The sequence below is a fragment of the Enterocloster sp. 210928-DFI.2.20 genome (assembly GCF_020554465.1).
Classification (GTDB): domain Bacteria; phylum Bacillota; class Clostridia; order Lachnospirales; family Lachnospiraceae; genus Enterocloster; species Enterocloster bolteae.
Window position 1 is genome coordinate 173,015 of record NZ_JAJCHK010000005.1, and the last position, 43,784, is coordinate 216,798.

The following is a 43,784-nucleotide window of genomic DNA, read 5'->3' on the forward strand; positions in this document are numbered from 1 at the left end:
ATGAGCCCTTCCGTTACCTGGGCCAGGGTATTGTTTTCTGACTTTTTAACAAACTTAGGGGCTGTATTTCCATTAAAGGAGCCATTCTGTCCATTGTAGAATTCTACTTTTGCCCAATATGTCTCATCCGTCAGCTCTTCGGTATAGGTGATAGTTACAGTTCCACCCTGAAGATTTGGGGTCAGGTTCAGTTTCTTAGTCTCCTGGTCCAGGGATACGTCTGACAGACTGTCTTCCCATACTATATTAGGAGGATAAACATAACCTGACATTTTATCCACATCAACTTCCACCGGTACTCCCGGCTGCACGGCCCGCGTCTCCTCTTCACGCAGTATATTGCCGTGGTTATCCATGCGTTTCACCCGAAGTGTGGTTACAAAGCTGGGATCCAGTTCATATTGATAGGTAAATGTTATGGCCTGGTTCGGCATCTTACCCGTAAAATGATAGTTGGAAGTATTGAGACTCACCCCTGCATCCTCAGCGGATATAACACCCGTCCCCTCCAGATCCGTAATTCCGCCGTCCGTCAGTTCCGCTGATGCAATCAGATAAGAATTAATGGCAGCCGGCTCAATAACATAATCAGATTCCACCGGAAGGGTTCTGCTCTCCGGGGCTTTAATCTGATTGCCCTCCATATCCACGTACCGTACAGTAATCAGGAATTTTTTTGTCGGATCAGGTTCATAACGGTAAGCCGCTGTCAGATAATCATTGGGCATACTTCCCCTTACCGCATTGGTGGAAGCGTTGATGCTTGCCCCTCCCTCTGTCATGGTGCCATGTCCGCTTGCTTCGCCGTATTTGCGGACTTTATTATTCTTTAGAAGCACGGACTTAAACCGATATCCCGGAATATCCCTTCTGTATGTTGCGGAGATGGGATTATTGGCCATCTGGGTGCTTTCCCAGGTTGATTCAAAGAATTTTCTTAAATCAGGATCATCATAATCCCCCGGCCACCCGCTGCTGTCATCCGCCTCATCTCTGGCTGTGTTAAAATCCCTGTAATGTTCTACCCTGAACGTATATGGGGTGGTTTCATTTCCCTTCCACACCGCGTTGTAGGTTGTTACGGAATCATACGGGAAAGCATAAGGGAGTGTCTCCACCCGATTGCCGCTGGTTCCATACCAGCCGTCAAATGTATAGCCGTCCCATGTAATACCATTAAAATCCGGGACCTTCGGCCTTGCCCCGGAACCGAAGTCATCTGTGGGCAGTCCGGCAAAGTTGGCAGAACTGGTCAGAGGACTCCCAGCGTGTCCATCTGCCACAAACAGATTTCCCTCCATAGCCCCGCCGGATGCCACGCTGCTATAACTGGAAAGCTGGACTCCCGGACCGTTTTGGGGATCAAATTTAAGCTTAACCGGATCCCCAAAATTAACCGCATACGCCGGATATCCCGGGGCAGCCATGGAAAATACCATGGCTGCCGCCAGCATCCCTGCCAGCTTTGATTTTATATTATATCTCTTTCTCATCCGGTTCCTCCTACTGAATCCATGCACCGTCGGCGTCTGTCTGGTATCCGTCCGGTGTTATTTCGTTTTTATACATAGAACCTAAGGGGCGTCCTGTACCTCCCCCATAGATCCATTGCTGTTTTGCGGGGTCATAGGCATATACGCCTGCCCCCACCGGGGAGAAATAATACCATTTTCCGTCTATCTTCCTCCACCCCTGGGCCATCACGCCGTTCAACGGATCCAGATAATACCAGTTGCCGTCTCTTGTATCCAGTCTCCAGCCTGTAACCATCTTTCCATAAGGAGATTCCTTCTCTGTATTGCAGTAATACCATTTTCCTGCCTTGTCACAGATCCAGCCGCTCTGCATGATTCCCTTATCGTCAAAGTAATACCAGCCGCTGTCTCCTGATCGGCTTCCTTCCGGGTATTTCAGCCTGGCCCACATGCCGCTCAGGCTTGTGCCTCCGTTGAGGACAAAACTCAGCTGTCTCTCCCCGGACGGACCCGTGCTTTCCACCCAGTTACCGTTGGTTCCTATGAGGTAACTCTCCGGCGCGGTTCCGGCAAAAGGCGCCTGTTTGCTTCCGCCTCCGCCTCCGCCACCGCCCTTGCTTCCGCCTTTGTTGCCGCCTTTCTGCTGGTCGTCATAGTGGTCATAACGGTTGTCTAACAGTTCCTTGTATGGTTCTGTCTTGTCCTTCAGTTCAAAAAGCGCCTCCTCCAGCTGGTCAATGGTAGCCTTGGGTTCCTCGCGGTCCAGTACTTCTAATGCCGCTTCAATGTATTCCTTCAGCTTCTTACTCTCACCAAGCTTCAGGAAATGGTCATCGCTTATGCCGATGGCCTCACGGATAGCCTCTTCCAGCTCCCTGCGGGTGTTGTCCACCTCTTTTTCATTATCGTCATAGTACGCATATATATATGTCTTGCGGGTTATGCTGCGGTCCGGTTCAAACTCCCTGTAACGGTCCTGGCGGTAGCTCCAGCCCACGTAGCTGTACTCTGCCCCTGCCGGGCTGATGAAATAGTCGAGCTGTTCCTCAATCCCCGCATACTCGGTCTCATAATAGGAATCAAGAGGGGATTCTTCTTTGCGCACCTTGAACCAGTACCGGTAGATATCCGGAGCCGTATTGTTCAGGAAATACAGCCGGTAAGCACGGTTATACACCATCACATACCTGCTTCCCTCTGTGGCCGTGAACGTGAACAGGCCGCCTGTCTCTTCCGGCTCGTAGTCCATGGGTACAAGGCTTACCGCTATTCCCGTGTCATCGTCCTCTTCGATTTCATACAGCTGGTAATCCATCATGTCCACATCGCGCTTCCCCAGCTGTACATAGGTGTTAAAAGATGCCTCCGACGCACTTGCACGGTTGACTTTCCTGCCGTTCACATATCTCTCAATGGATACGTCCAGTCCCCAGGCCGCCTTATAGGCTGCTTCATGGTCCGTATCGTAGTCGCCTCCCATCTTGATGGCATTGGATTCGGAAGCGCGTACATTGTTCTTTCTGTAAACCACCTTATAGGTCACGTCCGCATGGTTCACGTCCATCAGCTCCCGGTCCGCGTCCGTGGTCAGTTCGTCCTCCAGAACCGGTACCTCGTCCGGATCCAGGGCCAGCTCCTCACGGCTGCCGCCCCGGACTTCATCCACCACAACAGCGTTGCTGGGGGTTGCCGCCCGTTCATATACCGCTGTCAGCACCAAGTTGGTGTCCGGCATGGCAAAGCTGGCTTCCCTGGAGTTAATCTTGGTATCCATTCCATCCACCGCTCCGATGGTGAACTTCCAGTGTAAGAAAGGACGGCCCTCGTCATTGGTTGGTTCCGCTTTGATTTTCACCCAATCGCCTTTGTGGGCCTCCTCGTAACGGTCCGCGCCCACTTCTATATCACCTGCGCTCACCACCTCACCGTAAATTGTCTGGATGATGTAGTTCGGAAGTTCCAGATCCCCTCCCGGGTCCGTAGTGATAATACTTCCATTTTCCTCGCAGCTCTCCGCCGTGATGGTATTCTGGCCTTTTGGCCGGGCCACCACCGTATACTCCCTGTTGTAATCCAGTCCGCCAAAGCTTACGCTTCCCGGGTTTCCGGACACACTCTGCCATCCGCCCGCGCCGGTTTGGGGCGTCGCCACCACATGTCCGTCGCTGTCTAATACCGCGTAGTCGGAGGCCGTGTCCGCGGGCCGTATAATCAACTCTGTCTTGCCCTCGTCTTCCTCGTCATAGAGAATCTTATAATTGGTATCCACCACCGGCGTCAGTACCTCTGCACCGTCACTGAGGGTACCCTGCACATCCCCTATCATGTCTCCGGTCCCCACCCCGGTCTGTCCGGTGGCCTCATATACCACATAGCGCATGCCGGGATACAGGTTGTCAAATACAGTGCGGCTGGTGAGGATGTTGCCCTTGTTCACTGCCAGTACCTTTCCGTCCAGGTCCGTAAGTATATATTTATAACCCTGTGTGGTTCCGAATACCGTAATGCGGCCCTTTCCCTGGCCGTTAAGTCCTGCCGCCGGTTCGGGCTCCGCTACCTCCGTGCCGAAGATAGCTGGATCCGGATAGAACTGGATGGTATAAGTCTGGCCGTTCACCAGGTCCGTATCATCATCCACAGGCTCTCCCTGTACATACCAGTCATCCACCAGGTAGTTCACCTCGGGCGTGTACTCCGGAAGGCTTGCCTCAATGTCTCCCCACTTCTTATCGAATGTAGTGCGCAGGGTAAGAGGCTGCCCTGCATTGATAGAACCGTGGCTGCCCGCCTCAAAATTAATATGAATCCAGGCATCCGGATTTTCCTCAAAATGGGCGGTTATGACTGCCGCTGCCGTAAACCGGTAATCCTGAGGCAGGAGTGTCTCCCCATTGTTCAGGACCCCGTCCCCGTCTGTATCAACAAACCATCCGCCAAAGCGGTAATAATTATTCTCCGGCTGCGGTACCGGCATAAGCCGTTTTTCCTTGATGGTTTCCAGGGTATAGGAGTTCTCATGCCCCGGGGATACGCCATCGTCCAACAGCACGCTGGCCTTAAACCTTCCGCCCGACAGGGCCTGCACATCCTGGGATACTCCGCTTCCGCCCTGCAGGGTTCCGTTAACGCCAGGCTTATAAGTAATATCCGCCCACTTAGATGGAATCCTGTCATGCCTATACGTAATTGTGGCGTCATCGTTGGGCATGATTCCCGCCCATCCGCTGTCATCAAACTGTATCTGCGTACCGGCAGGCCGGACCGTATGGGATTCCAGGCTGTAACCATACTGCTCCAGATAATCGCCCTCCACACTGCTGTCCGCCTCGAAAGGGCCTGATACTTCAGGAGGGATGATATCTTTTAAGCTGCTGTCAGCCGTTCCGTTATCCTCATATTTAACAGTTATCCCATATCCCTCGATGGTTGATTCATACAGGTAGACAAGACGCACCGGCTGGTTGGGCATGATACCGTTAAACGTAAAGCTGTCATCAAACTCACCTCTCACACCATTCACCAGTCCGTCCGCCAATTCACCCGCCTCTTCTCCCAGGTCAAACCGGTAGCCAGTACACTGGTAGCCGTAAACCTGCGCCGGCTGTGCACTGATCTCATTCTCCGGATAATACAGTTCAGACTGCGCAGTGGATACCGTGGTACCGTTATTGGTCTGATGCAGTACCTCAAATAGGGATCTGGCGCTTGTATCCCCATACCGTACTTTGTAGCCGTACCGTATGGTCGCATCCTGTCCCGGCATCTTTCCGCTGAATGTACCTGTACCGTTAAACTGGCCGATGGGAACAGATGTGCCGCTGAAATTGTATTCAGACGGAGTGGTGCTGGAATCCTCCTGGCTCCAGGAATACCCCCTGACCGCCCTTTTCTCTTCCAGAAGCGGCTGCTCCACACTGTAGGCGCCTTCCAGAGTGTTGGAAGCGAACATAATATCGCCCGATGCATTAGAGTGCTCTACCGTATAGTTAAACTTTATACTTGGGTCCGCCTCAAATATGGCATAGTAGGTTACAGGTGTCTCCGGGTACACCGGCGGCAGGCTGCTTATAAACTGGGGGTGCTCCCAGTCATTTACCGCACTCCATCCCTTGAATATGTAACCATACCGTGTTGTAGTGGGAAGCAGTGAAGTGACCGGATTGCCTGCTGTTCCCACCAGTGTCTCCGGTTCCGGTGTTCCTCCGTTGCTGTTGAATATAATCTGTGATCCGATTTTGCGGTATTCATAGTTGACTGCCACATCCTGGTTCGGCATGGTTCCGGTAACCCGGCCAAAGTCTGCCCCGGGTGTCAGGTTGGCCGTAAGTGTGGGCGGGGTCCCCTGCTCTATGACCACACCGGCCAGCTCGTATCCTGTAATGGCCGGTCCCGGCGCAAGATCCACCGATTCTCCGGAAGCTTTTGAGACGGTGGGAATAGGGGTGACTCCGGGGATTGAACCGCCCGTATCAGCGTCCCTCACAGTAAAGCTGATCTGAAGGCCGTTTCGTTTGATTACGGCGTTTCTGTCATTTCCCGTGCCGGCGCCTGTCAGATTCTTAGTGCCCACCGTCACATATACCCCTGTACCGTCCGTTTTTGCCTGATCCGCAAAGAAATTGTCCGCAAAGGGACTTGGAGCTGTATCCACACCGCTTCCCGACAAAGGAACGGCAATTTTTATCTCCTGGCCGGCCAGCGTGGATATTCCCCCCGGCGACGCGTCAGGCTGCCTGGCCGTTGTAACACCAATCCTTGAGGTGTTCAGGTCACCTGTTACCGTGATGGTCCTCCCCTCTGCCAGATACACATTGGCCTTAGCGCCTGAGGGGGTTGTATTACTCTCTATCATCACATCATTCAGTACGTTGAATCTTCCTGTGCTGTCAAAGTAAACAGCACCCTTGCCTTCCGAGACATTTCCGGATATCGTTCCGTAGTTCATGGAAAGAGCCGCACTGCCTGTTATATTGACGGCACTTCCCTTGCTTGTGTTGTCTCCGTGGCAATTACGAAGGTCCGCCCCACTGTTTATTTCCACTCTGCCGGATCCGGCAGATACCAGCGGTTCACTGCTCACACTGCCATTTCCATCCAGGACAAGATCCGTCAGCTTCAGAGTTGCTCCCGATACCTTAAAAATAGGCTCGTTAAAAGAACCGGCTCGTTTTAGTGTCTTAATATAATCCGAATTCTCATTGGTGGGATTGCCGTTTCTGTCATAATCCGTGCTTGCTATGGTAATATCCCTGCCTGAACCTGACACCTCGATAGGGGATGTGATGTCCGGGTAATCCATGATATAGATATATCCCTTTTTATTCCCTATCTTCTCCAAAGCATATTCTATGGTTTTAAAAGGGCTGCTGTACGTGCCATCAGCGGCCGTTGAATCCACTCCGGATTCCGATACATAGTACGATGTATCCCTGATTGCAAAGGCGACACGCTTATGTACGATTTCATACGGATGAAGCTGGAAATGCCAGGAATACGCCATACCGGAGTCTTGTCCGCTTAAGGAATCCCCTCCGTCTTCATTGAACACATTGCTTCCCCAATTGCTGTAGCGTCCAATCCATCTAGTGGTCGGAGGCGTAACGCCAAGGCTGCTGTCATTGGTAATACAGTCAAAGGTAGTTTTCACATGCTGGTTCACCATGTGGAAACCGCGGTTGTTCTTATAGACCGTGGCATAGTCGTCTTCCTGGCTGCCGCCTATCATGACATCCGTACCTGTTCCCAGTTTCACGGACCTGCCTTCGGTTCCTCCCCGTCCGGTCTTGTCATACACATAATAATCCACAAATATATATTTGTTATCCGGGCTTGGTGACAGGGCGATTTTAAATTCAATGCCCATACTGCTTATATCTTCCACCGCGCCGTTGGCACTTCCATTGGCCTTATACTTGGTACCGTTTTCCACCTGAATGTAGGTGGCATACCCCTGCCAGCTATATGTAGTCTTAATTCCGCTTTGGCTGTATCCCGTCTGTCCGGCCTGTAATCCGCACAAATCGAAACGGTATGTGCTGTTGGTGGGATTTTCCCCGGTTCCGTTTCTCGGTGTAATCCATGCGTAGGCCGTTCCCTCGCTGGCTCCATTTCCAAGGTTTTCATCGGGCAGCTCTGTGGAGGCATATGCGACCACAGCCATCTGTGACGACCATAATCCCGCAGTCAGACACACCGTTAAAATCAGGGAAACAATACGTTTCCATATATGATATAATTCTTTACTCATTGCTCACATTGTCTCCTCACATTAAAAGTTCAGACATTCTTCCTCCGGCAGTCCGTCCAGTAAAGGTTCCGTATTGCTGCCGGCGATCAGACCTCCAGCATATTTATTTTCCCTGTTGTCAGAATCATAATGGTAGAATCCGGTCCCCTCTTCTCCCTTATACCATCTCGGCTTAAACTCATCGTCCACCCTGGCCGCGAACCGGCCGTTAATGATAACCAGCCATCCGCCGTCTTTATCCTTCACAACCTTCTTATTGCCGGTGACGGTCTTTCCGTTGGTATCGACCACCCGGTAGGTATCTTCACTGTCCCGGACCACGCCGTACCCATATTCCTCATCCGCCTCCAGCCGGAGTCCGTTTATATAATAGGAATCTTTTACCCGTTTGAGACGGTTTCTGTTCCCATAGGCGACACCATCACTTTTAAAACCAAAGGTATGCACTCCATCATCCAGTTCCACCTTCAATTCACTGCCGGTCTGCATGGAACCGTCATTCAGTTCGTCCGGCGAAAAGAAGTAGAGGTCCGCCTTCTCTATACCATATATATTCCCTTCTATGAAATCCTCCGACGACCATGCATCCATATCATACTGGGCTACGAATGTGCTGCGGGTATCAAAGAGCACAAACCCCGTCTGCATCCTGCCAAGTCCGTCAAATGCATAATACCGGCCATTCACATTTTTTATCTTATTCTGAAAAATCTTTCCATTTTGGTCCGTGCGCCACCAACTGTACTCCCCATCATCATAGTCATCCTGTATCAGATTGTCCGATGGATACATCCAAAGCCATGAGTCCCTCAGAAGGCTTCCGCCGTCATACCCCGCAAAGAATTTGGCGGGCACATCGCTGGTGGGATTGCTTTTATCCGCATTGCTGACACTTGCCACCTTGGTCCACCAGGGAAGCATGATTCCATACTCATCAAAGCCGTATGTGCTGCCGTTTATATTTTTTTGTATCAGCCGGTCTCCATTGCTTTTTACCTTTTTGGAACGGTTGTTAAAATACAGCCACACCTGGTCATATTCATCGTAATCCCTGCCGCTGATATCACTGTTCAAATCCTCCAGTCCACTTAACTCCAGCTGCGAATAATCCAACCAGCTCTCAGTCTTTAAGGCACCGTCTTTATCCGCATAGTACACGCCTTCCTCCAACGGGTTTTCATCCTCATCCAACGGCCTCCCATCTTCATCAAACCATCCGGTCAGCATGCGGCCGCTTTCATCAAATATGTAGCTCCTGCCATCCACACTCCGTTTAAAAGAAGATGTGGTATCTCGGTATGCCTTACCGTTAGCGCCAAAATAATACCATCCGGCCTCATGGCCCTTCTCATCCCCCTCCTCCACCAGAACCCACATATTTTCAGCCCGCGCTCCATCATCAAACACATAATAAAGGCTGTTCCCCTGGTCAATAAAACAATTCCTCAGCATGAGCCCCTGGTCGCCCAGATAGAACCAGGAATCTCTTGACTGTCTCCACGTATTTTGCAGCGGCTCATCGTTTTCATCTAAATAGCTCCACTCCCCATCTTCGCTCATCCATCCCTCAACCGCATAGGCGGTCACTGGATGAAGCTTAGTCAGTGCAAAAGCTGTAACGACCAGAGTGCTGGCAATGAGCGTTATTCTCTTTTTCATCATCCTACTGTCCTTCCAATCCTTATTTGAAATATATATTTATTTTAAACCCTTTGTTATGGGTTGCTTTACCCCTCTAAATACACATACTTTTCTTTTCTTCCGTATCGTACCGCCTCTTCATGGGAATCAAAAAAGATGTCCAGCCGCATTCCCTCTACCGCTTTTCCAGTATCCTCCACTGTGTAAACCACATCATCAATTACAATCCTCGTACCAAGCGGTATCACAGACGGGTCTGCGGCAACGGTATGGGATGCCCTGGGCACGGTTTCCGATTTCGTCAGCCTTTCCTCCTTTTCCCCGCAGCATATTGTACAGCTGCAGTATCCTGTAACCTGAAACTCTCCCAGATAATAGGGACTCTCCTCAGGCAACTCGGAATGTCTGTATATGGCGCATTTCTTCCGGCCGAACCGCTTTGCTTCCTCATAGCTGTCAAAATATATCCGCAGTTTTTCTTTGGCGTCTTCATCCACCTTATCCTCAATCACATAGGTGTCTCCGTCAATCAGTACCGTGTCCCCTATTTTAAAGACAGACAGTATGCCTGCCGCTGTATGGTGTTCCACCGGAACTCCCCCGGAATACGTCATGTCACTTTCATCCGAACTGTAGGCCGCCACCTCCCAATCCCCCAGGTATTCAAACTCCGTCTGGTGTTCCGTCTGGCGTTCACTCTGGGTTGATTCCCGGTTCGATATAATCTCCAGCCGTTCTACCGCATATGGATTATCAACGGTCCCGGTTCCTTCCAGGTCCGGCTGCATCTGTTCAGCACCCGCTGTGGACAGCTGGGAAAATAAAATCCAGGCCACCAATCCAATCAGGCCGCATCCAAAGATAACCGGCCTGAGAAATTTCCTCATCATATTATGCCTTCGGCAGGATCTGCGGAATTCCGTCATCCTGTATCCATGAATGTTATCTGTCATCCTCCTGTCCCCCGAGTATCACAAATTATTATGCATGGAGTCCATATCCATATCTTTTTGTGTTATAAATTTCCATCTGGTGCCTCCCAAACTTTTGTCCCAAGTAATGTCACAGTATCTCCACTCCCCATCAAGCCAGGTTCTGTTCCATGCATGATCTCCGGCATATACAGGCTCACAAATCAGTCCCGCATTCCTGCACAGCATAAGATAAGCAGACACGTATCCCCAGCACACAGCATTACCGTTCATAACCGCATCATAGATGGTCCGGTTCTTCAGTGTCTGGTCATAGGAAACATTATCATAGACCCAATCATAAAAATACTCAGCCTTCTCCCGATCTCCCAATGTGCTGCATTTCTGCACCACCTCAGAAAGCCTGTCCTGAACCTGACTGTGTTCTGATACCGCCCGAGCCGGATTCCCGCATGACACATAAATGGCGAACTTCCCATTTTCATCAAATGAGTATAATGTCACCTCTTCTTTTCCCAAATATATGTACCTGTAATAATATCTGCCAAAGGAAAAGGCTTCCTCCTGAGAGTCAAAAACAATATCAGTTTTTATAAAACTGCCGTTTTCTCTTCCTCCTTCGAGTGCGTCCAGCACATCTTCCCCAAGGCATTCAAATTCTGGATACTGGCTGCACATTTGGCTGGAAAGCTGCCCAGCAACGTCAACCTGGCCAGCGGAGGATTCTGTTTGCTGCATTGCAAACAAATTTTTTGCAAAACAGATGTTCATGATAAATACAAAAACAAATAAAAAGCAAATAGAACTAAATTGCTTGATTTCTCATCCCTCCCGTCCTGTTTTTACAACTAAATATTTCTTTTGTTGTAACTAAAAAAGGGGGAGGGGATGGTAAAACGGGATATTTACTGACTATAGGAAATTTTAAGAGAATTAATTCTGAAGTTTGAGAGAAAGATAAATAACAAAAAATGTGAAAATAATACCAAGTTGGTTTAATTTGTTACCCAGCTTACTTTTTATATCCTTTTTTATCGAAATTTTTTTAAAATTATGTAGAATTTTGTCAACAAATGTAGTATACTTTTTTTAAATCTTTCAGGAATATCCTAAAGTACAACAAAAGAAATATTCTGTTGTATCATACAGCAGCAATTTCATTTTTTCCAACTGTATTCTGTGCTGGCTTCCGCTTTCCTTTGTATAAATTCTGGTGGTATTAATATCCCTGTGTCCCAGGATATCCGCTAATTTTGACAGATTTTTTTCTATTTCATAGTATGTCCTTGCAAAAAGGTGTCTCAGATTGTGGGGAAATATCTTTTCAGCCTTAACATTGGCCTCTATGCCAAGCGCTTTCATTTCCCTCCATATATTACTCCGATCCAACGGCTTACCGTTTTTCGTTACAAAAATCATACCTGAACTAATATTATTTTTTTGCGCATAAGAATGAAGGAGCGAACATAGCTGTCTTGTTAACAGCACAGTCCTTATCCTGCCCTTGCACTCAATTTCAGCCTGGCCTTTATGAATAGCTGCCACCGTGATAAACGACAATTCTGATACGCGGATCCCGCTCGCGCAGATAGTCTCCAGCACAAGGGCCAGCCGTTCATTCCCATTGTCAAAAGCAGTTTTTACCAGCCTCTTATATTCGTCCTTTGTCAATTCCTTTCTCTCAGGATAAAAAGAACTTTTGCTGATTTTTAAAAATTTACTTTCACAGCCATCCCATCCACAATATTTAAAGAAACCATTGAGTGCAGCTATGACACAGTTAATGGTAACCGGGGTGATATGTTCCCTCAGGTTTGCTTTCCATAAAAGTACCATCTCCTTTGTAACCGGCTCTTCTCCGATAAATTCTTTAAATTGTTTTAAATAATGCCTGTATTTCTTTACTGTTTCCATGCTTCTTTCACAACTTTCCAGCCATTGACCAAACGCTTCTATCTTCTGGTAAGTTATGAGCCTTTCACCTTTTCTTTTCATTCTAGCCTCCTGAAATTACGTGAAATGATATAGTTTGCTCAGACGGCAAAAAACATCCTATATCCCCTTTGAGATATTGGACTTTTTGCTTATTATTAGACTTTTTCAAAAAATATCATAAAGCTTGTTTTGAATTATAGTCTAATTTGTAATTATATACGATTTATAAATCTTTTAATATTATATTTTTATTAATTTTCACAGCGCTGGTCCGGCAATCTCCTGTTAGTTTCATTTTCCGCCTGATAGCCACTGTACATTGCGGTTTTTATTCTCATTTTCGCATCATTCCACAAACAACATCACCCAGAATTTTAAGCCGGCGGAGCCGGTAAGACATTTCCATGAATTCTGCTTTATGATTCATTTCATCCACTGCCCCTGCGAGATTTACATATAATACCGTATAAAAGACAAAAGCAAAATTTCTTTTCTCGAATTGCCTGGCAATACTTCACGTATACATATTTACTGTTTAGAAATATAGTGTCATTCCATTAAAAATCCTGTAAAGGCTGACAGTCTTTACAGGATTTCCATATTCCATGTTTTATTTTCTAAAAGCTACTTCCAAAATTAAATTTTGCACTGCTTATCCATTTATTTTTCATTGTCATCCCCTCTTTTTCTGCCAAGGAAGCCATACAGGCCAAGCATAAGTCCTGACATCAGACATACCCACTGTGCCATTGGATTCTGCCCTGTCTTGGGAAGAGGCGCCAACGGAACTTCTCCCGGTTCAATGGTAACTCCTTCGGGAAGAGGCGCTAAGGGAACTGCTTCCGGTTCAATGGTAACACCAGGTCCGTTGGTATCCGGTGTCGCGCGATGCCCGCCCGGGGTGGTACCTCCTCCGCCTCCACCACTGGTGCCTCCGCCGGATGGGGGAGTTGGCGGGGTGGGAGGGGTGGGGGGAGTCGGAGGAGTCGGAGGGGTCGGAGGGGTGGTGTTTTCTGGTACTAAAGTAATTGCAGCATAGTATCCACAATTGTAACCCTGATATGCATTTCCCATTCTGGGATGGAAAAACATTCCCAGAGTAAAGTCACAGCTTTCCCCGCTGGATAATCCATCGCCGAGTGTATCTGCGAAACTTGCATCCGCGCTCTGCCATTCGCTGGTATCATGATCCATAAACAGTGCAAGGGGTGTATCATATCCGGTTCTCTCACCAAATGTCACACCAAATAATTCCTTATAAAAAGTGTCATATAAAAGGCCTCCAAGCTCCGGTTCCACCTCATAAAGCCGCGCTTCAAGTTTACTTTTTGATGTGAAAATATTAGCGAAGTCAAAGTAGGGATAAGTACCGTCATACTTAGCTGCTACTTCATCAATTGTACCGCTTAAATCAAATGTGCCGTTATTACCCACACTTTCCATTGATAAATTGCCAAATACAGTACTTAAATCATCTGTGTGATAGTAATTCTTATAATAATCCGTTAAAGGATAATCGCCATCATAACCTTTTTCATATAAGACATCGTAAATAGTCAGCATGTCTTCAAAACTTATTTTTGTTTTGCCAAACAGCTCTTTTATTGCATTGTTTTGAACCCGGTATGCTCCATAAGTACGGTCAATTATCTGTCCGTCAAATCCTTTGATCGTCACATCCATTCCTGAAAAGGATGTGTCAACATTTGATTCCGGCGTTTGAACCGATAGGCTGTTTGCCTCATATAAATACTTTATTTTTGAATTATTAGTCAGGTTTAAATTTAAATTAAATTTATACGTTGGCATGACTCCATCGTCCGCCCCAAATTTGCGCATTGCTTCCATAAAAGCGTCACTCAACACAAATGTAAGTGGTCCCTCTGCATCTTCTGCGATTGCAGCATCTACGGTAAGATCATACCCACCCTGCACTTTATTCAAAGTACTATTTGTTGTATCAATTACTATATATTCTGAATTATTTCTATACTCAAATGTGCTTGTAGATGATAAATATGATGTTGGCACATATCTATGTCCGAATTCGTTGCCATCCGGATATGCTATTGCAAATACCGAAAAATGGCTGGTTTCAAATGCAACCGTCCCCTCTCCTTCATTTACATCACATTTTATATCATTAACTTTTAGATCATTTTCCTGATCCTCAAGGTGAAACACGTTAATTTTATCTGATTCTACAGATCGCTCATTTGAAACTGATTCTGGAATATCCAGGCCGGAAAATGAAACCTTTACATTACATCCCGGTTGAACCGGCTGTCCATTTTCATCCTCCAGAGTTATGTCAAATACCCTTACTTCAACCGACCCGTAACCATCCGCTGCACATTTTCCTTTAATAACAGAACTGGTATCTTCATCATCAATAGCAATTGCAGATAACGATTTTACCGAAGCGTCAAATTCACCATCCAATGGCTCCACTGAAATTGTAATTCCGTCAATCTCTGCCATAAATGCTGCTGTATCAGAAACCGTCTCCTCTGTTTCGAGAAGTTCAACCTCAATATCCAGATTCTCCTCAATATCCGTTACTACATACGTTGCCATACCGGCCAGCCCGCTGTCTTCCTCCGTATCCTCTTCTGCTTCAGCAGCCAGCTCGTATCCATTGGCTGTTACAATCTGAATCACATAACCATCCACAGGTTTAACCGTGAAAGATAGCTCCTCACCTTCCTGTATTAAGGTTTCACCCTCAACCTCAGCTGCCCCCTCCGGATTTACCGTATAGGTGATTGTAAATTCCTTCTCTTTTTCCTCTTTGTCTGCCAGGTCTCCAGCTGCCGCCCCGCCAGCTGCTACGCCACCTGTTTCTCCATTGACGTTTTCTTCTCCTTCGACTCCAGGATCTTCTGCGCCTTCCCCTTTGTTTCCGGTTCCTTCTCCGATCTCGCCTCCGGCGGTCTCTCCGCCTTCCCCTTCACTTCCGGTTCCTTCTCCGATCTCGCCTCCGGCGTTTTCTCCGCCTTCCCCTTCGCTTCCGGTTCCTTCTCCGCTCTCGCCTCCGGCGGTCTCTCCGCCTTCTCCTTCGCTTCCGGTTCCTTCTCCGCTCTCGCCTCCGGCGTTTTCTCCGCCCTCTCCTTCGCTTCCGGTTCCTTCTCCGCTCTCGCCTCCGGCGGTCTCTCCGCCGTCCCCTTCGCTTCCGGTTCCTTCTCCGCTCCCGTTACCACTTGAGCTATCGCTTCCGCCTGTGCTGTCGCTTCCGCCGGAACTGCCGCTTCCGCCGGAACTGCCGCTTCCATCGGAACTGCCGCTTCCATCGGAACTGCCGCTTCCATCGGAACTGTCGCTTCCACTGGAACTGTCGCTTCCGCTGGAACTGTGGCTTCCACCGGAACTACTGCTTCCACCTGTGCTATCGCTTCCACCGGAGCTATCGCTTCCTCCCAAGCTGTCACTCCCGCTTCCTCCCGTGCTGTCGCTTCCGCCTTCACTGGTAATCTCCTGAGCCAGAGACACATTCAAACATGTGCCGACATTAGAAAAAGCAAGCACGATGGCTGTCAGCAGCGCCGCATGGCGTGAATGCTTTTTCATAACATTTTTCTTTATCATAACCAGTACCTCCTGATATTTACAAATACAACCCTTTACTCAACTCATGGTAATATAATATAGGAGAGGGTATTTCAAAAAGCATTTCAAAGAAACACCTTTTCGTGTCTATTTTCAGCTTTTTCCAATATGTGACTGAAATGTAACCAAAAGGGAACCTTTTTCAAGATTCCCTTGCTATTTCTATATGCACAGAATGACCGCCCAAGCAAAAATCTGCCTGTCCATTTTACACAGACACGCACGGTGCTTATACCAATGTATTCCACGCTGTTTCCAAAGCCACCGACATCATATCCCCAAAGGACTCCTGCCGCTTCTGCGCGGTCATGGCCTTCTCCTTACAGTTTTTTCACGCCTGTTATCTTCTTTTCCTTTTTCTGTCCCCGGACACCAATCCTTCAGATTCACGTTTTCTATATGCAGACTTACCTTTTGCCCATACCTTCTGCGCATCCCGGATACAATACGGTTTTCAACAATGCGGCATTTATCTTCCCGCAGTTCGTTTGCCAGAATCAGAATCTGATCCGGTCCGTACTTTGTATAAACGTCTCCTCTGCGAAGGGTACTGTGGACCACTTCACACAGAGCGTCCTCATACTCCTGAAGCTTCCCGCCATCCTCTACCGGACAATCTTTCCCGTCCCGGACCGTGCATACAATCAGAAATCCCCTGCGTTTCCCCCGCTCCACGGACCGGATAACCATACGGAAGCAGTCAACAAATCCCGGATAAGTACAATAATACGATCCGGCCGACCACTCCCTTTCCTCAAGATTCCCCCTGATCTCTTTCAGACCGCCATTCACATGCTCTATCTGGCTGCCAATCTGTTTGAAATACGCCAGCACGTGATCCGGGGGAATGCTGCCGGTCTCGTCAAGCAGCGTTTGTGTTACATAATCATATGTCTTTAATGCATCTCCATACCGCTTTAACGCCAACAAAGCTCCGATCTTTTGCTCCGCCCACTCTGCCAGGGGATAGGCCGCAGTTGCAGCATCGCACAGCCTCACAATCTTCTGATGGTCCCGATGGTTCTTCATCAGGCGGCAGGCTTCCCTCACGCCTTTGAAATAAATATCCTGGTAATGGCTCCGAAGAGATTCCGCCCACACCTCGCCGGACAGAACAGGAAGGAATTCTCCGCCGTAAAGACGGCAGGCCTGTTCCAGAAGCAGCTGACGTGTAGCTTCATCTTCTGTGTCCATAGCCCGGTTATAATAATCTTCCATGAGAGCGGCGTCCATCTGGAGTTCAAGTTCTCCCCCCACTCTCCCCATTTTCAAATAATATGTATTTTTTTCGACCACCACATATTCTCCCGAAGGCAGAACAGACTGGGAAAGTATTTTTCTCAGACGTGTTGTTGTAATCCTAAGCGCGTTTGCAGCATCCGTACTTCTTCTGTCATAAAGAAAATCCTGAAGCTTTACGCGGCTGATTCCATTTTCTCCAGCCCATATCAGAAGCATGAAAAGCTGCATCACCTTTCCCTTAACCGACATCGGCAGCTCCCACGGCACTCCATTATAAAGTATCTCCAGTGTTCCCAGCGTCCGGGCATATAATGTATTCCTGACCGCCAGGTTATTTTTGTTTATCTCATTCATCTATGGTACCGCCTTTTAGCGTCTATTTTTCCAATTATAACCATTATACAGGAAAACCATTTCAAAAAGCATTTCAAACTTACATTATTCTGAATTTATTTATGTCTAAAGCCCATTTCCCGGAGTAGGAATGGTCAATTTTCAATTTAATCCTATACGCTTCCAGACCCATAAACTTCAGGAATACAAATTGGTGGAGCCGGCATTTAAGGGAAAGAAGAGTTCGTATTACGCAAAAAAACGGGAAAGAATCTACAATAAGATAATTTCCCGTTTTTATGTTATCTATTTTGATATCCGCCTAATTCTCCGCCTTTCTGACATTCAGAAAGTCATTTCATTGCCGCCTGCCGTTTCCCCAGTATTTCTGCTGCCTTCAGTGCAGCCTCCATCATACTGCCAAAAGCTGACCGGCGCTCCTCTGCACTGGTCTTTTCCCCGGTCACAAAGGAATCCGATATCGTCAAAAGGCAGGCAGCTCTTTTTCCCAAAACCTGTGCATTATGGAACAAGGCAAAGCTCTCCATCTCCACACATTCGCATCCGTGCTTTTCATAAAAATCACGAAAACTTTCCATCTCCGGTTGACGGTAAAACACATCACTGGAATGGATTTTAGCCGGTTTAATCTGGATATTGGCAAGGTTGCCTGCATCCAGGATTATCTGGTTGAGCTGCTGGTCTGGATATTTGGTATCCGATGCATCCCCATTCTGAGTGGCTGCATAGCTGGATTCGCTCCAGCAGCCCTCTGCCAGCACGACATCGTATAGTTTCAGCCTGTCGCAGTAGGATCCCGCTGTTCCAATGCGGATAATCTCATCCACATTATATTGTGCAAACAGCTCATAGGAATAAATCCCTATGCTGGGCATCCCCATGCCACTGGCCATTACTGTGACTTCTGTGTCATGGTATCTCCCGGTAAATGCATATATATTACGTATCTGGTTTACAAGCCTTACATCCGTCAGCCAGTTCTTTGCAATAAATTCCGCCCGAAATGGATCCCCTGGCATCAAAACAGTCCTTGCTATCTCTCCTGGCTCAGCGCTGTTATGTGGTGTTCCCATATTAGCCTCCTCTTATATTTCAACTATTTTTCATATGTATACACTTTTGCCCTTTGCCGGTGCCCCAACCCTGGCTGCTCCTTTCTGTCTTCAATGACAGGATTGGATTTTAATAATATCCCCCATCTTTTCTCTGCCACTCTAAATCAAACTTAGGTCTGCTGTCGTAGCGCCTGACCTTCCCCCAGAAATGTTCTTTTCCGTCTATGAAATTCTGGTATCCAATCCTCTCCAGTGACTCCCGCGCCACTTTATCCCCTTCTATCAGAACCTTTTCCTCATCGACGGAAAGAACTTTTCCATTTTCCAGAAGGTGCACACCGTCTACAAACACATTATCCACGTCATTTCCATTTCCCAACATAACCATCGTATCAATGATGTTAAACCGCGGCGTCATCCGCGGATTCATCAGATTGACGGTGATAATATCGGCCTTTTTTCCTATCTCAAGGGAACCTATGTCATCCTCCCACCCGATTACCTCTGCGGCATCAATGGTGGTCATCTCAAGCAGCCTGTCACTCGGAAGATTGAACATGAAGTTGGTGCTGAATGTCAGCTCGTCCTTATGTTTGTTCTGAGTCATGCGCATGGACTGAAACATATCCGCGTTTCCTAAAAGCTTGGGCCCGTCTGTTCCGATAGCAGTCTTTACCCCCATCCACAGCATGGGAATCAGCATTGTACTTGACTGAAAGGTTACTCCCACATGGGTCCCTGTGTCTGCCAATATCTGAAGCTCATCAAAGGAGCAGCCAGAGGTGTGCTGTAAATGTACCCTTGGCCCCAGCAGCGCAAGCTTACCAGCCTTATGCATCTGATAGATGGAACCTCCGTAAGCCTCCGCATGGAGCCTGGTATCATATTTATCTGCAATGCGCCACATTTCTTTCAGCTGGTGCAGGTCGAATTCCGTTGGCCCTGCCCACATCACATCTGCCTCAGTGGGGAAGGAGGAGTTGGTAGAGGGAAGCAGGCCGAAGGGCGATACAAAGGCCCGGATTCTGTCATTACAGCTATGGTTCAGTTCGCGTATGACAGTCTCCATACTTTCAATTACCTGTTCGTAGCTGACTTCCATGAGCACACGCTTTCCGTCTATGATCCGGCTGAATTTATGGGGCCACGGCGGCTGGCTTGGTCCCGTGCAGACCACTTCCCTTAACCCTGTCTCGGAATATCCTTTGGCGTGGTTAATGGAAAAAATCGGGTCATCACAGCGCTGCTGGGCGCCAATAATGCACACCGAGGTGGTTATGCCCGCCCTCAGATGGTCCAGGGCGCTGACCCTGCCTTCATAATACCAATAATCATCTGTGACATAATGGTTGTACAGTTGGGTTACAGCCGCCATCCAGTTGCTTGTATCAAAAATCGCCCCTCTTATGAGGGCATGGCCCCCATGTCCATGGACATCCACAAAGCCCGGCATAACTGCGTGGTTCCTGCAGTTTATGGTTTTCCTCACTTCGGGAAATTTCACCTCTGCCTCTTTACTGGAGCCAACGAAAAGAATCTTTCCCTGATCCACGGCCACAGCGCCGTCTTCAATGATACGCCGTTTCTGGTCCATTGTCACAACTGTTCCCTCTGTGAGCAATAAATCAATCATATACTTGTATCCTCCTTCTCTCTTTTTTTATTCCAGCCCTGACTACATTCCAACCCTAATCCTTTTACTGCACTGACTATTCTCCAGTCTGCCTACCCTTTGACTGCTCCCGAAGTCATTCCCTGCACAATATGTTTCTGTGCAAACAGCAGAAACAAAATGGAAGGAATGATTCCCAGGGTGGAAGCCGCCATCATCTGTCCCCATGAATTCAGGTTTTTGGACACGTATTTCTGAAGCCCCACAGTCAGGGTGATCTTATCCTGTGATGTGACAAATATATTGGAAAATGTATATTCATTCCAAACATTAAGGAATGTAAAAATAGCCACTGTAGCGATTCCCGTCATTGCCACAGGTAATACCAGCCTTAAAAGGCACTGGGCCGGGCTGCACCCATCTATGAGACCGGACTCCTCCAGTTCATAAGGAATCGTGTCAAAGAATCCCTTCAGCATCCAGATTGAAAACGGAAGGTTCAGGGAAGTATAGCTCAGAATCAATGACCAATGAGTATCTATCACATTTATTTTTTTGTAAATCATAAAAAGCGGCATCAGCATAAGCATAAGCGGAAACATCTGCAAAACCAGCAGCCCAATCTGGAAGCCGCCCAGCATGCGGGATTTATACCGCGATAAGGCATACCCGGCCAGGACAGCCAGAATAATGCACAGGCATGTAACAATCAGTCCTATTTTCAGACTGTTTAAGGCTGAAAGCAGGAAATCAGACTGCAGAACGGCCCTGAACGCAGTCAGCTCCGGACGCGCCGGAAACAGACCGGTATCCGACAGCGCCCTGGTATCCCCCTTAAATGCAGTTCCAATCATGGCTGCTGTGGGCAGTGTGAAAATACAGGCAAACAGTATCAGCACTGCATATGTCAGAAAATCTTTGATTTTTCTTTTTTTTCCGCCAACCATTCCCGTTACCCCCTCCCTTTTTCCCTGAACTGGACTCTAAAATATACCAGACTTATAAGCAAAAGTACAAGAATCATAACCACCGCAATGGCGGACGCATAGGATATATTCTGACGTAAAAATGCGGTGTAATAGGACAGGATTGGAAGCGTATATGTGTATCCGTTTGGTCCTCCCCCTGTCAGCAGCCAGATATTTTCAAATGTGTTAAAGGTCCACAGAAAGGTCAGAATCGTACTGATAAAGCTAATGGGCTTAATTAAAGGCAGCGTAATACCGGTCAGCGTGTGCCGGAACCCGGCTCCATCCATCTCAGCCGCCTCATACAGCTCCGCCGGCACGCTCTGCAGTCCAGCCAGCAGGGTAATCATCATAAATGGCATCTGCTTCCAAACGGAGACCAGTATAACAGTAAACCGCACCAGGGAATAGTCTCCAAGGAACAGCACCGGTTTCTCAATCAGCCCCAGCTTCTTTAATGTTATGTTGATGATACCCACCTGGTCATTGAGCACCCAGGTCCAGTTGATGACCGCCACCACGGCAGGAATCACCCAGGGAAGAAGAAAAATAGTCCTGAAAAGTGCCCCGAACCGTATCTTACGGTTCAGCAGCAGGGCCAGAGTAAGGCCAACAACATAGGAGACAGCCACAACGGAAAAGGTATATACAAAGGTAAAACCCAGGCTTCCAAGAAATTCCTGGTCCTGTGCCAGTTTTATGAAATTGTCAAGAAAGATAAAATCATTCCGGCCTGGCCTGAGCAGATTTTTATTTGTCATACTCATATATATCCCGTATAAAACGGGATATACACTAATCAGCAGGAGGACCAGGGCCGCCGGAATCAGCATCAGGTATGGGCGGCTTTCCTTTCTCCATTTTACTGCTGTTTTAGAGCTGGAGCGTTTCATGGATACTCCTCCATTCTAATAGGATTAATTTAGTTCCTCTAACACACGGTTCATCTCATCATTGGTTTTTTTCAGTTCTCCTGCCATATCGTCAGCCCCCATCAGCATGGCTTCAATCGGCTTGCCCAGCATGTTCTGGACAAAAATCTGGTTGGTAGCAAGAGGACAGTTGTCTGCCGGCCAGTTTAGATCTACATAATAATCCCTGTATTTTGCATATTGCCCCATCATCCAGTCTGTCTTATAAAATTCATTTTCATAAAAACTCTTGCGGGCAGGCAGGGCTGAAGCACCGCCGTCAATATAAAGCTGCTCATTGTTCTTCAGGAACCATTCTATGAATTCCTTTGTCTCCTCAGGATGCTCTGTCTGTGCAAATCCCATGATTCCATCTGACCATGCCACTTCCCTTGGCTTATCCGCGCTGGGACCTGTGACCGGACCCATAATTTTGGTGTTCTTATACATCTCCTCGTTGGACTTTACATGTGTAAACGGACTTATCCACACCATGGCCAGTTTTCCTGAAGCATAAAGCTTTTCTGTGTCCGCTTTGTTGTAAGAAACCATACCATCGGGAAAATATTCCTTGTCCCGCATCTCCTTAAGAAGCCCCATGCATTCCATTACCTCAGGCGTTTCAAGCGCTCCCTCCTTTCCATCGGCGGAAATCCAACTGGCTCCGTTAGTAAACATTACATTGAGCATGGCATTGGTGCTTCCCTGGTCCAGTGTAAAGAACGAGATCGGGAACATCCCTTCGTCACCATATTTCTCCTTTACAGCAGCACAAATTTCCAACAGCTTATCCCAGCTTACTTCCTTGTCAAGATTGGTAAATCCCAGTTCATCCTCCAGGATATCCGCGCGGTAATATATGTTTTTGGGGTCTGTCTGAAAGGGAAGGGCAATTTGTTTTCCTTCGTATATTCCTGCTTCCAGCATTCCATCCAGAAAATCATCCGCAATCGGATCTTTTTCAGCCTCCCACTTCTCAACCAGATCCGTCAGGTCCAGCGCCTCACCCATTGCCGCGTAATTCATAAGGCCATAGTAGGCAGCTGTGGTAACATCCGGTGGTGAACCGGCTGCAATAGCGGTCTGTATCTGCTCAATGAAGCCGCTCCAGCTCATAATCTGAAGTTTTACCGTTGCACCGTGATCCTCCGCGTTATACTGGTCCACAATCCGCTGCAGCGTCGGATCATATGTGTCGCTTGGTCCATATGGCAGAGCCCAGTATTCTATTTCCACCTTTTCTTTAGCTGAACCGGCGTTTTCTCCGGTCCCCTCCGTGGGAGCCGCCTTTTGTCCGCATCCAGCGGACAGAGCCATAACTGCTGCCGTGAGGATTGCTGTTGCTGCTATTCTTTTTTTCATTTTCATACCGCCCTCCTTAAATATCACAGGAGACTTTCATTCGTCCCTCTGATTTACAGTTGTCATTATTATAAACCCATTTTTCTTTATACAAAACTCACAGATTGTAACAGTTTTTTTTCATCTCCATCTTAATTTTCAAATTATCCATAAAATCAACTATCTTTCCAAAATTTCAACACTCCAGCATAAGCTCCTGTCACAGCATGTCTGTCCAACTCACAAAAAAAGGACAACAATGCACATTGCAGTGTGTCCTTTTTTCTAATTTTATCTTATTCCGGCAATTCTCTTCTGTTCTGAGTGCGGAAATCCCTGAGGGAGCATCCTGCATATTTCGTGAAACACACTGAAAAATATTTATAATTACCGAAACCCACTGCCTCGGCAATGTCCATGGTACGCATCTCAGTGGTCTTTATCAATTCCATGGCGCAGTCGATGCGGTAATGATTCAGCCAGTCACTGAACTTACATCCCATCTCCTCCCGGAAAATACGCCCCAGATAATTTGGGGATATAAACATCTTTTTTGCCAAAGTCTGCAATGTGATTTCTTCACGATAATGGACTTTCAGATATGCAATGGTCTTGGCAATCAATTGGGAGTGGACCCCCCACCGGTTCTCACCTTTGCGGGAAGCCCCCAGGTAGTCTCTGACCCATTTCTCCAGGTCCTCAGCATACAGGAAATCATCCAGCTGATATTCTTCAAAATCTCCCAGCCCCTCTCCCTGGTCAGATGCTGTCATCCCTCGGTAAAATGCAATCAGCTGGCTCAGACATCGCCGCAGTTCACCAATATCTGTCTGCTCCCTTCTGCAGATACCGAACAGGCGGGATACATCTCCGGTACAGTCACGTCCCGTGGCAAGCGCTGAAAGGGCATGCTTCAGCGTAAGCTGCGCCTCCGCGGAAAGCTTCCCGCCAGCACCTTCATCCGAGTAAAATATCTGTTTTTTCCGGTTCCAGGCTGAAGCCCGGAACGCCTCCTTGGCGGTCCTGTAAGATTCTCCAATGGCCATAAGCCCGGTCCCCGCGGTGCCTATGCCGATTACAACATGCCGGCCGTCATTATGGCCAATTTCCACTACCAGGCGCTCCGCCATATCAGAAGTTCTCTGTTCTGCCTTATCCGGGCTGTCGGCATTTATTAATATAAAGTATTCTTCCGGTGCGAGTTCACAGAAAAACTCCCTGTCTCCCCCGCATATAGACTCAATCTTTTGTATTAGCTGCCAATAGATCATGTCCTGCTCAACCTGTGAGCCGCACTCGTCCCCATTCTGCTTGCTTACATACAGAGTCATCGTCTGGAATACAGGACCGTCTAAAGGCACTCCCAGCATTTTAGACTGATGGACCAGCCTTTTGTTCTGTTCCATATTGCCTTTGAGAAGGTCACTAATAAGCATCATCTGCAGTATGGGTATACTTTCATCCAGCAAAGCATCCCGGGTCAGCTTCTGGGCTTTCCTGTTCTGCTCCTCCACGATCTCCTCCTTGCACTTAAGCACACTGGAGATAATTTTATCTGCGCTGGCAGGCTTAAGCAGATAATCATGCACACCATTTTGCAAGGCTGCATGAAGATAATCCGTCCTGTCATACCCTGTAAGCAGGATAATACGCAGGCCGGGCAGCGCATCTCTAAGCAGGCTGCACAGCTCCAGTCCGTCCTTTTCAGGCATTCGGATATCGCTGATTAGTATATCCGGTCTTACCTCCAGAGCCCGTCTGAAGGCTTCCTCTCCATCAGACGCCTCCGCTTCCAGCGATATTCCCCAGGCATTCCAGTCAATATAATGCTTTAGCCCTCTTCTAATACTGGATTCGTCATCCACAATCATCAGCTTAATCATATACCCCTCCCTGTATCAGAGCATGTCTGAACCGCAGGCTTAAATGGCTGTGTCACTGTTATCACCGCTCCTTTTCCCTCTCTGTTGTAAAAAGACAGGCCGTAGCCATCTCCGCAGGCAAGTCTGATACGGTCATTCATATTCTTGATACCCAGCCCCCTGTTATTGGTTTCCACATGTTCCAGCAGTTGGTTCATGTCATCCACATCAATCCCTGCCCCGTTATCTTTTACCTCATACTTGAGTGTCTCCCCGTCCCGGAATATATTTACTTCCACCTTCCCATCCTTTATCCCGCTGATTCCATGAAGGATGGCATTCTCCACAAGCGGCTGAAGCACCAGCTTCACAACCCGGCAGCCCAGTGTTTCCTCCTCATAATCCAGTTCAAAATCAAAGGATGTTTTCCCTTGTCTCTTTAGAATAATATAATAACGCAAATGCTCAATTTCATTTCCCACAGTCGTAAAATCATCATCCATTATCAACGCATGCCTGAAAAATTGAGATAAGGAATCAATCATCTCGCTGGTCTGGGACGCCCGCTCCATCTTAGCTGTCCAGTAAGCAATGTCCAGAGTATTATACAGAAAGTGAGGATTAATCTGGGCCTGAAGCGCCTTTAATTCAGCTTCCTTTTTGCGGATGGTTACCTCATATACTTTCTGGATTAAATCCTGTATCTGGTCGGCCATCTGGTTAAAATGCCGGGCCACAAGTGCTGCCTCATCATTTCCCCGTACTTCAATACGGGTTGAAAAATCCTGGTGCCCAAAGGTATCCATATGCCGTATTACCTCGGACAGAGGTTTTAAAATCCGCTGCGACACCAGAAGAGCCAGCGCGGCGCACACCAGGAAGCAGGACACGGACAGGCCCAGAATCAGCAGGAGGGAAGCTGATATCATGCTGTCCACGTCGCCTGTTCCGGATACCCCGCACAGAATCCACCGGCCTGCTGCCAGACCATAGGGCGATAGGTAATATTCATCCTCTTTTGCCTGCTCCTCCGTCCGGTAACATCCACCAGTTCCGGTCAGAAGGTTATTGTAATTCAAAATATCCCCTTTTTCCTCCGGAAAGCCGGTATTAAACAATAACCTTCCCTCTTCATCCAGAATCACATAATTCATGGATGGCTCCATTTCACTTCTCAGATAATCCGAAAGTCCCCTGCTGTCCAAATATAGCTTTGCTGTTCCGAGATGGTGTGAAGGATTTTCAGTGTCACGCAGCAGGCGGCATAGGTATAGATACCGCTCTCCATAAATGTCCTCATCCTGCCCCCAGAAGGATTTACCATTCAGGGCATCTGCACGCTCCCGGTCAGCCCGGGTAATATTAAGCGGCATAGAACCATTGGCCAGCACTTCCCCATTCGCGCCCTCTATCTGAATGGCTTTGATGTAATCACTATTATTCCTAAGATAAATCAGGGTATTATATACATCATCTAATAACTCCTTATCCCCTGTGGAAAGATAGGTCCTGATATCCTTATCCCCAATCATAAACAAAGATGCCCGCTCTAATTCACGCATGATTGTCTCCACAGCCTGTCCTACCTTTTTCATGGAGGCCTGCTGGTAATTTTCATGATTCTTCTCAGCTGTCGTAACCGTACGCCCCATGACGAACAAGCTCAGAACCATAAGCGGAATAAGAATAATTGTAGCTGAAAGCAAAAAGATCTTTGCCCTTATCCCTCTCTTAATTGCCATCTCTTCCTCCCTCTTCATTTCTCCATATGTACAGGTTTCGGTTTGATGTTCAGCGTATGCCTCAGCTCCTCCGCACGTTCTTTACAGCCATAAAATTATTCAGTCAGCATCTACCCACAAATGATAAGCCAGCCAGTATTCACCCTGCCAGCTTGCATATCCCGGAGTCCGCTTAAACAATTCCTCTGTTTTTTGAGGGTCGGAAACCAAGCCGCTTTCCGCATCCTGAATAAAACCACCCCTCAATTTTTCTGCCGCTTTCCCGTCTGATATACACTCCAGGCAGATACAATGAACATTATCTATACAATACATAGTACTACAGTATTCATTCACTTCTTTTCCACAACACTGACAGATGCCGTTTTCATGTTCAATAATATCGTTATCATATACGTTGGGGTGATACTTAAACACAACCTTCTTTTCCATATCATTACTTCCTCGTAACATATAAATAAACGCTGCTATAACTTTCAATTCAGGTAAATTATACCACATAGCAGTCCAAAAGAACATAACGGAATCCATTGCCAAATAACGGATTAAACATGCACGAAAAAGCAGGGCTTCCCATGCGCCGCCCAATGCTGTGCATGCTGAATAAATATGCGGACCGCCGGAAATAAGCGGACCGCATATTTATATAACTCTGTTCAGACACATCCGCATCCATGGGATTGTTGTGGACGTGGCCGAATATATTGCATTCTGGTTTTTCTAACACTGCTTACGGCAGGTTCAGGCTTTTTCCAATGGGCGGTCCAGGATATCACACAGATCGTCATAATCCATCTCGCCGTTAAACCTCAGTACTTCCTTTCCATTCCGGAATATGACTACGACCGGGATACCTCCCACATTGTAGGTGTCCACCAGCTCCTGGTTTGCATCCACATCCACATAACGGATTTCGTATGCCCCGTCATATTCTTCCTTCAGGGCCTCTTCCAGCACAGGGTGCAGGGCCTTACAGTGAACGCAGCGCTCTGCGCCGAACAGTACCAGGACCGGTTTATCCTCCACTGCCAGGACCTCATCCTTCCAGCTGGCCGCGCCGGCGGGATGGAATACCTGCGTATCCACCTCAAAGACCTTTTCCCTCTGTGACAGGTCTTCCTCATCATCCGTTGCCACACAGAGCGCCACATCCTGATAATACGGCAAAGTCCCCTCAACGTCAATCACCGTTTTTGCCCCAAACGCGCCCGCGCCCGGAACACGGTAAGTCACATTGTCAATGCGCTCAATCGGTACCTCTGCCGGAACCGGCTCCTGCGGCACATAACTGTAGGGGTAACGGTAGGCCCTGTAAATCATATTATTCCTGGGCCCCTTTTCATTGTGCGTGTAATACGGCGAAATCCACTCCCAAACAATCTCATGGTCCGGCGTTACCTCAATGAGTCTGCCGTCTGAGCCTTCGGTTACCAGGGTATTGCCGTTGGGCAGGCGCTGTGCGCTGCTGACATAGGGGCTGTAGAATTTGCTGGCGTCCGTGGGAATCGCATGGCCCAGCTCCTTGGGAGTCAGTTTCCATACCACTTCCAATGTAACAGGATTGAACTCCAGCACACGGCTGTAATCCCTCAATGCATTTTTGATGCCGATTGGAGAAGATGGGTTGGGGGTCCCGTAGCCGCCCCAGCCGCCGTTATCAAAGACCATCAGGTTGCCTTCGCCCGGCAGACCCTTGGGAATCATGTGGAAATGATGCTGTCCGATAATCCATCCCAGCTTCTTAAGCTCCGGCGCTGCGTTAAAATCAGGTCCGATCCGCCATACAATCTTTCCGGTTTCCTTATCCAGGATTGCCAGGATATTGGCTTCCCGGCAGTCAAAGATTATGTTGTCCGGCTTAAAACGCATATCTCCCTGGTCATACCATTTATTGGGTCCCAGATAGCTCATGCAGTTCACATGCAGGTAATCGCCCACACCGCCGTCCGATGCGCGCAGGTTGGGGTCGCGGAACAGCACGTTCTTGGCGGCCTCGTCAAATCCCAGTTCGTCAAAATGCTCGCTGATGGACCATTTCCATAGGATATTTCCATCCCAGTCCACTTCAATCATGGCGTCATCCAGCAGTTTTTTATCGGAAATCTTGGGATTGTGGATGGTCTGGTGGACCAGGATCAGGGTGTTGCCTGAAAGTGGCTTTGCATCCATTCCGGGTACGTAATAACCAACCGGATTGCCCTCCCTCTGGTAATCATGATGCTGGCGCGCCATCCATCTGTGGTCCCTGCCAGGATCGTCGATATTTTCAAAATGGTCAAATTCCCATACAATATTGCCGTCATAGTCAATCTCAATCAGGTTGACCCCGTCCTGCATGCCATAGTCAGGATGGCGGTACCCGGAAAGACCCATCACATATCCGCCGGGAAGAAGCTTTGGCGGCATGGCGTGCATATTCCAGCGCCTTACCTCGTTGCCGTTCATGTCAAACAATAACACGCCATCATTGATTAACGGAACAATCGTATAACCGCTCCAGCATTTTTCAGGGTTGTAAACAGTGACTCCGTGTGGAAAAACAAGTGGCTGTCCCATAATTCATATCCTCCATTTAATTATTATTATTTGTTAAAAAGCCTGTTTGATTTCAACCAGCTTTCCGTTATCGTAAAATGCCCCCGCAACCGTCCGTTCCAGCTTCAGGCTGTTGTAGAGCAGGCTCTGCCTTGTGACGTCCTGCCTGTATACCCTCCACTGTCCGCTTAACTCCTGTTCCAGCTGGGCGGTCTTCTCAATCTCCTCATTGCTGTACGGGTTGTAGAATAAAAATACGGTCCTGCCCGAATCCGGCCCCAGGATTCCCTGTATCTGTTCCAGTTCCTTTACATAGCGCTCCGATGCAACTGCCGCCACCGCGCCGTCTGCCGCCGAGGTAACTACCTGACGCAGGAATGTCTGGGTACAATCGCCCGCCGCATAAAGTCCCGGCACATTGGTCTCCATTTTCTCATTGACCTTAATGTAACCGGCCTTGTCGCAGTCCACCATGTCCTTCACCAGTCCGGTCTGGGGCACCATGCCCACAAACAGGAACAAACCGTCTGCCTTCACCTCTGTTTCCCGGCCCGTGTCAACATTCTTTAATACCAGTGACTCCACATGGTCGCTTCCCTTGATTTCCTGTACCGTGGAACTCCACACAAAATCAATCTTCGGGTTCTTATAGGCATGCTCGGCCGCAACCTCGTTACAGTCCAGATGTCCTTCCTCATGAAGCACTACAATGGTCACCTTGGATGCAAAGCCGGTCAGATAATCCGATTCCTCAATGGCCTGGTCGCCGGCGCCCAGCACATAGATTTCCTTTCCCTTGAAGAATTCCGCATCGCAGGTCGCACAGTAAGCAACCCCATGCCCGGTAAATTCCTTCTCGCCCTTGATATTGAGTTCCCTGGGCCTGGTGCCCAGATCCAGGATGACGCTGCGCGCCATGAAATCCCCCCGCCGCTTTGTCTCCACAATGAATGTATCGTCCTCTTTCCGGACCTCTGTCACGGTGGTGCGCTTAAGTTCTACCGTGGGATGGCCGGCCGCGTGTTCCCTAAACAGTTCCATCAGGTGCTGCCCGCTGTCCGCTTTCGTTCCCGGATAATTCCTGATTTCATACGTATCATTAATCCTTCCGCCATAGCTGCCCTTTTCCAGCAGCAGTGTCCTGCGCTCGGAACGTCCGGCATAAATGGCTGCTGACAGTCCTGCCGGTCCGCCGCCAACAATAATAAGATCATATACTGAGTCCATAAACAACTCTCCTTTCTATCATAAAACACGATTTTGGTTCACATTATTTTCTGGTTCATATCATTCTCTGCTTCAGCTCCCCCTTACCGGGGAAATCTCCTGTGCCTTTTGATGTCCGCCCTTTCCAGCCCTTTCTCCCAAAACCACCCAGATTACACAGATTCCCGTAAGGAACAGGCAGTAAAATGCCGCACTGAAAATCTGGAATGGGGATACCGTTGGAAGATAGCTATGCTTTTGCACCATCTCATTGATAATTGTCACGCTGCCCATGACAAATGCACTGTTGATAGGAATAATAGCGCTGAAGTTGGTGGCATTCGCTGTCAGGAGAATGCTCCTGCGTTCCGGGGATATGCCGCTTTCCTGCCCAATCCGGTCCGCCATGCCGCCGAACATCAGGATAGACGGCAGCACACAGCCTGCCAGAAGTATATTGGTAATGACGATTCCTGCTGTCAGTACGGTCTCAGAGCCGCGTGTGGTTCCCATGATATTCCTGCGTAAAAGCCAGTTACAGCACCGTTCCATCATCCCCCCATCCACAGCCACTGCAATCAGCCCATACAGCAGGATGGTGGAAACCACCACATCCAGCATTCCGCTGATTCCCTCAAAGATAACTCCCTTGAGCCCCAAAGTGCCATAGTCAATGGCCACGATGTCGGAAGGGGCAAGAACCCCTGTCAGAAGTCCCACTGCGAATCCTGACACAATTGCAAAGGACAATCCCATAAACAGATTTCCGGTCCTGAAACAGACAAGCAGCAGCACTGCCAGCGGAACCAGCATCCAAAGTCCCTGGGGGGAGGACATGGCTGATATCTGGGAAATATCCCCCATGGCACCTCCGCGTCCGCCAAAAATCAGATAAACCACCATGGCTGCCCCGCCAGCCGCCAGGATATAGGGGGTTCTCATCCTCAGAGTCTTCAACAGGTCTGCGGGCCGTCCCGTCACGCCGTCATGCTGTATCATCACAGTTGTATTGATGACCTGTGAGCTTGGGGAGATTGCATCCCCAAAGAAAATACCGCTGATTAAGGCCCCTGCCAGCATGGCCGGATTGGCTCCCAGCAGGATTCCCGGCGGATAGAAAATCGGTATCACTGCAAACATGGCTGCAATCGGTGCACCTGCCCCCATAGAAATCATGGCTGACGCCAGGAAACTGAATACCACGAATCCGCTTCTTGAAATACCAAGTTTGAGGCTGAGCCAGATAAACCCGTCCCCAATCCCTCCTGTATTCATCAGCTTGGAAAAAATACCGATGACCATAAAAACAAATATCAGCCTGGAATTGCCATACTGGGCCAGACCATGGACCACGCTGTCCCAATATCTGTCCTTCTCCCTGCAAAGGAAAAAGCCTGCAAAGAGGGAGACCGCCGCTGCAAAGGACAGGCCCTTCATGGAATAATAGTGAAGTCCAACTGAAAATGTCCCGCCGATCAGTATATATCCCACTAACGGCAGCATGGCAAACGCCTGGTTACCATAAAATGTAAGTTTCGTTTCCTCAGTCTTCATATTCGTTCCACCAATCCCTCCCTTAAGATAGTTAAAATTATAACAGGTTTTTTTCGGGGGATGTGTTGGAGCTCCAACACTTATGAAAATTTTATAATTTATTATCGTTTTTTTAACATAGCAGAGTCATTAGTACGTATATCATTGGGAAGCAGTTCGTCAATCTCATGTCAATACTGCTATTATATGTTCTTTCATTCGTTTTTAATTGTGCATAATTAACCACTAATTTTTATAAAAAAAGAGCCCCCACATCCGGCCGGATGCTTGGAAGCCCTTTCCATATCAGGTTTGCTCATCTTTTTATCAGTTGTTTGTCTATTTTTCAACGTTTCAGACAAAAGGAAACAATAGGAAGTGGAGCCGCCGGACTGCAAACGGCACGCGAAGTGCGCACACAGAACAGTGGTATTTGCTACTCCTTCGTTGGCCAGATGGATTGACCCAAATGGACTTGCCCGAATGACTTGGCCCTATGACCGCCCTATGGGACCTTAGAATACCTCCGTTTCAAATACCGATTTGTCCAACTCCCCACGCAAGCCGGACATTTATTTTGAAGGTCTTGATTTCTCCTGAACCAACTCACTTTCAAAAGTAACTTTTACAACAGCATGATTTATTTTCGTTCCAGTAAACCGCACATCGTACTCTTTCTCTTTTTGTAGATTATTGAGCGAAACTGTGATGGTATCACCACTTACTTTTTCATCCCATGTATTGCTCCATAAAACTTCGTCTGCATTTCTATCTTTTATTTCTACAATACCCCTTTCACCATCCATCTGAAAATAGACCTCTGCGTCTAAAGTTTCTATATCCTCAGACACACAAAATAAGCGTCCATTCTCAAACGGATCTGAATTACTGTAATTTGCATTCATTTCCATTTCAAGAACGGTTTTTTGTGTTTCCTCAGTATCTGATACATTTGATTGATTAGCGCTGGCTTTTTGACACGCGAACAAGCTGACAACACTAATAATGCCAACTAAAAAAAATAGCAATTTTTTTGTGCTAAACATTTCTTTACCTCCCTTACAAACATGGATTTAGATAAATTATAACACATAGCAATCCAAAAGAACATAACGGTACCTTCTGTGCATATGTATAATCCTGTCCCATGCTCCATCCCCATTCAAGCAATCTTAAACAGACATGGGCAAAACAACTTCCAGAAAAAAGAAAATCCCCTGGTCTGCTGCCCAAACCAGGGGATGTCATCTACATCACAACTCCAACCTCCGGGAGAGTTGTGATGTAGATGACTATGCCTTTTTAGCGTATTTTAACCATTGATGTAGATTCACACTGGATACTCTTGAAATCAACCATTCACTTTAAATTTTATCTCTACTACATGAATCTATCTTCTTTTTTTATGCTCCCACAAATTAGAAACTGATTCAGCAGTAAAAAATCCACTACTAAAATATTAATTCGAAAATTTCCTATAGAATAAAATCTTCCTTCTTCTATGTATTTTTAACCCCACTAAAATATGAATTTAATAACTATATACTTACTTTCCTTTGTTTTGTGCGTTCTGTCGATGGTTTATTAAGCTTTAAGATAATATTATTTTGATTTTCAACTCTTTGAATAATTTTTTCAATTTCCTCTCGATCAAATTCAATAATTCCTTGGAAATAACTAACTGGTCGTTCAAAAAGGTAACATCCTTGCTTTACCATCTTAATTAATATCGTTGGATAAAAGCACACTATTATATCTGTAATATCATCTTTTTGTTCAATGGACAATCGATTTTTATTTTCAATTTGAGAAGAAAGTTTATCTATTAGGCCCTTTACCTTGTATTCTTTCAAACTAAACACAAGCCGTATTGGCCTACTTCTAGCAATCGATGCGATGTCACCACTTACTTCTGATAAAATATCCGTCAAATCCTCACCAATTATAATCAATTGTTCAAACCCAAATTGTTGAAAATAACGAAAGTAATAACTATATTCTTTGTTATCTATTATGTACCTTGATTTGCAAAAAAGACTATGAGCATTGAATGGATCAACATCTTCTGATAGTTCCAACATCTCTCTAAATTTTTCAGTATTTCTTTCAAGTATTTCATCCTTTTCATCCGCAATCCTAGACAAACCTTGCACAACATGTTTGTTTAATTCGAAAAAATTTTCTAAACATGGATATATCCCCATTTTTATTTGATTATAAAAACAGTTAACATATTCTTCATGCAAATCATTTGTAATTAAAATCTGTATATCTTTTGTTTCCCTATTTTCATATATTAGCAGCTCGCTTCTGGAATAAACTAATTTTTCATATGCCACACCTAAAATCTTATATAATTCTTTTGATACAATGGATTCCTTAAAAGTATCATCAGAAACTTGCATATCTTGATATATAGCATTTATCTGTGCAAAATGAGAATCCACAAACTCTTTACCAACGCTTATGACTTGATGTAGACAAATAGACTGTCTATTAACTTTAGTGATTTTTAGAGCATCAATACTATATATGTCTCCAGTTATCAGATTGACCGCCAATTGATTAACGTTCCGCTTAGTAATGACTTCTGATTTTCTAGTTTCCAATGCAATTTTTCCTTGTGGAGTCATTTTCAAATGGCCTGATGAAGTAATAAGTAATTTTTTACCAATCATATCTACAATAACTTCTTTCATGACTTCATCCGAAACTCCTAAAATATTACCAATTTCTGATACTACCGGTACCCCAACATCTATCAACCTTAATACTGACTCATAAAACAAATTAAGCTCAGATATATTTCTTATCAATGCTTCAATTCCTATCTCTAGAATTGGAATATATATTGCCTGTCTTTTTATACATATACATCCGTCTAAACGCTTTGGATAATCTTGTTTAATTGCTTCAATTATTCTATTCATATTTTTCCTCTTTAGAAATATACATTTAGCCTCTTTTTGCCCATTCTAATAATTTATAACCCTACACTCATCTTCCTGTTGAATATAATTAATTATCTCTGGAAATTTATTTTTACGTATATTCTTATTGTTTAAAAAATCCATATCACCAACAATAATCAGTAAACATTTGGCTCTAGAGAAAGCAACGTTAAGCCTTGCCTCTGATTTCAAAAAACCTATGCCATATGGATTTTCGCTACTTCTAACTGTTGAATAAATAATTATTTCCTTTTGGCTACCTTGGAAGGCATCTACAGTATCAACATCAACTTCTATGTTCTTGTATACTTGTTGTTTTACCATATTGCTCAATAAATATCGTTGTGCGCTATATCCTGTTATCACTGCTACACTTGTTTTTACTTCTAAACTTTCATCGAGTTCCTTTAATTTCTCCTTAATTATATTTCTCTCTAGATTATTTTGATAAGTCTCCTTATTTTTAGCACCAGTTACAATTTCCCGGCGCTCCCCATCTCCCCTCATGGATGTACTGATCCACTCAATTGCAATATTCTCATATCCCTTAATAGAAAGCACTCGCTCGGTTCTATCAATACCATTTTGAATTTCATCTCCATAGAATACATGACTAATAAGAGTTCCAATTCTTGGGTGCATTCTATATTGTAATGTAAGTCGATGTCTATTTGAGTCAGGAAAATTATTATATAAATACTCAAAAATACCATTAGCTAAATCTTTTTCATTTATCTTATCTTTATTTTTTCGTATTATTTCTGTATCCAATACAGGAGGAAGTTGCATATGATCACCGACCATAATGATTTTTTCAGCTTTATTCAATGATACAGCAAGCTCTGGAAATGTTGCCTTTGCTGCTTCATCAATAATAACAATGTCAAAATCTACATCTCGTATGACTTTATTAGAAACAAATCCCGTACATGTTCCTGCAATAATTTCAGTGCTCTTTATATTATATAATTCAGCTTCTTGGCATTGTGAAATTCTATCAACCCATTGTTTTTGTATTTCTAATATTTTTCTTAATCTTTCATTTTTTAAACCTGCAGTTTGTTTTTGGAACTCATGTATAAGTTCCAAATTCACTTCAGCGTTTAGATTCTCTACCTTTAATTTTTCCATTTCTATATAGTAATTGTCAAAAGACTCTTTAGTTATATTTAATTCATCCAATAGACACTGGCTATATTTGTCACACGTTTTTTCAACCTCTTGAACCCATCTATCTTTAACATAAACTAATCCATATTTTTCACGTATAGACTTATTTAACTTATTATCTCTTCCAATTCTAACCAAACTCAAATTATCACCGCACACTTCAATTAAATCCTCAAGCATTTTATCTACTGCAGGATGCGACTGGGAAACCAATAAAATTTTCTTTTTTTCCAAATCAGGATTTAATCGATTTTGTCTTAAAATTTGTCTGATAATTTCTATGATAACTTTAGTTTTTCCAGTTCCTGGAGGCCCCTGTATTATAGTAATTGAATCCGAATTTAATGCTTTTCGCACTGCCGTCCTTTGCGGAAAATCCAAATTTTTATTAAATGGTACAAAGTCACTTTCCAAAATAATATTTTTAGGTTCCTCTACACCTGCCAGTATTCTCTTTAAATTAAATGTACAACTATAATCTTCCCTTTCTAGAATGTCTAACGCTTCTAACTGACGTTCTACATTTATCAAATCCTTTTGATAGTCTAAACAAATTGCCCCTCTTGACGGTAATTTTACTTTTAAGGTACCTCGCAATTTTAAAGTTAAAACAACATGCCCCTTTTCATAACTATCATTTTCATAGTACCCAATTGTTACAGGCTTGATCTTATCTTTACTCGTTCTTGAACTCTTTTCATAAGCAAAGGCCTGCTCTTTATCAAGCTTATCCTCATCAAGAAAAACACCTTTTGACAATGTAAAAATAATATTATCTCTATCCTTTTTATAATAATCGTAGCTAAGTCGAACTATATTATTTTGGATATTTTCTTTTACAAGTACTAACAGTTCCCTCCAAATCCCATAATGTTTACGATATTCCAAATCTACATTATTTTTTGAAATGTATTCGTTATAATAATCTTCGATGATATTTCGAATTTCTAAACTATCATTTATAGATTGCCTATGTGCAATTCTTTCATCTACAAAAGCTACACTTGCTACAATTTTTGCATATCTCTTCTTTAAACCATCAGCATGATAAGGAACAATTTTTTGAAAATCAATAACTTGAAATACATTTAACTGACAATTAAATATGCAATCCATTGTATAATTAAATCCAAGAAAAGTATATATATCATTTTCCTTATCTTCTTTTTTAAAACCATACAAATCTGCAAAATTATCTGGTAAATTGTTATTTACAACTTCCTTAAGGCCTATTCCCTTAGGTATTAATCTTTGCGCTCGCAGTTTTTGGATTTTTTCATAATCTGCAGTAAATATTGCAACTTTATGTATTCCCAAAAAACGTACAAATACTTTACCAAAGTCAACTCTTAAATCATAAATATTCGAATATCGCTCTTCCGGGTTTTCTGCAACCATCTTTTTAATAATTGGTTTTAGATCAATATCGATACCATAAGTTTTATCTAATACCTCCTGAAATTGCGCTGGTAAGGGAGGCTCTTTTCCGGTTACCAGATAATATATTACTGCCCCTATTGAATATATATCACTTTTTTCTGTTGCATTCTCACTATGCAAATGTACCTCCGGCGCAGAATATCCACTAGTTCCCAATTTGAAAAGAGTAGCAGAATTTATCATATCTTGAATTTTACATATACCAAAATCAATCACCTTAACATTTCCATCATTGCTAATCATTATATTATTTGGATTAATATCCCGATGAATAATACCATTAGAATGCGCTATTGCAATTGCTTCAATTATTTGCTGAACTATTTTATACTGTTTTTTAGAAGAGAATTCACTTATAGGAGCCTCCCTTAAAGTAATTCCGTCTATATATTCTAAAAAGATTACACCAACCTTTTCACCACTACGATTTTTCATGTTTTTATGCCCTAGAATGCGAACTATATTCTCACATTTATTCAGCTTATATAAAGCCCTTATCTCTCTAGTAAAAACTGCCTGATATAAAGGTGCATCAATGCCATATATCGCCTTGCGAACAAATAAATTGTCTGTTTCTGTTTCTTTAAATAAATCTACCTTTGAATTGGTATCTCCTCTATCACTTAACTTTTTAACAAATACCAAATCTTTTAAATCTGCCATTTTTTCCTCCCTATATTTTTGGATTTCCAGAAATAACTAATAGTATTATACCCCCCTTGTCTCTGCAAAACAAGATTACTAATTATAATTTAGTTATAATTAGATTAAAAACCCAAAATAGCAAACAATAATGCAACCAATTTCTTACAGTTGTAGCTCTATCTGCATCCCCGTATTCAATTCCATCTCCGCCCGGTTCTTACTAATAATCCGTACCTCCCTCACCAACTGCCGCACCAATACATCATCATACTCATCCGTCTGTTTAATACCTTTCATAAACTTATCAATCTCCGCAATCTGCCCCTCATGCTCTTTTTTCTTTTCACTAAGCTTTTCCAAGTCATATTTCTGTTCCTTCAGTTGCTCGATCTGTTTTGCAATCAGCCTGAATTTATCATCATATTTCCGGGAATTCATATCTTCCTTTGCAGTTAAACCAGCATATCTTAACAGTTCCTCCTGTAGATTGCAGATTGTCAAATCAATCTCTTCGGGCGTGGTTCCTCCGGTTAAATCCGCCATGGTGTTCAGTATATCCTGTTTCAGTTCTTCTTTAAAATGCAGATCATCGTCACCATATAGTATTTCAGATAACCCTTTCATGATAGCTGTATGTAGCGCTTCTTCCGGCACAGTGGGCGAATCTTTACAGTATTTTGTTCCATTCTTCAGGCGGTTAATGCATCTCCACACGACGCGTTTCTCCTGTTTCCGTTTGGGGTTACTCCATGTGGTTCTTCTATATCTGGAGCCACATTCCGCGCATATAACAATCTCCGTCAGCGCGTATCTGGAACTATAGGCGCCCTTCAGCCTGGCCCGTTCCGCCCGCTCCTGCTGTACCATATAAAAAATTGACCGCGGAATGATTGCCGGAATCGCATTCTCCACATAGTATTGCTTTCTCTGGCCCACATTCTGTTTTCTTTTATGAGTAAGGTAATCCTCTGTATAGGTTTTTTGAAGCAGCGCATCTCCCATATATTTTTCGTTTGATATCATTCTCAATATTGTAGTTACATTCCAGTTTTCTTTTCCGGTAGCAGTCTTAACCCCTCGTTCCTCCAGCTTATGTTTTATTTTTTCACAGCTGTCACCTCGCAGATACCAATAAAAAATACTTCTTACAATCGCTGCTTCTTTTTCATCTATCACATAATTTCCATGGATGTCCTTCGTGATTCCCATGAAATGCTTATAATTCAAAGAAATTTCACCCTTCTCAAACTTCCGTCTGAATCCCCATGTCACATTGGTGCTGATGGAATGGCTCTCTTCCTGGGCCTGGCTGCTGAGTACGGCAATCAGCATTTCGCCCTGGCTCTCCAGGGTATTAATCCGTTCAGTCTCGAAATAGACCGCCACTCCGATGGCCTTCAGTTCGCGGATTGTAACAATACTGTCCACTGTGTTGCGCGCAAAGCGGCTGACTGACTTTGTAAGGATCATATCGATCTTTCCTCTGCGGCTGTCGTTAATTAAACGATTGAAATTATCTCTCCGGTCCAGGTTTGTACCGGTTATGCCGTCATCTGCATAAATACCTGCAAATTCCCAATCCGGATTGCTTTTAATGTACTGGGTATAATACTCCACCTGTGCCTCATAGCTGGTCTGCTGCTGTTCCTGCTCCGTACTTACACGGCAATACGCTGCTACCCGCTTTTTTCTTTGATTTTCCTGTTCATAACTTCGTGTATACTCCTGCCGTTCCGGAATAACGGATACCCTTCTGGCCTCTCTTGGCATTGAAATTCCCCTCCCTGTAAGATAATACCACTGTTATAAATGGATATCTCCAGGTCCCGGACTGTCATTGCGGAAAATGATATCCTTTCGCCAATGATTTTATCCATGAGCCTGTTTCATCTTCCGTATCCCATATTCGCAGGTATCCTATAAAACAGGCATCCCCATTCCATTTGTAAATGTAAGTCTCATATTTCCATCCTGTCTGATCCGTATCTCTTTTATAATTTCACAGAAAACTCTTTTGTCAAACGATGTGACCGGATATTCCAGCGTATCAAGACACTCTGCGATACGTTTGGTCCTCTCGTTAATTCCTTCTGTTTGTAATAATCGAAACCGTTCTTTTGCTAACTGGAAACAAATTTGGACCGCCTCTCTTATATCTTCATCAGACTGGAAATCCAATCTATTCAGGCTCTCCTCTAATTCCTGGGTTTTTACATTTTCAAGGACAGCTTCATGATTGTTTGTATTTCTATATACCGCTGGACAAACCAGCATTTGATTAATAACAGTCCTGTAAATATTCCGGATCTGTTCGTCCCTAATTTTTATATAAGCCTGTCCCTCCCCCTGCTTACAGACAGGGCAATACCAATAAACGCTTCCATCCAGTCGTCCATCCGCATGACAGCGTCTCCCCTTAGAATTTCGTTTGAATTGCGAGCCACAGTCACCACATATTATCATATTTCCATAGACATATCGCCCTCCCATGATTACATCCTCATTCCGTTTGTCAGGAGTTTTATCTGTTTTATTCCTGCGTTTCTCTTTCACTCGTTGAAATAATTTTTCTTCAATGATGACCGGATAGCCATCCTTTCCGCAATATGCTTCTTCCTTCAGAATGTCTCTTATTTTTCTGGGCTGCCATCTGACATTCCCCAGCCGGTTCTTCAGCCCCATTCCTTCCATATCCCTGCAAATTTGATTGACTGCAATCCCTTTATCCACTTTTTGAAACACCATCTGAATGACAGGCGCAATGCGCTCATCAATCACGATTATTCCATCACATAGTCTGTACCCCCAGAGTATCCGTTTGGTTTGTCCCATATATTCCCTCGTCTAAATCTACAATCAGTTCCAATCCACAGGTCATATCAAACTGGAAGATTCGTTGAGCCAATACTTCTATTTTCTTAATCAATTCATACAATACCTTCTTTTTCACAATCGGATCCAAACCCGCTTCCAGGTCTAAAAAAGTAATGAGATTCTTTAATTCCTCTATCTGTTTCATACAGGAACCTTTGCCCTGTAACAGATTCTTTTCATCCATGAGTTTTCTCTGTTCCTGATCCAGGTTCTGGTTCCGGGTCAAAAAAAGAGAAGGTTCCATATAACCTTCTGCTCTCATTCTCAGCAGTACATGACGCTGCATCTTAACCTCTGCCAGTTCCTCTTCAATTTCTCTGATTCTGCCTCCTAAGCGCAGCCTCCGTTCCATGGCTTCCAATTGCTTTAACAGCGGTTGAAAAACAAGCGCCTTTCCCCTTTGCATTTTTCTCGGAAGCCGCTGCATTGCTGAACCCAAATCCTCATCCCGGACCAATTTTAATGTGCACGTCCTGTTATTGCTATGACGGTTTTTACATCTCCAGATTATTTTATTATCACCCCTGACCGTCCCGGCATATTCCCGGCTTAATTTTCCCCCGCATCTTCCACATACAATATATTCACATCCGATGGATGATGCCGTTAAATCCCTTCCAGCTTCCGATTGTCGAACGCTTAAGATAAAATCTATCTTTTCCTTATCTTCACGGCTTAAGATCCCTTCATGGTCATCACTGATAAGATACTGTCTGGCCTGGCCTTTATTGGTCAGATGCCTAAATGGTACGATTCCATTTGTGATTCTCTTCTGCATCAAATAATCCCCGACCATTTTTTCATTTTTCAGGATTCGCAGCACCGTTGATTGATACCATTTCTTTCCCGTTGGCCCGGGAATTCCGGAACTGTTAAGCTTCCCGGCAATTGTACCGCAGCCAATCCCATCCAAATAATCCCCCGCAATCTTGCGGACAATTTCTGCTTCCGGCTCGTAGATGATTAATTCCTTCTCTTCATCTTTTCTATACCCATAAGGCGCTTTGGAGAGAACAAACGTACCATTCTCAAATCTACGGACACAGGCCCAGTGCGCATTTTTAGATGTACTCATAGATTCTTCCTGTGCTACGGTTCCCCATATGGTCAGGATTCGTTCATTTTCCATGAGTAGTGTATTTAACCGCTCCTTTTCAAAATACACTGCAATTCCCATGGCCCGCAGCTTTCGGACTGTACTGATACAGTCCACCACATTCCTGGCAAATCTTGTAATCGACTTGGTTATGATTAAATCAATCTTTCCCTCTTCACAATCTTCGATCATATCATTGAAGCGTTGACGCCTCTGTCGGGATGTCCCTGTAATTCCCTCATCCGCATATATGCCGGCAAACACCCAATTTTCATTCTTTTGTATGTAATTGCTGTAATACCCATACTGAGCATCAAATGAGTGAAGCTGTTCGTCGGTGCTCGAGCTGACACGGCAATATGCACACGTCCTTAACCTCCTGTTTTTTATTTGTTCCTGGTAAGGCGCCTGATTTGCAGGAATCTCTATTATCTTTTTTTCATTCGATGTATTCTCATCCATATGATATCCTCCCCACATCCAGGAACGTTCCTCATCTTCTCTTATGCTTCGCTATTTCAGACGCATATCTGTTCTGATATTTGGCAATCAAAAGCTCATAGACCACAGGTGTGATAAGGTTGATGGATAGCATCTTTTCTAATATGGTAATCGCTTTTTGGTAACGGAATTCTGTCATTAATTCTTCCATACATTGATTCCTCCCAAACACATCCAACTATAGTGACATTGAAATGACTTCCCCTTCAATGGGTTCTCCCTTCAGCTCCCGCTCCGTCATCACAGGCCTTCACGAATTTAAATTGAATATATAGCGCTTATATTCTGGGCTTTTAATGCAAACATAAGGAGCAGATCGGAAGATTGCATCGAATAAATTTTCCATTGAATCCCCAGCAGTTTATCATACTTAAAACTTACTGTTATTTCAAAACGACTGTCATCTGTAAATGGTAACGCATATTCTTTAAGCCAGATATCTCTTTTACCGCAACTTTTAACATGGTTTCTGTCTCCTGACATCGTTTTTTAATTGTTACATTATTACAAGGCCTTAATTCTGTTGATAAGCACTAGACGAACCCCTCCCTGTTCACACCCTTTTGCAGGGCTTAAATCTGCATAATACATGTCACTTTTGCGCAGCATATTGATTCTCTCCCTTCATTCTAAACCTCCGGTTCTCAATACCACACCCACGCAGCCGTCTAAGAACAGACAGCTGCGTAATCTGGCATTGAAATCACCTTCTCTCCAAATCTATTCCTCGCTTCTATTCGACACTACTCCCCGAAGCTTGTCCGGACAGTCTACTGGATCCGGGCAGGGCAGCCAACCCGCCTGCCCGCAGCTGACAGGCATCATAGGAGTTCCACCTCCGCCAGGTTCTCTGGCGGCCGCCCTCATTGCGTGGTCCCCGGCCAAGGGGGCTGTGACTGGACGGAAGTAT

At 45.3% G+C, this 43,784-nt stretch carries 26 protein-coding genes and 2 pseudogenes (1 of these 28 cut by a window edge); all 28 read right to left on the reverse strand.

The features are described from left to right. On the reverse strand, positions 1-1,493 hold the 5' portion of the coding sequence (locus LI015_RS07500) for an N-acetylmuramoyl-L-alanine amidase family protein (protein ID WP_227124427.1). 2,914 nt of this gene lie to the left of the window's left edge; the window shows 1,493 of its 4,407 coding nt (coding positions 1-1,493); its start codon is at positions 1,491-1,493; the stop codon falls past the left edge of the window. 10 nt (positions 1,494-1,503) lie between these two features. Next, positions 1,504-7,722, reverse strand: a complete 6,219-nt coding sequence (locus tag LI015_RS07505) for an InlB B-repeat-containing protein (RefSeq protein ID WP_227124429.1) — start codon at positions 7,720-7,722, stop codon at positions 1,504-1,506. Positions 7,723-7,743: 21 nt separating this feature from the next. Continuing rightward, positions 7,744-9,381 carry a hypothetical protein gene (locus tag LI015_RS07510; RefSeq protein ID WP_002572699.1) on the reverse strand — a complete coding sequence of 546 codons (1,638 nt, stop codon included), beginning with the start codon at positions 9,379-9,381 and terminating at the stop codon, positions 7,744-7,746. 68 nt (positions 9,382-9,449) lie between these two features. After that, positions 9,450-10,316, reverse strand: a complete 867-nt coding sequence (locus LI015_RS07515; protein WP_002565024.1) for a 3D domain-containing protein — start codon at positions 10,314-10,316, stop codon at positions 9,450-9,452. 18 nt (positions 10,317-10,334) lie between these two features. Further along, positions 10,335-10,799, reverse strand: a complete 465-nt coding sequence (locus LI015_RS07520; protein WP_227124430.1) for a transglutaminase domain-containing protein — start codon at positions 10,797-10,799, stop codon at positions 10,335-10,337. 562 nt (positions 10,800-11,361) lie between these two features. After that, a pseudogene (locus LI015_RS07525) lies at positions 11,362-12,290 on the reverse strand (tyrosine-type recombinase/integrase). Between the two features lie 600 nt (positions 12,291-12,890). Beyond that, a complete protein-coding gene (locus LI015_RS28350; protein ID WP_227124431.1) occupies positions 12,891-14,891 on the reverse strand; it encodes a doubled motif LPXTG anchor domain-containing protein in 2,001 nt (666 codons plus the stop codon). Between the two features lie 167 nt (positions 14,892-15,058). Continuing rightward, entirely contained in the window at positions 15,059-15,694 is a 636-nt protein-coding gene (locus LI015_RS07535; protein ID WP_227124433.1) for a hypothetical protein, read from the reverse strand. A gap of 448 nt (positions 15,695-16,142) precedes the next feature. Beyond that, positions 16,143-17,432 (reverse strand): AfsR/SARP family transcriptional regulator, encoded by a 1,290-nt coding sequence (locus LI015_RS07540; RefSeq protein WP_227124435.1) that lies wholly within the window; start codon positions 17,430-17,432, stop codon positions 16,143-16,145. 332 nt (positions 17,433-17,764) lie between these two features. After that, positions 17,765-18,505: a purine-nucleoside phosphorylase gene (locus tag LI015_RS07545; protein WP_227124436.1), complete on the reverse strand. Its 741-nt coding sequence runs from the start codon at positions 18,503-18,505 to the stop codon at positions 17,765-17,767. Positions 18,506-18,614: 109 nt separating this feature from the next. After that, complete coding sequence (locus LI015_RS07550) at positions 18,615-20,120, reverse strand: amidohydrolase family protein (protein ID WP_227124437.1); 1,506 nt, start codon at positions 20,118-20,120, stop codon at positions 18,615-18,617. A gap of 92 nt (positions 20,121-20,212) precedes the next feature. Beyond that, the gene (locus LI015_RS07555) at positions 20,213-21,046 is read right to left on the reverse strand and encodes a carbohydrate ABC transporter permease (protein WP_227124438.1); all 834 of its coding nucleotides are present in this window, start codon (positions 21,044-21,046) and stop codon (positions 20,213-20,215) included. A gap of 5 nt (positions 21,047-21,051) precedes the next feature. Continuing rightward, positions 21,052-21,960 carry a carbohydrate ABC transporter permease gene (locus LI015_RS07560; protein WP_002575270.1) on the reverse strand — a complete coding sequence of 303 codons (909 nt, stop codon included), beginning with the start codon at positions 21,958-21,960 and terminating at the stop codon, positions 21,052-21,054. Between the two features lie 24 nt (positions 21,961-21,984). Then, the gene (locus LI015_RS07565; RefSeq protein ID WP_227124439.1) at positions 21,985-23,346 is read right to left on the reverse strand and encodes an ABC transporter substrate-binding protein; all 1,362 of its coding nucleotides are present in this window, start codon (positions 23,344-23,346) and stop codon (positions 21,985-21,987) included. Between the two features lie 269 nt (positions 23,347-23,615). Further along, the gene (locus LI015_RS07570; RefSeq protein WP_227124441.1) at positions 23,616-25,202 is read right to left on the reverse strand and encodes a response regulator; all 1,587 of its coding nucleotides are present in this window, start codon (positions 25,200-25,202) and stop codon (positions 23,616-23,618) included. Beyond that, positions 25,199-26,923, reverse strand: a complete 1,725-nt coding sequence (locus LI015_RS07575) for a sensor histidine kinase (protein WP_227124443.1) — start codon at positions 26,921-26,923, stop codon at positions 25,199-25,201. Before LI015_RS07575 ends, LI015_RS07570 begins: the two co-directional genes overlap by 4 nt. Positions 26,924-27,022: 99 nt before the next feature. Beyond that, the gene (locus tag LI015_RS07580) at positions 27,023-27,355 is read right to left on the reverse strand and encodes a CbrC family protein (RefSeq protein WP_227124444.1); all 333 of its coding nucleotides are present in this window, start codon (positions 27,353-27,355) and stop codon (positions 27,023-27,025) included. Positions 27,356-27,664: 309 nt separating this feature from the next. After that, positions 27,665-29,479, reverse strand: coding sequence for an aryl-sulfate sulfotransferase (locus tag LI015_RS07585; protein ID WP_002565030.1), 1,815 nt, complete (start codon positions 29,477-29,479; stop codon positions 27,665-27,667). A gap of 33 nt (positions 29,480-29,512) precedes the next feature. Then, on the reverse strand, positions 29,513-30,685 hold the full coding sequence (locus tag LI015_RS07590; RefSeq protein WP_119206111.1) for an NAD(P)/FAD-dependent oxidoreductase: 1,173 nt from the start codon (positions 30,683-30,685) through the stop codon (positions 29,513-29,515). A 72-nt stretch (positions 30,686-30,757) separates the two neighbouring features. Beyond that, the gene (locus LI015_RS07595; protein ID WP_118018236.1) at positions 30,758-32,218 is read right to left on the reverse strand and encodes a hypothetical protein; all 1,461 of its coding nucleotides are present in this window, start codon (positions 32,216-32,218) and stop codon (positions 30,758-30,760) included. A 551-nt stretch (positions 32,219-32,769) separates the two neighbouring features. Next, positions 32,770-33,243 carry a DUF4624 family lipoprotein gene (locus LI015_RS07600; RefSeq protein WP_117625993.1) on the reverse strand — a complete coding sequence of 158 codons (474 nt, stop codon included), beginning with the start codon at positions 33,241-33,243 and terminating at the stop codon, positions 32,770-32,772. Positions 33,244-33,735: 492 nt separating this feature from the next. Further along, a complete protein-coding gene (locus LI015_RS07605; RefSeq protein ID WP_227124446.1) occupies positions 33,736-35,127 on the reverse strand; it encodes a hypothetical protein in 1,392 nt (463 codons plus the stop codon). 45 nt (positions 35,128-35,172) lie between these two features. After that, a complete protein-coding gene (locus LI015_RS07610) occupies positions 35,173-38,421 on the reverse strand; it encodes a serine/threonine-protein kinase (protein WP_227124448.1) in 3,249 nt (1,082 codons plus the stop codon). Positions 38,422-38,565: 144 nt separating this feature from the next. Beyond that, positions 38,566-40,173, reverse strand: coding sequence for a recombinase family protein (locus LI015_RS07615; RefSeq protein WP_227124450.1), 1,608 nt, complete (start codon positions 40,171-40,173; stop codon positions 38,566-38,568). Positions 40,174-40,320: 147 nt separating this feature from the next. Continuing rightward, entirely contained in the window at positions 40,321-41,235 is a 915-nt protein-coding gene (locus tag LI015_RS07620; RefSeq protein ID WP_227124451.1) for a recombinase family protein, read from the reverse strand. Next, positions 41,192-42,835, reverse strand: coding sequence for a recombinase family protein (locus LI015_RS07625; RefSeq protein WP_227124452.1), 1,644 nt, complete (start codon positions 42,833-42,835; stop codon positions 41,192-41,194). Before LI015_RS07625 ends, LI015_RS07620 begins: the two co-directional genes overlap by 44 nt. Positions 42,836-42,866: 31 nt before the next feature. Then, positions 42,867-43,025, reverse strand: coding sequence for an SHOCT domain-containing protein (locus tag LI015_RS07630; protein ID WP_227124454.1), 159 nt, complete (start codon positions 43,023-43,025; stop codon positions 42,867-42,869). Positions 43,026-43,594: 569 nt separating this feature from the next. Further along, a pseudogene (locus tag LI015_RS07635) lies at positions 43,595-43,784 on the reverse strand (hypothetical protein); the annotation flags it as partial.

Bases quoted from the DNA above. Each gene is read 5' to 3' on its own strand.
- LI015_RS07610 (WP_227124448.1), bottom strand. From the start codon at position 38,421: ATGGCAGATTTAAAAGATTTGGTATTTGTTAAAAAGTTAAGTGATAGA.
- LI015_RS07555 (WP_227124438.1), bottom strand. From the start codon at position 21,046: ATGGTTGGCGGAAAAAAAAGAAAAATCAAAGATTTTCTGACATATGCA.
- LI015_RS07565 (WP_227124439.1), bottom strand. From the start codon at position 23,346: ATGAAAATGAAAAAAAGAATAGCAGCAACAGCAATCCTCACGGCAGCA.
- LI015_RS07575 (WP_227124443.1), bottom strand. From the start codon at position 26,923: ATGGCAATTAAGAGAGGGATAAGGGCAAAGATCTTTTTGCTTTCAGCT.
- LI015_RS07560 (WP_002575270.1), bottom strand. From the start codon at position 21,960: ATGAAACGCTCCAGCTCTAAAACAGCAGTAAAATGGAGAAAGGAAAGC.
- LI015_RS07585 (WP_002565030.1), bottom strand. From the start codon at position 29,479: ATGGGACAGCCACTTGTTTTTCCACACGGAGTCACTGTTTACAACCCT.
- LI015_RS07630 (WP_227124454.1), bottom strand. From the start codon at position 43,025: ATGGAAGAATTAATGACAGAATTCCGTTACCAAAAAGCGATTACCATA.
- LI015_RS07545 (WP_227124436.1), bottom strand. From the start codon at position 18,505: ATGGGAACACCACATAACAGCGCTGAGCCAGGAGAGATAGCAAGGACT.
- LI015_RS07615 (WP_227124450.1), bottom strand. From the start codon at position 40,173: ATGCCAAGAGAGGCCAGAAGGGTATCCGTTATTCCGGAACGGCAGGAG.
- LI015_RS07620 (WP_227124451.1), bottom strand. From the start codon at position 41,235: ATGGGACAAACCAAACGGATACTCTGGGGGTACAGACTATGTGATGGA.
- LI015_RS07580 (WP_227124444.1), bottom strand. From the start codon at position 27,355: ATGGAAAAGAAGGTTGTGTTTAAGTATCACCCCAACGTATATGATAAC.
- LI015_RS07600 (WP_117625993.1), bottom strand. From the start codon at position 33,243: ATGTTTAGCACAAAAAAATTGCTATTTTTTTTAGTTGGCATTATTAGT.
- LI015_RS07590 (WP_119206111.1), bottom strand. From the start codon at position 30,685: ATGGACTCAGTATATGATCTTATTATTGTTGGCGGCGGACCGGCAGGA.
- LI015_RS07510 (WP_002572699.1), bottom strand. From the start codon at position 9,381: ATGAAAAAGAGAATAACGCTCATTGCCAGCACTCTGGTCGTTACAGCT.
- LI015_RS07595 (WP_118018236.1), bottom strand. From the start codon at position 32,218: ATGAAGACTGAGGAAACGAAACTTACATTTTATGGTAACCAGGCGTTT.
- LI015_RS07505 (WP_227124429.1), bottom strand. From the start codon at position 7,722: ATGAGTAAAGAATTATATCATATATGGAAACGTATTGTTTCCCTGATT.
- LI015_RS07515 (WP_002565024.1), bottom strand. From the start codon at position 10,316: ATGACAGATAACATTCATGGATACAGGATGACGGAATTCCGCAGATCC.
- LI015_RS07625 (WP_227124452.1), bottom strand. From the start codon at position 42,835: ATGGATGAGAATACATCGAATGAAAAAAAGATAATAGAGATTCCTGCA.
- LI015_RS07570 (WP_227124441.1), bottom strand. From the start codon at position 25,202: ATGATTAAGCTGATGATTGTGGATGACGAATCCAGTATTAGAAGAGGG.
- LI015_RS07540 (WP_227124435.1), bottom strand. From the start codon at position 17,432: ATGAATGAGATAAACAAAAATAACCTGGCGGTCAGGAATACATTATAT.
- LI015_RS07550 (WP_227124437.1), bottom strand. From the start codon at position 20,120: ATGATTGATTTATTGCTCACAGAGGGAACAGTTGTGACAATGGACCAG.
- LI015_RS07605 (WP_227124446.1), bottom strand. From the start codon at position 35,127: ATGAATAGAATAATTGAAGCAATTAAACAAGATTATCCAAAGCGTTTA.